This window comes from Pseudonocardia sp. EV170527-09 (assembly GCF_008369905.1).
GTDB lineage: Bacteria > Actinomycetota > Actinomycetes > Mycobacteriales > Pseudonocardiaceae > Pseudonocardia.
This window is the reverse complement of the sequence record NZ_VRMC01000009.1, coordinates 1-56,808: the sequence shown is the minus strand read 5'-3', so window position 1 is coordinate 56,808 and position 56,808 is coordinate 1. Positions and strand designations below refer to the sequence as shown.

At 73.9% G+C, this 56,808-nt stretch carries 54 protein-coding genes; 34 read left to right on the top strand and 20 right to left on the bottom strand.

The window, feature by feature from the left end; genetic code table 11:
* Positions 1-23 precede the first annotated feature (23 nt).
* The 4 genes from FVA95_RS04310 to manA all read left to right on the top strand — a co-directional run bounded on the left by FVA95_RS04310 (position 24) and on the right by manA (position 4,105).
* Positions 24-1,436 (top strand): phosphomannomutase/phosphoglucomutase, encoded by a 1,413-nt coding sequence (locus FVA95_RS04310; protein ID WP_149663038.1) that lies wholly within the window; start codon positions 24-26, stop codon positions 1,434-1,436.
* A 110-nt stretch (positions 1,437-1,546) separates the two neighbouring features.
* Entirely contained in the window at positions 1,547-1,750 is a 204-nt protein-coding gene (locus FVA95_RS04305) for a Trm112 family protein (protein ID WP_149663037.1), read from the top strand.
* On the top strand, positions 1,747-2,865 hold the full coding sequence (locus FVA95_RS04300) for an SIS domain-containing protein (RefSeq protein ID WP_060710668.1): 1,119 nt from the start codon (positions 1,747-1,749) through the stop codon (positions 2,863-2,865). The genes FVA95_RS04305 and FVA95_RS04300 overlap by 4 nt, the downstream gene beginning before the upstream one ends.
* Before the next feature lie 28 nt (positions 2,866-2,893).
* Positions 2,894-4,105, top strand: a complete 1,212-nt coding sequence (manA, locus tag FVA95_RS04295; protein WP_149663036.1) for a mannose-6-phosphate isomerase, class I — start codon at positions 2,894-2,896, stop codon at positions 4,103-4,105.
* Between the two features lie 40 nt (positions 4,106-4,145).
* Here manA and FVA95_RS04290 read toward each other — a convergent pair whose 3' ends face one another.
* Positions 4,146-5,375 (bottom strand): NAD(P)/FAD-dependent oxidoreductase, encoded by a 1,230-nt coding sequence (locus tag FVA95_RS04290; protein ID WP_149663035.1) that lies wholly within the window; start codon positions 5,373-5,375, stop codon positions 4,146-4,148.
* 75 nt (positions 5,376-5,450) lie between these two features.
* Here FVA95_RS04290 and FVA95_RS04285 point away from each other — a divergent pair, with 75 nt between their 5' ends.
* On the top strand, positions 5,451-6,041 hold the full coding sequence (locus FVA95_RS04285) for a TetR/AcrR family transcriptional regulator (RefSeq protein ID WP_149663034.1): 591 nt from the start codon (positions 5,451-5,453) through the stop codon (positions 6,039-6,041).
* 61 nt (positions 6,042-6,102) lie between these two features.
* Here the strand turns inward: FVA95_RS04285 and FVA95_RS04280 are convergent, their stop codons facing one another.
* Complete coding sequence (locus FVA95_RS04280; RefSeq protein WP_020623597.1) at positions 6,103-6,606, bottom strand: Lrp/AsnC family transcriptional regulator; 504 nt, start codon at positions 6,604-6,606, stop codon at positions 6,103-6,105.
* Positions 6,607-6,702: 96 nt separating this feature from the next.
* Here FVA95_RS04280 and ald point away from each other — a divergent pair, with 96 nt between their 5' ends.
* The 13 genes from ald (at position 6,703) to secA (ending at position 24,726) form a co-directional block, all read left to right on the top strand.
* Entirely contained in the window at positions 6,703-7,803 is a 1,101-nt protein-coding gene (ald, locus tag FVA95_RS04275; RefSeq protein ID WP_149663033.1) for an alanine dehydrogenase, read from the top strand.
* A 94-nt stretch (positions 7,804-7,897) separates the two neighbouring features.
* Positions 7,898-9,433, top strand: coding sequence for an amino acid permease (locus FVA95_RS04270; RefSeq protein ID WP_149663032.1), 1,536 nt, complete (start codon positions 7,898-7,900; stop codon positions 9,431-9,433).
* Between the two features lie 84 nt (positions 9,434-9,517).
* Positions 9,518-11,062 carry an amino acid permease gene (locus FVA95_RS04265; protein WP_149663031.1) on the top strand — a complete coding sequence of 515 codons (1,545 nt, stop codon included), beginning with the start codon at positions 9,518-9,520 and terminating at the stop codon, positions 11,060-11,062.
* Positions 11,063-11,248: 186 nt separating this feature from the next.
* On the top strand, positions 11,249-12,586 hold the full coding sequence (locus FVA95_RS04260; protein WP_149663030.1) for a glutamate mutase L: 1,338 nt from the start codon (positions 11,249-11,251) through the stop codon (positions 12,584-12,586).
* A 264-nt stretch (positions 12,587-12,850) separates the two neighbouring features.
* Positions 12,851-14,338: an adenosylhomocysteinase gene (ahcY, locus tag FVA95_RS04255; protein WP_020622194.1), complete on the top strand. Its 1,488-nt coding sequence runs from the start codon at positions 12,851-12,853 to the stop codon at positions 14,336-14,338.
* A gap of 87 nt (positions 14,339-14,425) precedes the next feature.
* Complete coding sequence (locus FVA95_RS04250) at positions 14,426-14,959, top strand: NUDIX hydrolase (RefSeq protein WP_240051262.1); 534 nt, start codon at positions 14,426-14,428, stop codon at positions 14,957-14,959.
* Positions 14,960-14,977: 18 nt separating this feature from the next.
* A complete protein-coding gene (locus tag FVA95_RS04245) occupies positions 14,978-15,622 on the top strand; it encodes a dTMP kinase (RefSeq protein ID WP_149663029.1) in 645 nt (214 codons plus the stop codon).
* A gap of 25 nt (positions 15,623-15,647) precedes the next feature.
* Positions 15,648-16,325 (top strand): MtrAB system response regulator MtrA, encoded by a 678-nt coding sequence (mtrA, locus tag FVA95_RS04240; protein ID WP_020622190.1) that lies wholly within the window; start codon positions 15,648-15,650, stop codon positions 16,323-16,325.
* Between the two features lie 28 nt (positions 16,326-16,353).
* On the top strand, positions 16,354-18,138 hold the full coding sequence (gene mtrB, locus FVA95_RS04235) for an MtrAB system histidine kinase MtrB (RefSeq protein ID WP_370460828.1): 1,785 nt from the start codon (positions 16,354-16,356) through the stop codon (positions 18,136-18,138).
* Positions 18,135-19,859, top strand: coding sequence for an LpqB family beta-propeller domain-containing protein (locus FVA95_RS04230; protein WP_149663028.1), 1,725 nt, complete (start codon positions 18,135-18,137; stop codon positions 19,857-19,859). Before mtrB ends, FVA95_RS04230 begins: the two co-directional genes overlap by 4 nt.
* 117 nt (positions 19,860-19,976) lie before the next feature.
* On the top strand, positions 19,977-20,705 hold the full coding sequence (locus tag FVA95_RS04225) for a ComF family protein (RefSeq protein ID WP_161992196.1): 729 nt from the start codon (positions 19,977-19,979) through the stop codon (positions 20,703-20,705).
* Positions 20,706-21,029: 324 nt separating this feature from the next.
* Entirely contained in the window at positions 21,030-21,689 is a 660-nt protein-coding gene (gene hpf, locus FVA95_RS04220) for a ribosome hibernation-promoting factor, HPF/YfiA family (protein WP_020622735.1), read from the top strand.
* Positions 21,690-21,900: 211 nt separating this feature from the next.
* Complete coding sequence (gene secA / locus FVA95_RS04215; protein ID WP_368667298.1) at positions 21,901-24,726, top strand: preprotein translocase subunit SecA; 2,826 nt, start codon at positions 21,901-21,903, stop codon at positions 24,724-24,726.
* Between the two features lie 51 nt (positions 24,727-24,777).
* On the opposite strand, the gene FVA95_RS04210 is transcribed toward secA, so the two are convergent.
* Positions 24,778-25,404, bottom strand: a complete 627-nt coding sequence (locus FVA95_RS04210) for an Rv3235 family protein (protein WP_149663025.1) — start codon at positions 25,402-25,404, stop codon at positions 24,778-24,780.
* 257 nt (positions 25,405-25,661) lie between these two features.
* On the opposite strand from FVA95_RS04210, the gene FVA95_RS04205 reads away from it, so the two are divergent.
* The 4 genes from FVA95_RS04205 (at position 25,662) to FVA95_RS04190 (ending at position 28,447) form a co-directional block, all read left to right on the top strand.
* Positions 25,662-26,165: a MarR family winged helix-turn-helix transcriptional regulator gene (locus FVA95_RS04205; RefSeq protein ID WP_149663024.1), complete on the top strand. Its 504-nt coding sequence runs from the start codon at positions 25,662-25,664 to the stop codon at positions 26,163-26,165.
* A 16-nt stretch (positions 26,166-26,181) separates the two neighbouring features.
* Positions 26,182-27,168, top strand: coding sequence for an ABC transporter ATP-binding protein (locus FVA95_RS04200; RefSeq protein ID WP_149663023.1), 987 nt, complete (start codon positions 26,182-26,184; stop codon positions 27,166-27,168).
* The gene (locus FVA95_RS04195) at positions 27,165-27,929 is read left to right on the top strand and encodes an ABC transporter permease (protein WP_149663022.1); all 765 of its coding nucleotides are present in this window, start codon (positions 27,165-27,167) and stop codon (positions 27,927-27,929) included. Before FVA95_RS04200 ends, FVA95_RS04195 begins: the two co-directional genes overlap by 4 nt.
* Positions 27,930-28,042: 113 nt before the next feature.
* Complete coding sequence (locus FVA95_RS04190) at positions 28,043-28,447, top strand: HAD-IA family hydrolase (RefSeq protein ID WP_240051261.1); 405 nt, start codon at positions 28,043-28,045, stop codon at positions 28,445-28,447.
* A 126-nt stretch (positions 28,448-28,573) separates the two neighbouring features.
* On the opposite strand, the gene FVA95_RS04185 is transcribed toward FVA95_RS04190, so the two are convergent.
* The 3 genes from FVA95_RS04185 to FVA95_RS04175 are packed head-to-tail and all read right to left on the bottom strand — an operon-like array spanning position 28,574 to position 30,933.
* On the bottom strand, positions 28,574-28,825 hold the full coding sequence (locus FVA95_RS04185; protein WP_020622727.1) for an antitoxin: 252 nt from the start codon (positions 28,823-28,825) through the stop codon (positions 28,574-28,576).
* Between the two features lie 19 nt (positions 28,826-28,844).
* On the bottom strand, positions 28,845-30,116 hold the full coding sequence (locus FVA95_RS04180; protein WP_149663021.1) for an alpha-hydroxy acid oxidase: 1,272 nt from the start codon (positions 30,114-30,116) through the stop codon (positions 28,845-28,847).
* Between the two features lie 22 nt (positions 30,117-30,138).
* Positions 30,139-30,933, bottom strand: coding sequence for an RNA methyltransferase (locus tag FVA95_RS04175; RefSeq protein WP_075310372.1), 795 nt, complete (start codon positions 30,931-30,933; stop codon positions 30,139-30,141).
* On the opposite strand from FVA95_RS04175, the gene FVA95_RS04170 reads away from it, so the two are divergent.
* Entirely contained in the window at positions 30,932-32,368 is a 1,437-nt protein-coding gene (locus FVA95_RS04170; RefSeq protein WP_149663020.1) for a wax ester/triacylglycerol synthase family O-acyltransferase, read from the top strand. The genes FVA95_RS04175 and FVA95_RS04170 overlap by 2 nt on opposite strands.
* A 22-nt stretch (positions 32,369-32,390) precedes the next feature.
* Positions 32,391-32,897: a hypothetical protein gene (locus FVA95_RS04165; RefSeq protein WP_149663019.1), complete on the top strand. Its 507-nt coding sequence runs from the start codon at positions 32,391-32,393 to the stop codon at positions 32,895-32,897.
* A 22-nt stretch (positions 32,898-32,919) separates the two neighbouring features.
* Here FVA95_RS04165 and FVA95_RS04160 read toward each other — a convergent pair whose 3' ends face one another.
* From FVA95_RS04160 to FVA95_RS04150, 3 genes are all read right to left on the bottom strand, one after another.
* Complete coding sequence (locus FVA95_RS04160; RefSeq protein WP_149663018.1) at positions 32,920-33,909, bottom strand: LacI family DNA-binding transcriptional regulator; 990 nt, start codon at positions 33,907-33,909, stop codon at positions 32,920-32,922.
* 196 nt (positions 33,910-34,105) lie between these two features.
* On the bottom strand, positions 34,106-35,431 hold the full coding sequence (locus tag FVA95_RS04155) for an MFS transporter (RefSeq protein WP_149663017.1): 1,326 nt from the start codon (positions 35,429-35,431) through the stop codon (positions 34,106-34,108).
* A gap of 38 nt (positions 35,432-35,469) precedes the next feature.
* Positions 35,470-35,796, bottom strand: a complete 327-nt coding sequence (locus FVA95_RS04150) for an L-rhamnose mutarotase (protein ID WP_368667297.1) — start codon at positions 35,794-35,796, stop codon at positions 35,470-35,472.
* Positions 35,797-36,033: 237 nt separating this feature from the next.
* On the opposite strand from FVA95_RS04150, the gene rhaI reads away from it, so the two are divergent.
* From rhaI to FVA95_RS04135, 3 genes are read left to right on the top strand one after another with little or no spacing between them, the layout of a single operon-like run.
* The gene (gene rhaI, locus FVA95_RS04145) at positions 36,034-37,197 is read left to right on the top strand and encodes an L-rhamnose isomerase (RefSeq protein WP_149663016.1); all 1,164 of its coding nucleotides are present in this window, start codon (positions 36,034-36,036) and stop codon (positions 37,195-37,197) included.
* Positions 37,198-37,232: 35 nt separating this feature from the next.
* Positions 37,233-39,272, top strand: coding sequence for a bifunctional aldolase/short-chain dehydrogenase (locus tag FVA95_RS04140; protein WP_149663015.1), 2,040 nt, complete (start codon positions 37,233-37,235; stop codon positions 39,270-39,272).
* On the top strand, positions 39,269-40,747 hold the full coding sequence (locus FVA95_RS04135; protein WP_149663014.1) for a rhamnulokinase family protein: 1,479 nt from the start codon (positions 39,269-39,271) through the stop codon (positions 40,745-40,747). The genes FVA95_RS04140 and FVA95_RS04135 overlap by 4 nt, the downstream gene beginning before the upstream one ends.
* Positions 40,748-40,754: 7 nt before the next feature.
* Here the strand turns inward: FVA95_RS04135 and FVA95_RS04130 are convergent, their stop codons facing one another.
* The 4 genes from FVA95_RS04130 to aroA all read right to left on the bottom strand — a co-directional run bounded on the left by FVA95_RS04130 (position 40,755) and on the right by aroA (position 44,852).
* Positions 40,755-41,561, bottom strand: a complete 807-nt coding sequence (locus tag FVA95_RS04130; protein WP_149663013.1) for a crotonase/enoyl-CoA hydratase family protein — start codon at positions 41,559-41,561, stop codon at positions 40,755-40,757.
* Between the two features lie 105 nt (positions 41,562-41,666).
* Positions 41,667-42,464 carry a hypothetical protein gene (locus FVA95_RS04125; RefSeq protein WP_149663012.1) on the bottom strand — a complete coding sequence of 266 codons (798 nt, stop codon included), beginning with the start codon at positions 42,462-42,464 and terminating at the stop codon, positions 41,667-41,669.
* Between the two features lie 74 nt (positions 42,465-42,538).
* Positions 42,539-43,558 (bottom strand): ribosome small subunit-dependent GTPase A, encoded by a 1,020-nt coding sequence (rsgA, locus tag FVA95_RS04120; protein WP_149663011.1) that lies wholly within the window; start codon positions 43,556-43,558, stop codon positions 42,539-42,541.
* Position 43,559: 1 nt separating this feature from the next.
* Complete coding sequence (gene aroA / locus FVA95_RS04115) at positions 43,560-44,852, bottom strand: 3-phosphoshikimate 1-carboxyvinyltransferase (RefSeq protein WP_149663010.1); 1,293 nt, start codon at positions 44,850-44,852, stop codon at positions 43,560-43,562.
* Positions 44,853-44,887: 35 nt separating this feature from the next.
* Between aroA and FVA95_RS04110 the strand changes: the two genes are divergently transcribed.
* The 3 genes from FVA95_RS04110 to FVA95_RS04100 are packed head-to-tail and all read left to right on the top strand — an operon-like array spanning position 44,888 to position 47,294.
* On the top strand, positions 44,888-45,706 hold the full coding sequence (locus FVA95_RS04110; RefSeq protein ID WP_149663009.1) for an SOS response-associated peptidase: 819 nt from the start codon (positions 44,888-44,890) through the stop codon (positions 45,704-45,706).
* Positions 45,703-46,305 (top strand): alpha/beta family hydrolase, encoded by a 603-nt coding sequence (locus FVA95_RS04105; RefSeq protein WP_193564293.1) that lies wholly within the window; start codon positions 45,703-45,705, stop codon positions 46,303-46,305. Before FVA95_RS04110 ends, FVA95_RS04105 begins: the two co-directional genes overlap by 4 nt.
* A 41-nt stretch (positions 46,306-46,346) precedes the next feature.
* Complete coding sequence (locus tag FVA95_RS04100; RefSeq protein WP_205015753.1) at positions 46,347-47,294, top strand: ABC transporter substrate-binding protein; 948 nt, start codon at positions 46,347-46,349, stop codon at positions 47,292-47,294.
* On the opposite strand, the gene FVA95_RS04095 is transcribed toward FVA95_RS04100, so the two are convergent.
* The 3 genes from FVA95_RS04095 to ybaK all read right to left on the bottom strand — a co-directional run bounded on the left by FVA95_RS04095 (position 47,291) and on the right by ybaK (position 50,922).
* Positions 47,291-49,492: a bifunctional diguanylate cyclase/phosphodiesterase gene (locus FVA95_RS04095; RefSeq protein WP_149663008.1), complete on the bottom strand. Its 2,202-nt coding sequence runs from the start codon at positions 49,490-49,492 to the stop codon at positions 47,291-47,293. The genes FVA95_RS04100 and FVA95_RS04095 overlap by 4 nt on opposite strands.
* A gap of 20 nt (positions 49,493-49,512) precedes the next feature.
* On the bottom strand, positions 49,513-50,334 hold the full coding sequence (locus FVA95_RS04090; protein ID WP_149663007.1) for an SAM-dependent methyltransferase: 822 nt from the start codon (positions 50,332-50,334) through the stop codon (positions 49,513-49,515).
* Between the two features lie 111 nt (positions 50,335-50,445).
* Complete coding sequence (gene ybaK, locus FVA95_RS04085) at positions 50,446-50,922, bottom strand: Cys-tRNA(Pro) deacylase (RefSeq protein WP_149663006.1); 477 nt, start codon at positions 50,920-50,922, stop codon at positions 50,446-50,448.
* Between the two features lie 317 nt (positions 50,923-51,239).
* On the opposite strand from ybaK, the gene FVA95_RS04080 reads away from it, so the two are divergent.
* Positions 51,240-51,884 (top strand): sigma-70 family RNA polymerase sigma factor, encoded by a 645-nt coding sequence (locus FVA95_RS04080; RefSeq protein WP_240051259.1) that lies wholly within the window; start codon positions 51,240-51,242, stop codon positions 51,882-51,884.
* A gap of 41 nt (positions 51,885-51,925) precedes the next feature.
* Positions 51,926-52,264 (top strand): mycothiol system anti-sigma-R factor, encoded by a 339-nt coding sequence (rsrA, locus tag FVA95_RS04075; protein WP_149663063.1) that lies wholly within the window; start codon positions 51,926-51,928, stop codon positions 52,262-52,264.
* Between the two features lie 122 nt (positions 52,265-52,386).
* Here rsrA and FVA95_RS34315 read toward each other — a convergent pair whose 3' ends face one another.
* Positions 52,387-52,461, bottom strand: coding sequence for a 50S ribosomal protein bL37 (locus FVA95_RS34315; protein WP_369804880.1), 75 nt, complete (start codon positions 52,459-52,461; stop codon positions 52,387-52,389).
* Between the two features lie 92 nt (positions 52,462-52,553).
* Here FVA95_RS34315 and FVA95_RS04070 point away from each other — a divergent pair, with 92 nt between their 5' ends.
* A complete protein-coding gene (locus tag FVA95_RS04070; RefSeq protein ID WP_149663004.1) occupies positions 52,554-54,068 on the top strand; it encodes a sensor histidine kinase in 1,515 nt (504 codons plus the stop codon).
* 384 nt (positions 54,069-54,452) lie between these two features.
* Here FVA95_RS04070 and FVA95_RS04065 read toward each other — a convergent pair whose 3' ends face one another.
* A complete protein-coding gene (locus FVA95_RS04065; RefSeq protein WP_043277332.1) occupies positions 54,453-54,704 on the bottom strand; it encodes a WhiB family transcriptional regulator in 252 nt (83 codons plus the stop codon).
* A 475-nt stretch (positions 54,705-55,179) separates the two neighbouring features.
* Positions 55,180-56,130 carry a diacylglycerol kinase family protein gene (locus FVA95_RS04060; protein WP_149663003.1) on the bottom strand — a complete coding sequence of 317 codons (951 nt, stop codon included), beginning with the start codon at positions 56,128-56,130 and terminating at the stop codon, positions 55,180-55,182.
* A gap of 83 nt (positions 56,131-56,213) precedes the next feature.
* Here FVA95_RS04060 and FVA95_RS04055 point away from each other — a divergent pair, with 83 nt between their 5' ends.
* Positions 56,214-56,642, top strand: a complete 429-nt coding sequence (locus tag FVA95_RS04055) for a hypothetical protein (RefSeq protein ID WP_149663002.1) — start codon at positions 56,214-56,216, stop codon at positions 56,640-56,642.
* On the opposite strand, the gene FVA95_RS04050 is transcribed toward FVA95_RS04055, so the two are convergent.
* A partial coding sequence (locus FVA95_RS04050) for an integrase core domain-containing protein (RefSeq protein ID WP_149663001.1) occupies positions 56,639-56,808 on the bottom strand: 170 nt, incomplete at its 5' end. The two genes, FVA95_RS04055 and FVA95_RS04050, sit on opposite strands and share 4 nt — an antisense overlap.

The following is a 56,808-nucleotide window of genomic DNA, read 5'->3' as shown; positions in this document are numbered from 1 at the left end:
CGACTGCGCTAGGGTCGTGCGTCGTGCCCGACCTCTCGGCGATCGTGAAGGCCTACGACATCCGCGGTGTCGTCGGTGATCAACTGGATGAGTCCACCGCGCGTGCACTGGGTGCGGCGACGGCGCGGCTCGTGGCGGGCGACGACCCGGCGCCGTCGGCGGTGGTCGTCGGGCGGGACATGCGGGACAGCTCGCCCGCGTTGGCGGCGGCGTTCGCGGACGGGGTGACCGGGCAGGGGCTCGACGTCGTCGACATCGGGCTCGCGAGCACCGACATGCTCTACTACGCCTCCGGCTCGCTGGACCTGCCCGGCGCGATGTTCACCGCGAGCCACAACCCGGCCGCCTACAACGGCATCAAGCTGTGCCGGGCCGGCGCCGTCCCGGTCGGTCAGGACTCCGGTCTCGCGACGATCCGCGACGAGGCGGCCCGCTTCCTCGATTCCGGGGTCCCCGAGGTCAGGTCCCCGGGGACCGTGCGCACCGAGGACATGCTCGACGGCTACGCGCGTCACCTCCGCGGCCTGGTCGACCTGACCTCGCTGGACGCGTCCCCGGAGCTGACCGTCGTCGTCGACGCCGGGAACGGGATGGGCGGGCACACCGTCCCGACCGTGTTCGACGGCCTGAACGTGCGCGTCGTCCCGCTGTACTTCGAGCTCGACGGGAACTTCCCGAACCACGAGGCGAACCCGCTGGACCCGGCGAACCTGGTGGACCTGCAGAAGCGGGTCGTCGCCGAGGGCGCGGACCTCGGCCTGGCCTTCGACGGCGACGCCGACCGCTGCTTCGCCGTCGACGAGCAGGGCGAGGCGGTGAGCCCGAGCGCGATCACCGGTCTGGTCGCGGCCCGTGAGCTCGCCAGGGCGCACGCGGCGGGGGAGTCCGACGTCGTCGTGATCCACAACCTGATCACCTCGCGGGCGGTCCCCGAGCTGGTCGCCGAGCACGGCGGCCGCGCGGTCCGCACCCGGGTCGGGCACTCGTTCATCAAGCAGACGATGGCCGAGACCGGCGCGGTGTTCGGCGGCGAGCACTCCGCGCACTACTACTTCCGCGACTTCTGGAAGGCCGACTCCGGGATGCTCGCGGCGCTGCACCTGCTGGCCGCGCTCGGCGAGCACCGGGCGGCGGCCGACGGCGCGACGGTGTCCGGGCTGATGGCCGACTACGACCGCTACGCCGCCTCCGGCGAGATCAACTCGACGGTCGAGGACCAGGCGGCGCGGGTCGCCGAGATCGAGCGCGTCTTCGGCGCGCGCGACGGGATCGAGCTCGACCGGCTGGACGGGCTGACGGTCTCGCTGCCGGACGGCTCGTGGTTCAACCTGCGGGCCTCGAACACCGAGCCGCTGCTGCGGCTCAACGTCGAGGCGGCGGACGCCGCGGCCGTCCGTGCCCTGGTCGACGAGGTGCTGGCGGTCGTGCGCGCCTGATCGCACGACCCCGCACACCTGCGGTGACGGCGTCCGTACCCGGTCGGCTGCCGCGGAGTGTCGGTACCGAGTGGCAGCATCGAGAGCGCGAGATGACGACGAGGAGAACCGTGGCCCTACAGCTCGACCCCCAGCTGCTGGAGATCCTGGCCTGCCCGTGCGACGCGCACGCGGTCCTGACCCCGGGTGAGGACCGGCTGACCTGCACGGCGTGCGGTCGCGCGTTCCCGGTGACCGACGGGATCCCGGTGCTGCTCCTCGACGAGGCGCTGCCCGGTACCGGGCCGGCGCGGGACGGACGGGACGACGGGTGAACGGGGTGCTCGACGACACGCTGCTGGCCGATCCCGAGGAGCTGGCGGCGCGGGACACCACGGGCGTCCTGCGGGCCGCCGCGACCGCGGGCGCCCAGGTCCGGTCCGCGCTGTACACCGCGGGCCAGGCCGGGCTGGACCGGCTGCGCGGGCACCGTCCCCGCGCACTGGTGCTCCTGCGCCGGCCCGGCGTCTCCGGGGCGGTGGCCGACCTCGTCACGGCCCTGCTCACCGACCGCTGTCCGGTTCCGGTCGTGGCCGCCGAGCGGATGCCGGGCTGGATCGGGCCGCTGGACGTCGTCGTCGCGCACTCCACCGACCCCACCGACCCCGAGCTGGCGGAGTCGGTCTCCGTCGCGGTGCACCGCGGCGCCGAGGTCGTGCTCTCCGCGCCGGACTCCGGGCCGGTCGCCCAGGCGGGCGCCGGGCGCGCCCGGCTGGTCGAGCCACGCATCCCGCTGCCCGAGGGCCTCGGGTTCGCCCAGGCGCTGACGGTCGCGCTGGTCGCCGTCGCCGAGCTGGACCTGCTGCCCGGGATGCGCAGCGAGGAGGTCCCGGCCCGGCTCGAGGCGCTGGCCGACGCGCTCGACGCCGAGGCCGAGCGCTGCCAGCCCGCGCACGAGCCGTTCGTGAACCCGGCGAAGGCGCTCGCGCTGCGGCTGGCCGAGCGGACCCCGCTGCTGTGGGGGGTGGACCCGGCCGCCGCCGCGGTGGCCCGGCACGGCGCGCTGGCGCTGGCCACCCACGCCGGTGTCGTCGCGCACGCCGACGGGCTCGCACAGGCCGGCACCCTGGCCGGGCTGCGCGTCGCCGTCGACCTGTCCGAGCGGGGCGGGGGCGACATCTTCCACGACCCGTTCGACGACCCGGCCCCCGGTGGCGACGCGCCGCCGCCGCGCCTGGTGCTGCTCGGCACGGGTGAGGAGGACCCGCAGGCGGTGAGCCGCCGGGTGCTCGGCCGGGAGTGGCCGAACGCCGACCTGGCGCACCCGGTCGACGAGATCCCGCGCGGCACCCGCGACGCGGCGCTGTTGCGTGCCGGCGTCCTCGCCCTGCGTGCCGACATCGCCGCCGTGTACCTCGGCCTGGCGACCGGCGCCACCCTGATCACCTGACCCCCGCGCACCTGACACCGGGAGACCCGTGGAACTGCTGGAGAACCCGATCCGCACCTACGCCTGGGGTTCGCGGACGGTCATCGCCGAGCTGCTCGGCGAGCCCGTCCCGTCACCGCACCCGCAGGCGGAGCTGTGGCTGGGCGCGCACCCGGCCGCCCCGTCGACGGTCGCCGGGGGCAGCCGCCCGCTGCACGAGCTCATCGCTGCGGACCCGGTCGCCGCGCTCGGCCCGGGACGCGACCGCTGGGAAGGGCGGCTGCCGTTCCTGCTGAAGGTGCTGGCGGCCGAGGAGCCGCTGAGCCTGCAGGCCCACCCGAGCCTGGAGCAGGCCCGCGAGGGCTGGGAGCGGGAGAACGCCGCGGGGATCGCGGTGGACGCGCCGGACCGCAACTACCGCGACGCCCACCACAAGCCGGAGCTGATCTGCGCGCTGACCGAGTTCGTCGCGCTGGTCGGGTTCCGCGAGCCGGCCCGCACGGTGGAGCTGCTGCGCGCCCTCGACGTCCCCGAGCTCGCCACCTACACCGAGCTGCTCGCCGGTCAGCCGTGCCCGGACGGGCTGCGCGCACTGTTCACCACCTGGATCACGCTGCCCCAGTCGGTGCTCGACGGGCTCGTCCCGGCCCTGCAGGACGGCGCGATCAGGCTGCTGGAGCGCGGCACCGCCCCGGAGTGGACCGGCGAGGCGAAGACCACGCTCGACCTGTCCGAGCGCTATCCCGACGACGCGGGTGTGCTCGCCGCGCTGCTGCTCAACCGGATCACCCTGGCCCCCGGCGAGGCGCTGTACCTGCCGGCCGGGAACCTGCACGCCTACCTGTCCGGGGCGGGCATCGAGGTGATGGCCAACTCCGACAACGTGCTGCGCGGCGGCCTGACGCCCAAGCACGTCGACGTGCCGGAGCTGCTGCGGGTCCTCGACTTCACCGCCCCGCCGCCCCCGGTCCGCACCCCGGCCCCCGACCCGGGTGCCGACGGCTGGCAGCGCTACGACGTGCCGGTGGAGGAGTTCCTGCTCCGCCGTGCGGTCACCGAAGGCCGGGACAAGCTCGACGTGCCCGGCACCGGCGCCCGCATCCTGCTGTGCGTCGACGGTGACGCCGCGGTCGAGGCCGGCGGCGGCGTCGTCGAGCTGCCCCGCGGCCGTGCGGTGTTCCTCTCCGCGACCGACAGCGGCGCCGTCCTCACCACCGGCGAGCACGGCGCCACCGTCTTCCTGGCGGGCGACGCCCTGTAGCACCGCCCGCACTCGCGGGCAGCGCTGTCGCACCGGCGGCTCATCCGCGGCGGGCCCGGTCCCCCTCGGTGGCCGCGGCGACGGCCGCTGCCACCTCGGCGAACGCGGCCACCGGGTCCGCGGCGGCGGCCGCGGAGAAGAAGCGCTCCAGCCCCTGTGCCGCCGCGGCGGCGTTGGCCTCGGCCCGCGGGAACATGGTCGCCTCGTAGCGGGCGACCGCCGCGTCGAGATCGTCCGGGGTGGCGGCGATCTCCCGGGCCAGGTCGGCGGCGTCGAGCATGGCGGAGTTGGCGCCCTGCCCGGAGAACGGCGACATCAGGTGGGCGGCGTCGCCGATCAGGGTGACGCCCGGGGCCGGCTCCCACCGGTGCCCGACCGGCAGCATCTCCAGTGGCCGGTCGATGATCCGGTCGTCGCAGCGGACGATGAGCTCCCGCAGCTCGGGGGCGGCGTCGCCGAACGCGTCGAGCAGCACGGCGCGGGCGGCCGCCGGGTCGTCGAGCACCCCGCCGGTGCTGCCGAGCCCGTGTGCGGCGGCCCACCCGCGCTCCCGGTGGAACCCGGCGTACACGCGGGCGGAGCCGTCGGCGAGTCGCTGGCTGATCAGCGCCCGCCCGGTGGCGCGGGCGCTCATGGAGCCGCGGCCGACCAGGTCGTCGAGCCCGGGGAACGCCGACGGCGTGACCCGCAGCTCGACGAAGGTGACCCCGGCGTAGGACGGCGTCGCGTCCGACAGCAGCGGGCGGACCCGGGAACGTGCCCCGTCCGCCCCGACGACGAGGTCCGCGGTGATCCGGTCGCCGCCGGGCGCCCCGCCGGGTGCCCCGTCGAGTACGGCGTCGAGTCGTCCGTCGTCGCGGTGCTCGACGTGGTCGAGCCGGGCGCCCCAGCGCACCGTGCCGGGGCCGAGCGACCCGAGGAGCAGGGTGCGCAGGTCGCCGCGGTCGATCTCGGGGTTGAACGTCTCGCCGGGCGCGGCGCGCTCGTCGAGCAGGACGGTCCCGTCGAGGGCGAGCATCCGCATGTCCTGACCCTCGGGCCGGGAGATGCGCAGGAACTCCTCGAGCAGGCCGGCGGCGTCGAGCGCGATCTGTCCGCTGTCGCGCTGCATGTCCAGGGTGCCGCCCTGGTCGCGGGTGGCGATGTCGGTCTCGCGCTCGAGGACGGTGACGGCGATGTCGTGGCGCTGCAGGACGCGGGCGAGGGTCAGGCCGCCGGGGCCGGCCCCGACGACGAGGACGTGCGGAGCGGTGCTGGTGGTGTCGGTCATGACGCCGACTGTAGATGAAGCGACTACAAAAGTGTAGTCACTCAACTTTCAGAGTGACTGCGCTAACCTGTCGCCGTGACCACGCCCGGACGCCGCGAACGCAAGAAGGCCGCCACCCGCCAGGGCATCGCGGACGCCGCACTGCGGCTGTTCCTCGACCGAGGCTTCGACGAGGTGACCGTCGCCGAGATCGCCGAGGCCGCGGACGTCTCGGTCACCACGCTGTTCAAGCACTTCGGCAGCAAGGAGGCGCTGCTGTTCGACGAGGACGGGGCGCAGGAGGCCGAGCTGGTGGCCGCGGTGCGCGACCGTGCGCCGGGGACCGACGTCGTCGACGGGCTGCAGGCCTGGCTGCTCCGGCGCGTCGACGGGCCGCCGTCGGACCGGCGGCCGGGCTCGGAGGAGCTGGAGCGCTTCCGCAGGATCACCGACGCGGCGCCGAGCCTGCGCGACCACGCACGCCGGATGTGGGCCCGCCACGAGGCCGCGCTCGCGGCGGAGCTGGCCCGCGACGCCGGGCGGGGCGAACCGTCACCGGCGGACCGGGTGCTCGCGCACGTCGTCGTCGGGATCCCGCCGCTGCTGCGCGAGCAGGCCGGCCGGGCCCGCGAGCACCTCGACGCCGCGTTCGCGCTGATCCGCCACGGCTACGACGCAGCTCGGTAGGTGAGGCGGCCCGGCAGGTGAGGCGGACCGGTAGGTGAGGCGGCTCGATGGGTGATGCTGCTCAGTAGGTGTCGGGCGCCCGGTGGTGCTCGAAGATCAGTGACGTGCGGGTGCCCGCGACCTCGGCCCAGGCGTTGAGCGTGCCGACCAGGTCGCGCAGTGCCACGGTGTCGGCGGTCGCGACCCGGATCATGTAGTCGTCCTCGCCGGCGAGGAAGTACACGTCGCGGACCTCGGGGCGCCGGGACACCCGGGTCACGAACTCGGCGAGCCGGTCGCGGGCGTCGGACTGCAGACGGACCGAGATCATGGCCTGCAGGGGGTGGCCGGTCGCCGCCGGGTCGACGTCGGCGTGGTACCCGCGGATCACCCCGCTCTCGCGCAGTGCCCGGACCCGGCCCAGGCACGTCGACGGGGCGATTCCCGCCCCCGCCGCGAGTGAGTTGTTCGGCGTCCGGGCATCCCGCTCCAGCTGGCGCAGCAGGGCGCGGTCGACCCCGTCGAGCCGAACAGGGTTCGACGACGGCGGCCTCTTCCGCGGCGTCGACGAAGGATCGTCGTTCATGAGTCACCTCAGAGAATCTTGTTCAGTTCTGTTGGCAGCTTATCGATGTTTCTTCACCATTGATGCAGGACAGGGCCCCGAGCGGAGGAGAAGGACATGCGCGTCGCAGTGCCGAAGGAGACCAAGGACAACGAGTTCCGGGTGGCGCTCACGCCCGCCGGGGTGCACGAGCTCGTCGGACGGGGGCACGAGGTCGTCGTCGAGCACGACGCCGGTGCCGGGTCCGCGATCTCCGACGCCGACTTCAAGGAGGCCGGGGCGCACATCGTGTCCGACACCGCCGAGGTGTGGGGCTCGGCCGAGCTGCTGCTCAAGGTGAAGGAGCCCATCGAGTCCGAGTACGGCTTCCTCCGGCCCGACCTGACGCTGTTCACCTACCTGCACCTGGCCGCGTCGCGCGCCTGCACCGACGCGCTCCTGTCGGCGGGGACGACCTCCATCGCCTACGAGACCGTCACCGACTCCCGCGGCAGGCTGCCGCTGCTCGCCCCGATGAGCGAGGTCGCGGGCCGGCTCGCCCCGCAGGCCGGCGGCTACCACCTCATGCGCTCGGCCGGCGGGCGCGGCATGCTCCTGGGCGGCGTCCCGGGCGCCCCGGGCGCCGAGGTCGTCGTGCTCGGGGCCGGTGTCGCGGGGGCGAACGCCATCGCCATCGCCGCCGGCATGCGCGCGAAGGTGACCGTGCTCGACGTCGACGTCGACAAGCTCCGCGCGATCGACGAGCAGTACGGCGGGGCCGTGCGCACCCAGTACTCCACCGCGCTGTCCGTACGCGAGGCGGTGACCGCCGCCGACCTCGTGATCGGCGCGGTCCTGCTGCCCGGGGCCAAGGCGCCGACCCTGGTGTCGAACGAGCTCGTCTCCCAGATGCGGCCCGGCGCCGTGCTCGTCGACATCGCGATCGACCAGGGCGGATGCTTCGAGGACTCGCGGCCGACCACCCACGCCGACCCGACCTACCGGGTGCACGACACGATCTTCTACTGCGTCGCGAACATGCCCGGCGCGGTGCCGCACACCTCGACCCGCGCGCTGACCAACGCCACGATGCCGCACGTGCTGCGCCTGGCCGACCAGGGCTGGCGGGCCGCGACCGAGGCCGACCCGCACCTGGCCGCGGGCCTGTCGACCCACGCCGGGACGCTGCTGTCGCACGAAGTCGCGCAGGCCCACGGGCTGCCGCACGGCACCGTCTGACCGGGAGCGGTTCGGCGGCGCAACACCATCGTGACCTTAAATCCGGACCCGGATTCGTGACGCAGGCCGCAATGCGGTCGTAGTTTCACCGGCCATGACGGTCACGAGCCGTGGTGGCGGCATGTTCCGCACCAAGACGGTCGAGCAATCCATCCGGGACACCGACGAGCCGGACACCCGGCTGAAAAAGGACCTCGGGACGATCGACCTGATCGTCTTCGGAGTCGCGGTGGTCATCGGCGCCGGCATCTTCACCCTGGCCGCCAGCACGGCCGGCAACATCGCGGGACCGGCGGTGTCGCTGTCGTTCGTGCTGGCGGCGGTCGCCTGCGGTCTGGCCGCGCTCTGCTATGCGGAGTTCGCCTCGACCGTGCCGGTCGCCGGCAGCGCCTACACCTTCTCCTACGCCACCCTGGGCGAGTTCATCGCCTGGATCATCGGCTGGGACCTGGTGCTGGAGTTCGCGGTCGGCTCGGCCTACGTCTCGAAGGGCTGGTCGGAGTACCTGGCCCAGACCCTCGGCCTGCTCGGCATCGAGGTGTCGACCTCGTTCGAGCTGGGGAGCTTCTTCTCCTTCGACTGGGGCGCGCTGCTGCTCGTCGTCGTCCTGGCGTTCCTGCTCTACCGCGGCACGAAGCTGTCCAGCCGGGTCAGCCTGGTGATCACCACGATCAAGGTCGCGATCGTGCTGTTCGTGATCATCCTGGGTGCGTTCTTCATCAACGCGGCGAACTACACCCCGTTCGTCCCGGAGCCCGCGCCCGGCAGCGTCGACACCGGCACCGGCATCCAGCAGTCGCTGCTGTCGTTCTTCGGGGGCGCCTCGTCGAGCGTCTTCGGTGTCTACGGGGTGTTCGCCGCCGCCGCAATCGTGTTCTTCGCCTTCATCGGCTTCGACGCCGTCGCCACGACCGCGGAGGAGACGAAGAACCCGTCCAAGGCGCTGCCGCGCGGCATCCTCGGCTCGCTCGCGATCGTCACCGTGCTCTACGTCGCCGTCGCGCTCGTGATCACCGGCATGGTGCCCTACACCGACCTGGCCACGAAGCCCGACGGCACCCGCGCCACGCTGGCCACCGCCTTCGCCTCGCTGGGCATCAACTGGGCGGCGACGATCATCGCCATCGGTGCGCTGCTCGGTCTCACCACGGTCGTCATGGTGCTGATGCTCGGCCAGATCCGCGTCATCTTCGCGATGTCGCGCGACGGGCTGCTGCCGACCGCGCTGGCGAAGACGAACCGCTTCGGCACCCCGGGGCGTGCCACCTGGCTGATCGGCGTCGTCATCGCCCTGGTCGCGACGTTCTTCCCGGCCCAGGACCTCGAGCAGATGGTCAACATCGGCACGCTGTTCGCGTTCGTGCTGGTCTCGATCGGCGTGGTGGTCCTGCGCCGGACCCGGCCGGACCTGCCGCGCGGCTTCCGCGCCCCGCTGGTGCCGCTCGTGCCGATCCTGGCCGTGCTCGCCTGCGTCTGGCTGATGCTGAACCTGTCGGTCGAGACCTGGCTGCGGTTCATCATCTGGATGGTCATCGGCGTGGTCGTGTACCTCGCCTACTCGCGGAAGAACTCGATCCTCGGTCGTCGCGAGCGCGGTGACCTGCCCGCCCAGGCGTCCTCCTCGGACTGACCCGACCCGCTCCACGACGGCGGCGCACCCGGACCGGGGGCGCCGCCGTTCCGCGTCAAACGGACTTTCCGTATCTTTCCCGCCATGACGGCCAGAAGCCCGAACAGTGGGATCTTTCGTACGAAATCGGTCGAGCAGGCGATCCGGGACACCGAGGAACCGGAGTTCCAGCTCAAGAAGGCCCTCGGCCCGGTCCAGCTGACGATCATGGGGATCGGTGTCCTGATCGGCACCGGCGTGTTCGTGCTGGCAGGGGAGGCGGCGGCGCTCTACTCGGGCCCCGCGGTGTCGCTCTCGTTCCTCATCAGCGGGATCGTGTGCGCGCTCGCGGCGCTCTGCTACGCCGAGTTCGCCTCCACCGTGCCGGTGGCGGGCAGCGCGTACACGTTCTCCTACGCCTCGATGGGTGAGTTCATCGCCTGGATGATCGGCTGGGACCTCGTCCTGGAGTTCACCCTCGGCGCGGCCACGGTGTCGAAGGGCTGGGGCGGCTACTTCGACACGGTGATGGCGAGCATCGGGCTCCCGGTGCCCGACGCCGTCTCGGCCGGACCCGGCGGCGGTGGGATCGTCGACCTGCCCGCGGTGTTCATCGCGCTGTTGATGATGGCCGTGCTGATCGTCGGCATCAAGCTGTCGGCCTGGGTCAACGCCACGGTCACCACGCTCAAGCTCGTGATCGTCGCCGGGATCATCGGCATCGGTGTCTTCTTCGTCTCGGGCGAGAACTGGATCCCGTTCGTCCCCGAGTCCCGGCCGGCCGACTACTCCACCGCGGCGGGCACCCCGCTGATCATGGACCTGTTCGGCATCGACACGGCGTTCGGCCTGACCGGCGTCTTCACCGCCGCCGCGCTGGTCTTCTTCGCCTACCTGGGCTTCGACATCGTCGCGACGCTGTCGGAGGAGGTGCGGGAGCCGCAGCGCACGATGCCGATCGGCATCATCGCCTCGCTGACCATCGCCACCCTGCTCTACATCATCGTGTCGCTGGTCTACACCGGGATCCTGCCCTACGAGCAGCTCGGGGTGGAGGCGCCGGCCGCGGCGGCGATGGCCGCGACCGGGCTGCCCGCGGCGGAGTTCATCATCTCCTTCGGCATCCTGATCGGCCTCACCGTCGTGATCATGACGCTGATGCTCGGCCAGACTCGCGTCGCGTTCGCGATGAGCCGCGACCGGCTGCTGCCGCCGTGGCTGGCCCGGGTGCACCCGCGGTTCCGCACCCCGTACCGGCTGACGATCATAACCGGCGTCTCGGCGGCCCTGATGGGCGGCTTCCTGGAGCTCACCGAGCTGGGCCAGCTGGTCAACATCGGCACCCTGGCCGCGTTCGTGCTCGTCTCGATCGGCGTGATCGTGCTCCGCAAGCGCCGCCCGGACCTGCCCCGCACGTTCAGGGTGCCGTTCATGCCGGTGCTGCCGATCGTGTCGGCGGTGGCCTGCTTCGGCGTGGCGCTGTTCCTGCCGGCCGACACCTGGATCCGGTTCTTCGGCTGGATGGCGCTGGGTGCGGTCCTGTACTTCGTCTACGGCCGTAGGCGCTCGCGGCTGGCCACCGGCCAGTCGCTGGCCGAGATCGCCGCCGAGTCCCGCGGACGCAAGGCCCCGCAGCAGTCCGAGCAGTAGTCGATCCGAGACACAGTCGATCAGTACCTGAGCGCTGTCCGGCCGGACCGCGGCAGCGCTCAGGTACTGCTGATCACGGGGTCGATCGTGGAGCCGGGGCACCCACCTCTCGGCCAGGTGCGCGTCGCAACCGATCTTCCCCGGACCACTCCCCGTGACCGCCCGGCCGCAGTACGCTCGCCCTCCATGACCGACGCGTCGCCGGACGACCCGCACACGCCTGCGGTCTGCCTCGACGTCGGCTCCTGCTGGACCAAGGCCGTGCTGGTGCTGCCCGACGGGACCCCGGCCGGGTTCGCCGAGCACCCCACCACCCCCGACGTGCTCACCGGGGTCGACGCGGCGGTCGCCGCCGCGGCGGCCGCCGCGGGCCGGCGCAGGCGTGCCGCGCCGCGGGTGCTGGCCTGCTCCTCGGCCGGCGGGGCTCTGCGCCTGGCCGTGGTCGGGGCCGAGACGTTGACCGCGACCGAGGCCGGGCACCGGGTCTGCCGCTCCGCGGGGGCCCGGGTGGTCGGGGTGCACCCCGGTCCGCTGGAGCCCGACGCGGTGCTGGAGCTGTCGAGCCGCCGTCCCGGCGCGGTGCTGCTGCTCGGCGGTGCCGACGGGGCCGACCCGGCGGTGCTGCTGCACAACGCGGGCAGGCTGGCCCGCACCCGCGGGCACTGGCCGGTGCTGCTCTCGGTCGGCGAGGACGCCCGCGCCGACGCGCTCGGCCTGCTGCTGGCCGGCGGGCGGGCCGTGACGACCTGCCCCAACGTCACGCCGCAGCCGGGCCGGATCGTCGCCGGACCCGCGCGGGACGCCGTCGCCGCGCTCTACGCCCGGCACGTCCTCGGGGCGGGCACCGGCCGGTTCGGCGCGCTGGTCCGCTCCGGCACGCACGCCGCCGTCGGCGACGGGGCCGGGGTGCTGGCCCGGCTGACCGGGAGCGGGGTGCTCGTCGTCGACGTCGGGTCGGCGACCACCGACGTGCACCGCCACGGCCCCGGGTCCGGTCCGGCGGCCGCGACCGTGGAGGGCGACCTCGGGGTGCGCGACGGCGCCGTCGGCGTCCTGACGGAGGCCCAGACCGAGGGCATCGTCGACCCGGTCGAGGCCGACCTGCTCGGCCCGGCCGTCGCCACGCTGCAGGAGTCGCGGGCCACCGTCCCCGCCGACCGGGGGGCGGCGGCCGAGGACCGCCGGCTGGCGGCGATCGCGGCGGTGGTCGCGCTGCGCAGGCACCTGCGCCACACCGGCGTCCTCGCCGACCCCGCGCAGCCCGAGCCCGCCCCGGTCACCCCCGTCGACGCAGGTGAGATCGGTCTCGTCGTCCTCACCGGTGGCGTGTTCCGCCAGCGCGACGCGGCCGGGCTGGCTGCGGCGGCCCGCACGGTGCGCCACGACGCCGTCCTGGCCCCGTTGCTGGCCCGGGCGGAGGTGCGGGTCGACAGCGAGTCCGTGCTGGCCCCGGCCGGGCTGCTGGCCGCCCACGGCCGCGAGGTCGCGGCGAGCGGGCTGCTCGCCGAGCACCTGACGGGCTGATCACGCATGAGTTGACACCCCCGCACCGGCTCGCGACCATGGAGGCCGCGACATCGCCGGGCGCCGAGAGGCGCTGCAGCGGCCGTGACCGTCACCGGTCCGTCCGCCACGCTCGGGCCCGGCCGGCACGGACGAGAAAGGGCGCCTGTCTCCGACGAGGAGGGAGGACGCCGTGCCCCGTGCACGTCGCTCCTCCTCGCCGTCGGACCGCACCCGTCGTGCCGACGAGTACGACTCGATCGCCTGAGGAGGCGCACCCACCCCATGACCGATCACCCGAAGCTGCAGCACGCCGGCGGCCTGGACTTCGCGATCGCCGACATCTCCGAGGCGGAGTACGGCCGCAAGGACATCCGGCTCGCCGAGAACGAGATGCCGGGCCTGATGGACCTGCGCCGGGAGTACGGCGAGTCGAAGCCGCTGTCGGGCGCCCGGATCGCCGGGTCCCTGCACATGACCACCCAGACCGCGGTCCTCATCGAGACCCTCGTCGCGCTCGGCGCCGACGTCCGCTGGGTGTCCTGCAACATCTTCTCCACCCAGGACTACGCGGCCGCCGCGACCGTCGTCGGCCCGCACGGCACCCCTGAGGAGCCCAAGGGCGTCCCGGTGTTCGCCTGGAAGGGCGAGTCGCTGGAGGACTACTGGTGGTGCACCGAGCAGCTGTTCAAGTTCCGTGACGCCGACGGCAACGTCGTCGGCCCGAACATGATCCTCGACGACGGTGGCGACGCCACCCTGCTCGTGCACAAGGGCGTCGAGTTCGAGAAGACCGGCGTCGTGCCGAGCTTCGCCGACGACGACCTGTCGGTCTCCGACGAGGAGCGGGTCGTGTTCGACACCCTGCGCCGCAGCCTCGCCGAGGACCCGCAGCGCTGGACGACGATCAACTCCGACATCCGCGGCGTCACCGAGGAGACCACCACCGGCGTCAACCGGCTGTACCAGCTGGCCGAGCGCGGCGAGCTGCTCTTCCCGGCGATCAACGTCAACGACTCGGTCACCAAGTCGAAGTTCGACAACAAGTACGGCATCCGCCACTCGCTGGTCGACGGCCTCAACCGGGCCACCGACGTGCTGCTCGGCGGCAAGGTCGCGGTCGTCGCGGCCTACGGCGACACCGGCAAGGGCTCGGTCGAGGCGCTCGCCGGCCAGGGCGCGCGCGTCATCGTCGCCGAGGTCGACCCGATCTGCGCGCTGCAGGCGCTGCTCGAGGGCCACGAGGTCAACACCCTCGAGAACGTCATCGAGAAGGCCGACATCGTGGTGACCGCGACGGGCAACAAGGACATCGTCACGGTCGACCTGATGAAGCGCATGAAGCACCAGGCGATCGTCGCCAACGTCGGTCACTTCGACAACGAGATCGACATGGCGGGCCTGTCCCGCGTCGAGGGCATCAAGAAGATCAACATCAAGCCCCAGGTCGACGAGTGGATCTTCCCGGACGGGCACTCCATCATCGTGCTGTCCGAGGGCCGGCTGATGAACCTGGGCAACGCGACCGGTCACCCGTCGTTCGTGATGTCCAACAGCTTCTCCAACCAGGTGATCGCCCAGATCGAGCTGTTCACCAAGCACGAGGAGTACAACAACGACGTCTACCGGCTGCCGAAGCACCTGGACGAGAAGGTCGCGCGGATCCACGTGCAGGCACTCGGTGGCGAGCTGACCAAGCTCAGCAAGGACCAGGCCGAGTACATCGGCGTGGACGTCGAGGGTCCGTACAAGCCCGAGCACTACCGGTACTGAGCGAGTAGCCCGCGGATCGCGCATCGGTACTGAGCGAGTAGCCCGCGGATCGCGCATCGGTACCGCGTTCTCCGTTCCGACGGCGCGGTGGCCCCTTCCCGGGCCGCCGCGCCGTCGGCGTACCAGGAGGTCACCGTCGAGATGACGATCGAGGCCGGGTCGGGTGACGGCTGGGTCCACTGCGCCCTGGGGCACCGGCACTGGGGCCTGTTCGGCGCGGCCGGGCTGCTCGTGCGGCACCGTGACGACGCCGACCCGGTGGGCGTCGACCGGGTGCTGCTGCAGCACCGGGCGTCCTGGAGCCACCACGGCGGCACCTGGGGGATCCCCGGCGGTGCCCGGGACCGGGGGGAGTCCGCGGTGCAGGCGGCGCTGCGCGAGGCGGCCGAGGAGAGCACGCTCGACGTCGCCGGGCTGGCACCGGTGCAGGAGTTCGTCGACGACCACGGTGGCTGGAGCTACACCACCGTCGTCGTGCGGACGCCGGACGCGCCGCCGGTCCGGGTGCGGGGCGCGGAGAGCACCGAGCTGCGCTGGGTGCGCACCGACCGGCTGGGCGAGCTGGAGCTGCACCCCGGTTTCGCGACGAGCTGGCCCACGGTCTCGACCCTCGGCGCCTGACCCCTACGCTCGACCGTCGTGGGGAGACTGGTGGTCGTCGAGGGGCTCGACGGCGCGGGCAAGCACACGTTCACCACGGCGCTGGTCGCCGAGCTGGGCGGGCACGGCGCCTCGGTCGCCACGCTGGCCTTCCCCCGGTACGACGACGACGTGCACGCGGAGCTGGCCCGCGACGCGCTCTACGGGCGGATGGGCGACCTGGCCTCCTCGGTGCACGCGATGGCCGTGCTGTTCGCACTCGACCGGCGGGCGGCAGCCCCCGGCCTGCGCGACGCGCTCGCCGCCCACGACGTGGTGCTCGTCGACCGCTACGTCGCCTCCAACGCGGCCTACAGCGCTGCCCGGCTCGGGCAGGACGCCGCGGGCGAGGTCGTCGGCTGGGTCCGGGCGCTGGAGATGGACCGGTTCGGCCTGCCGGTCCCGGACCACCAGCTGCTGCTCGCCCCGCCGCGCGAGGTCGCGGCCGAGCGCGCCCGGTCCCGGGCGGCCGCCGACCCCGCCCGCACCCGCGACTCCTACGAGAGCGACGACGGCCTGCAGGCCCGCACCGACGCCGTCTACCGGGCCCTCGCGGCCGGGTCGTGGCTGAGTCCGTGGACGGTGCTCCACGACCCCGCCGTCACCCCATCGGCGCTGGTTCCCGCCCTGCTGCACGGGGCCTGACCGGACGACTGGGATAGTGGGGTCCATGAAGTCGCGCGTACTGGTGGTCGACGACGACCCGGCCCTGGCCGAGATGCTCACCATCGTGCTGCGGGGCGAGGGGTTCGAGACAGCGGTCGTGTCCGACGGCACGCGGGCGCTGCCCGCCGTCCGGGACACCCAGCCGGACGTGGTGCTGCTCGACCTGATGCTGCCCGGCATGAACGGCATCGACGTGTGCCGGGCGATCCGGGCGGAGTCCGGCGTCCCGATCGTGATGCTGACGGCCAAGAGCGACACCGTCGACGTCGTGCTCGGCCTGGAGTCCGGTGCCGACGACTACGTCGTGAAGCCGTTCAAGCCCAAGGAGCTCGTCGCGCGGATCCGGGCCAGGGTCCGCCGCAACGACGCCGAGCCCGCCGAGCAGCTGTCCATCGGCGAGATCGACATCGACGTGCCCGCGCACCAGGTCACCCGGGAGGGCCGGCCGATCGCGCTGACCCCGCTGGAGTTCGACCTGCTCGTGGCGCTGGCCCGCAAGCCGCGCCAGGTGTTCACCCGCGAGGTCCTGCTCGAGCAGGTGTGGGGCTACCGGCACGCGGCGGACACCCGTCTGGTGAACGTGCACGTGCAGCGGCTCCGGTCGAAGGTCGAGCGCGACCCGGAGCGCCCCGAGGTGGTCCTGACCGTCCGCGGGGTGGGGTACAAGGCCGGGCCTCCGTGACCGGCGCGCCGTGGGTGGTGCACCGGCCGTGGTGACGCGCCGCCGCGGACTCCGTACCCGGCTGGCCCGGCTGCCCGGCGCCCGGCGGGTCGCCCGCGTGCTGGGCCCGCTGCGGGTGCAGGCGCACGAGCTGGGTGCGCTCACCGCCGCGGCCTGGCGGCGGTCGCTGCAGCTACGGGTGGTCACCTCGACGCTGGCGCTGTCGTCGGCGGTGGTGCTGGTGCTCGGTCTGGTGCTGCAGAGCGAGATCGCCGAACGGCTGCTGCAGAGCAAGCTCGACGCCGCGATCTCCCAGTCGGACGCGAACCGGCAGGTCCTGGAGGGGCAGCTGGCGAGCGTCGACCCGGACCGCGAGGGCGTGCAGGAGACCCTGGACAGCGCCCTGGAGCGGCTGACCGACACCACCGGTCCCGGGCGGGCCGGGTCGGCCGGGGAGTTCAGCGCCGCGTTGACCACGGGATCGGCGAACGGGCCGGAGGTGTCCGCGGGCGACGTCGGCCAGATCACCGCGCGCCAGCAGGACATCACCGCCCGCGGGTCGCTGGACAGCCTGAACCGCCAGTACACGACCGTCGACGGCGTCCCGAACCTCGTCATCGGGCAGAAGATCGCCACCGCGGGCCGGGAGATGCAGTTCTACCTGCTGTTCCCGCTCAACGGTGAGCAGCTGACGCTCGGGCTGGTGCAGAGCACGCTGATCGTCGGTGGGCTGGTGCTGCTGGTGCTGCTGGCCGCGATCGCCAGCCTCGTCACCCGGCAGGTCGTGCGTCCGATCCGGCACGCCGCCGACGTCGCCGAACGCTTCGCGGGGGGACACCTCGACGAGCGGATGGCGGTCCGCGGCGAGGACGAGGTCGCCCGGCTCGCCGAGTCCTACAACGAGATGGCGGGCAGCCTCGCCGCGCAGATCGCCCAGCTCGAGGAGTTCGGTGCGCTGCAGCGGCGGTTCACCTCCGACGTGAGCCACGAGCTGCGCACGCCGCTGACCACCGTGCGGATGGCCGCCGACGTCCTCTACGCCTCCCGCGACGAGCTGCTCCCGGCGCTGCGCCGCAGCTCCGAGCTGCTGGTCACCGAGCTGGACCGGTTCGAGGAGCTGCTCGCCGACCTGCTGGAGATCTCCCGGCTCGACGCCGGTGTGGCCGAGCTGGGTGCCGAACGGGTCGACCTGTCCGCGGTGGTGCGGCGGGCGACCGACGCGGTGCGCGGCATCGCCGCCGACGCCGGCACCGACCTCGTCCTGGACCTGCCGGCGGGCGAGCTGATCGAGGCCGACCCGCGCCGGGTGGAGCGCATCGTGCGCAACCTCGTCGCGAACGCGATCGACCACGGCGAGGGCCGCCCGGTGGAGGTGACGGTGGCCGGTGACCGCGCCGCGGTCGCCGTGGTCGTGCGCGACCACGGCGTCGGGCTGCGCCCCGGCGAGGCCGACCTGGTGTTCAACCGGTTCTGGCGGGCCGAGGAGTCGCGGGCCCGGCGCAGCGGCGGCACCGGGCTCGGGCTGTCGATCAGCATCGAGGACGCCCGGCTGCACGGCGGCTGGCTGCAGGCCTGGGGCGAGCCGGGCAACGGCTCGGCGTTCCGGCTGACCCTGCCGCGCGAGGTCGGCGGGCACATCACCGCCTCGCCGCTGCCGCTCGGCCCACCGGCCGCGGACGCCGGGGAACGGCGCAACGGCAGCTCGGTGCCGACCCCGCCGCAGGGGATCGGCCGCGAGCTGCGTGAGGAGGACCTGTGGCGGCTGCGGGCCGAGGAGCACGCGCCGATGCAGCCCGCCGAGCGCGCCATCATCGACCCGGGCGGCGACCGGTGACCGCCCGGCCCGCGTGGGCGGCCCTGGTCGTGGCGGTCGTCGCCGCCGTGGTCGCCGGGTGCGCGACGGTGCCCCAGCAGTCCGACGTGCAGGTGCTGCGCCAGGGCGAACAGGCGGCCGAGCACGACCTGAGCGGCCCGATCGAGGACGACGAGCCGCTCGGCCTGGTCCGCGGGTTCGTCTACCGTTCCGGCTCGCCCGACGACCGGCATGCACAGGCCCGCCGCTACCTGACGGCGTCGGCGTCGGGATGGGACGACGCGGCGTCGCTGACCGTCCTGGACGACCGGTTCGACACCGTGGTGTCCCCGGACGGCGGCACCCCGGGCCCGGACCGGATGACGGTGCGGGTGCGGGGCACCCGGTTGGGGACGGTCGGGCCCGGCGGGGCGTTCGAGTCCTCGCCGCAGCGGGTCGAGGTCGACGTCGGGGTCGTCCGGGAGGGCGAGCACTGGCGGATCGACCGGCCGCCGCCCGGGGTGATGGTCCGGCTGGCGGACTTCCGCCTGTACTACAGGGAACTGCAGGCCTGGTTCGTCGACCCGGTCCGCCGGATGTTGCTCCCCGACGGGCACTACATCCGCAGCGGGCGTCCCGGCGAGCTCGCGATGGACGCCGTCGACGTCCTGCTGCGCGGGCCGTCCACCGGCCTGGCCGGGGCCGCGGTGACGATGTTCCCGGCGACCGCCCGGATCCGGTCGGCCACCACCGACCCCGCGGCGGGTACCGCGTCGATCGACCTGACCGGGGTGTCGGGGCTGTCCGTGCAGGACCGGGAGCTGCTCGCCGCGCAGGTCGCGCAGACCCTCGGCGGGGTGGGCGTCCCGCGGGTGGAGCTGCTGGCCGACGGCGGACCACTGGTCCCCGGCAGGCCGACGGTGGCTGCCGCGGACCAGGCCGACCTCGTCGCCGGCCCGGGCCGGGCCCCCGCCTTCCCCTACGTCGTCGACGGGGGCCGGGTACACCAGCTCAGCGCGACCGGCGTCAGCGCGCCGGTCGCCGGGCAGGCCGGGAACGGCTCGTTCGACATCACCGAGGCCGCCGCGTCCGCGCGCAGCGGGCGGATCGCCGTCGTGTCCCGGGAGTCGACGGGCACCCAGCGGCTGCTCACCGGCCCGCTGGGCGGCGAGCTGACCGCCACCCCGGTGTCCGGAGCGGAGGTCCGCTCGCTGAGCTGGAACGGGCCGGGCGACGAGATCTGGGCGGTCGTGGACGGCAGGCTGCGCCGGGTCCTCGTCCCGCGGACCGGGCCACCGGTCGAGGGCGCGGTGGACGCGGGCAGGCTCGCGCCGCTGGGCCGGATCGGGGACATCGCGCTGGCGCGTGAGGGCGGCCGGATCGCCGTCGTCGCCGACGGTGCGCTGCTCGTCGGCCCGATCGTCCCGCTGGAGGCCGGCGAGGTCGCCGTCGGGCCGCTGCGCCGGCTGCGCCCCGGCGACCTCGACGACGTGGTGTCGGTCGACTGGCACTCGGCGGACCGGATCGTGGTCGCCTCCGACTCCGACCGCCCCATGTCCGAGGTGAGCGCCGACGGGCTCCGTCTGGACCAGATCCCCGGGACGAACCTGACCGCGCCGCTGAGGGCACTGGCCGCCGCCGAGGGGCGCCCGCTGTACGTGACCGACCGGACCGGCCTGTGGAGCTACACCGGCAGCGAGTTCGACGCCTGGCAGCAGGTGGGCGGGACCGGGGCGGCCACCCAGCCGTTCTACCCCGGCTGACGCCGTCCCGGTGACCGGACCGCCGGCCTGTGGACAACTCCGGAGCATGTGGACAACCTGCCTCCGGCGGGCTCCGGCGGAGCCGCGGTGACGGTGCCCGGGGCGAGTATCGGTGCCGTGAACCCCACCCGAGCCCCGTCCCCGGCCACCGCCCTGCTGGACCTCCTGCTGCCCCGGACCTGCGGCGGCTGCGGTGCCGGGCCGCCCGGTGGCGGGGGCTGGTGCCCGGCCTGCGCGCAGGACACCCCGGGCCCGGTGCCGGTCCGGGTACCTCGCGCCGGCCGGGTCGCGGCGGCCGGGCGCTACCGCGGGCCGCTGCGCCGGGCGGTGCTGGCCTACAAGGAACGCGGCCGGCGGGACCTGGCGCCGGACCTGGCCCGGCTGCTGGTCGGCCCGGTGTCGGCGGTGCTCGCGCCGCGGGCCGACGGGACGCCGGACCCGACCGCGGTGCGCCTGGTGCCCGTCCCGTCCCGGCCGTCGGCGGCCCGGGTCCGCGGCGGCGACCACGTGGTGTGGCTGTGCCGGGCGCTGGCGCCGCTGCTGACCGCGGCCGGGCTACCGGCCCGCACCGACGCGGTCCTGGCCCTGCACCGCCGCGCCCGGGACTCGGTGGGGCTCGACGGCGCGGGCCGGGCGGCGAACCTGGCCTCGGCGCTGCACTCGGCCCGCGGCCGCGAGCCGGTTCCGGCGGCCCCGGGGGAGGCGGTGCTGCTGGTCGACGATGTCGTGACCTCCGGGGCGACGCTGCGCGCCTGCGGGGCCGTGCTCGCCGGGTGCGGGCTGCCCGCGGTGGGCGCCGTGGTGCTCGCCGACGCCTCGGCGAGGCGACGTCGACCGGACCACTGATGGTGACGGCTATCACATAAGGCGGCGGTCGCGGGCCGATCCCGCCGGGGGTCCACTGTGGTCGTCGGGCGCGCGATCGGGAGGTGGGTGCGCCAGTCCGGGGCGGTGGGTCACCCGGGTGCCGCGGGGTCGTCGCACACCGCGTCCGTCGGCACCAGGGTGTCCACCCGACGGGTCGGCGAACGACCTGTCCCGGAGGCAGATTTCCCGATAACGTCGGCCGAACTCCGACCGCTACCACATCAGGAGGAACGACCGCGAGCCCACCCCCTGGGGCCGTCGTCGGGTCCCGGGTTCAGCACGACTGAAGCGAGGGATGTTCGAGTGGAGATCGTCGTCACCGGCCGCAACGTCGAGGTGCCGGAGCACTTCCGTGGCCTGGTCCAGGACAAGTTGAGCCGCCTGGAGCGCCACGACCACAAGATCGTCGGAATGGAGGTGGAGCTCTTCCACGAGCCGAACCGCCGTCAGCAGAAGTCCTGCCAGCGCGTCGAGATCACCGGACGTGGCGGCTGCGGAGCGGTCGCCCGCGCCGAGGCCTCCGCCGCCGACTTCTACGCCGCACTCGACCTGGCCGTCGGCAAGCTCGCCGAACGGCTGCGCCGCTCCCACGACCGTCGCAAGCCCAGCCGCCGCGACCGCGTCGCCGCCTCCCGCGCCGCCGCCGACGCCTCGGCCGTCGCGCTGATGGAAGCGGCCCCTCCCATGACCGACACCATTCCCGCACCGCGCAGCCACGACGAGTCCCTGACCGACGACGAGCTGGCCCGCCTCGAGGAGCAGTGGGAGGCCGAGTACCGGCCCGGCCGCATCGTCCGCGAGAAGTCCCACCCGGCCACGCCGATGAGCGTCGACGAGGCGCTGTCGCGGATGGAGCTCGTCGGCCACGACTTCTACATGTTCTCCTGCAGCGAGACCGGCCGTGCCTCGGTCGTCTACCGCCGCCGCGGCTACGACTACGGCGTGATCCGGCTCGACGGCTGAGCACCCGCGCCCGACGGTGCCCCGTACCGCGGCGGGAAGCGCCTCCCCGCCGCGGCGCGGGCCATCGCCCGGGTGCCCGTACCATGGTCGGCGGGGTCGGTCCGCCGTGCGGCGCCGGCGCCGCGCCGGTGCCGTCCGAGGCGCCGGGACGCGGCGCGGAGACCGTGGTGGGAGGCCCCGTGTCCTGACCGCGACGTGAATGAGGTCGGCAGTGCCCTTCCTGAGTCGACTCCTCCGGGCCGGCGAGACCAAGCTGGTGAAGCGGCTCGCGAAGATCGCCGCGCACATCGACGGACTGGAGCCCGAGTTCGAGGGCCTCACCGACACCCAGCTGCGCGCCAAGACCGACGAGTTCCGTCGTCGCCACGCCGACGGCGAGTCGCTCGACGACCTGCTGCCCGAGGCCTTCGCCACGGTGCGCGAGGCCGCACAGCGCACGCTGGGCCAGCGCCCGTTCACCGTGCAGCTGATGGGTGCCGGCGCACTGCACATGGGCAACGTGGCCGAGATGGGCACCGGTGAGGGCAAGACCCTGACCTCGACGCTGGCCGTCTACCTCAACGCACTGCCCGGCGACGGCGTGCACGTGGTCACCACGAACGACTACCTCGCCAAGCGCGACTCCGAGACCATGGGCCGCATCCACCGCTGGCTGGGTCTCACCGTCGGCGTGATCCTGTCGGAGATGACCCCGGCGCAGCGCCGCGAGCAGTACGCCTGCGACGTCACCTACGGCACGAACAACGAGTTCGGCTTCGATTACCTGCGCGACAACATGGCGTGGAACACCGCCGACATGGTCCAGCGCGGGCACAACTTCGCCATCGTCGACGAGGCGGACTCGATCCTCATCGACGAGGCCCGCACCCCGCTGATCATCTCCGGTCCGGCCGAGCAGAGTGCCCGCTGGTACCAGGAGTTCGCGCGCCTCGCGCCGATGCTGTCCAAGGACATCCACTACGAGGTCGACGAGCGCAAGCGCACCGTCGGCATCACCGAGGAGGGTGTCGCGCTGATCGAGGACCAGCTCGGCATCGACAACCTCTACGAGTCCGCGAACACCCCGCTGGTCGGCTACCTCAACAACGCGGTCAAGGCCAAGGAGCTGTTCAAGAAGGACAAGGACTACATCGTCAACGACGGTGAGGTCCTGATCGTCGACGAGTTCACCGGCCGGGTGCTCGCCGGTCGTCGCTACAACGAGGGCATGCACCAGGCGATCGAGGCCAAGGAAGGCGTCGAGATCAAGCCGGAGAACCAGACCCTGGCGACGATCACGCTGCAGAACTTCTTCCGGCTCTACGACAAGCTCGCCGGCATGACCGGTACGGCCCAGACCGAGGCCGCCGAGCTGCACGAGATCTACAAGATGTCGGTCGTCTCGATCCCGCCGAACCGCCCGCGGGTGCGCGTCGACCAGTCCGACCTGATCTACAAGACCGAGCCCGCGAAGTTCGAGGCGGTCGCCGACGACATCGCCGAGAAGCACGAGAAGGGCCAGCCGGTCCTGATCGGCACGACGAGCGTCGAGAAGTCCGAGTACCTGTCGAAGCTGCTGCTGCGCCGCGGCGTGCCGCACGAGGTGCTCAACGCCAAGAACCACGCGCGTGAGGCGCAGATCATCGCCCAGGCCGGGCACGCGGGTGCCGTCACCGTCGCGACGAACATGGCCGGTCGCGGCACCGACATCATGCTCGGTGGCAACCCCGAGTTCCTCGCCGACCTGGAGCTGCGCAGCCAGGGGCTGGACCCGGTCGAGACCCGTGAGCAGTACGAGGCCGCGTGGGACGCGGTCCTCGACCGCATGCGCAAGCAGGTCAAGGCCGAGGCCGACGAGGTCCGCGCCGCGGGCGGTCTCTACGTGCTCGGCACCGAGCGCCACGAGTCCCGGCGCATCGACAACCAGCTGCGCGGCCGCTCCGGCCGCCAGGGCGACCCGGGCGAGTCCCGCTTCTACCTGTCCCTGGGCGACGAGCTGATGCGCCGCTTCAACGGCCAGGTCGTCGAGTCGATCATGAACCGGTTCAACCTGCCGGACGACGTGCCGATCGAGGCGGGGATGGTCACCCGCGCGATCCGCAGCGCGCAGACCCAGGTCGAGCAGCAGAACTTCGAGATCCGCAAGAACGTCCTCAAGTACGACGAGGTCCTCAACCAGCAGCGCAAGGTCATCTACGACGAGCGCCGCCGGGTCCTCGACGGCGAGGACGTGCAGCGCCAGACCCGCAACATGCTCGAGGACGTGATCCACGCCTACGTCGTCGGGGCCACCGCCGAGGGCTACTCCGAGGACTGGGACCTCGAGAAGCTGTGGACGGCGGTCAAGGGTCTGTACCCGATCCAGCTCGACTGGCGCACCGTCGCCGAGGACATCGACGACCTGTCGGCCGAGGAGCTCGAGCGGGTCATCCTCGCCGACGCCGAGGCCGCCTACGCCCGGCGTGAGGCCGAGATCGACGCGCTCATCGGCCCGCAGGGCGGCATGCGCGAGCTCGAGCGCCAGGTCCTGATGCAGGTCATCGACCGCAAGTGGCGCGAGCACCTCTACGAGATGGACTACCTCAAGGAGGGCATCGGGCTGCGGGCGATGGCCCAGCGCGACCCGGTGATCGAGTACCAGCGCGAGGGATTCGACATGTTCTCCGCGATGCTCGAGGGCATCAAGGAGGAGACGATCGGGCACCTGTTCAACGTCGTCGTCCAGGTGCAGCAGCCGGCCGCGCCCGTCCAGGAGGCCGAGCCGGAGACGACCGAGATCCCGGTCGTGCGCCGGGTCCCGGCCGAGGACCCCGCCGAGTCCACCGTGGTCCTGCCGAACCTGTTCCGCACCAGCCCGCCGCAGAACCTGCAGTACAGCGGTCCGGGTGAGGACGGCGGGGTCGCGCGTCGCGGTGACGGCGGAGCGGCCGCCCCGGGAACCGGTCGTACCGGCCGCCGCCAGGTGCCGGCCCGCGGCAACGGGGCCTCCCCGAACGGCGACGAGGGCGTCAACCGCGCCGAGCGGCGTCGCGCGGAGAAGGCCCGCCGGCGGCGCTGAGACCGTGCGCCGTCCGGCGGACCTCGCACGGGCGGGCATCCCGCGCGGGTCTCACACGAGCCGGACGGCGGTGGCGAGCCACCGGCCGTCCGGTGTGCGGTCGAGCCGCAGCGCCAGGGCACGTACCCGCCCGGCGACGGTGACGGTCGCGCAGACCTCGGCCACGTCCGGCCGGGGCAGGCCCACGTGCACCCGCGGCACCCGGCGCGCGGTCGGTCCGCCCGGACGCCCGCAGCCGGGGGCACCGGCCCGTCCACCGGCGCCCGAGAGGCCACGGGACCGGTGGCCCGAGTGCACGAACCGGGCCGCGGTCAGGTAGCGACGCACCGCCGGGGTGGTGACGGCCGCGACCCCCTCCGGCGGGCGACGCCCGGCGAGCACCTCGGTCAGCAGCCGGATGATCCCGGTGGCCGGGGCCCGTACCCGGGCGAGGTCGGCCGGGGAGACGTCCTCGGGCACCGTCGGCACCGGGGAGGGGCGGACCGCCTCGCGCGGTGCGGGCGCCGGTCCGGAGGACATCCGGAAGCCACCGGGCAGCACGACGACGACCCCCGGCGCGAGCGGTTCGGGCACGTCGGCGGGCGTGCGGGCCAGGAGCGGTGGAGGTCCGGACGGCAGGGCCGGCGCCGGCTCCTCGGCGGCCCCGGGGCGGGCGGTGTCGGTCGTCGTCGTGGTCACGGCGTCAGACTGCGGCGCGCCCCGACACCACGGCGGGAACCGGCCCGCGTCCGCCACCGGACCGTCCGGCTCCGCATGATCCGGCTCCGCACGATCCGGACCAGCGTGATCCGGCGGGTGGGTCGGGCCGCGCCTGATCCGTCGGTGTGGGTGCGGCCGTGCGTGGCCCACCACGGCGACGCCGGGCGGTGTTCACGAACGCGACCGGCTCCGCCCGACCGCGCCCGCCGGGCCCGGCCCCGTCCTACCCTCCCGCGATGCCTGCACCCCGCCCACCGGGACGGATCGATCTCACCCCGCCCCGTCTCGTCGCCGCGCCCGATCCAATGGAGGGCCCCGCGGAGTCGCTGGCCGACCTCGTCGTCCGGGCCGGGGCGGCGGTGCTCGCCGAACGTCGCCGGCGGACCGGATCGCACGGCCTCGGCGTCACCGGGTTCGCCGTCCTCGACGTGCTGCAGCGGTGCGGCGGGCTCGCCCAGCGCGAGCTCGCGGCCCGGGTCGGGGTCGCCCCGACCAGCCTGACCCCGGTCGTCGACGCGCTGGAGGCGGCCGGATCGGTGGCCCGCCGCGGCGACCCGGCCGACCGGCGGGTCCGGCTCGTCGCGCTCACCGACGCCGGACGGGACCGGTGGCGCGCCGCCCGTCCGGACGGTCGCGGGCCGTGGCTGCGGGAACCACCGGACGGACTCGACGCCGCCGTCCGCGACTATCTGGTCGCGGTGATCGTCGACCTGGAGCAGGATCGGTCCGACGCGACGTGATCGGCAGGGGAGTGCGATGGGGCGGACCGCGGTCGAGGTGGTCGACCTGGTGAAGCGGTATCCGAAGGCGAAGGGCAACGCCGTCGACGGCCTGTCGTTCTCGGTGGCCGAGGGCGAGGTGTTCGGGCTGCTCGGCCCCAACGGCGCCGGGAAGACCACGACCGTCGGCGTGCTCACGACCCGCGTGGTGCCGACCTCGGGCACGGCCCGGGTCGCCGGTCTCGACGTGCGCGCCGACGCCGTCGCCGTCTGCGCGAAGCTGGCCGTCGTCCCGCAGCGCCAGAACCTGGACCGGTCCCTCGGCGTCCGCGACAACCTGATCTTCCACGCCGCCTACCACGGTGTCGGTCGGGTCGAGCGCAACCGCCGCGCCGACGAGCTGCTGGAGCGGATGGGGCTGACCGACAAGGCGAAGGCGGTCGCCGACGACCTCTCCGGCGGTCAGGCCCAACGCGTCATGATCGCCCGCGGACTCATGCACCGGCCGGAGGTGCTGTTCCTCGACGAGCCCTCCACCGGCCTGGACCCGCAGGCTCGGCTGTTCGTCCACGACCAGATCGGTGGCCTGCGCGCCGAGGGCGTGACCGTCGTGCTGACCACCCACGACATGGACGAGGCGCACAAGCTGTCGGACCGGATCGGGATCGTCGACCACGGCAGGCTGCTCGCCCTGGACACCCCGGACGCGCTGGTCCGGTCGCTGCCGGGGAGCGCGACGGTGGAGATCGTCGCCGACCACGGCCCCGGTGCGGCGGAGACGCTGCGGGCGGCGCTGGCCGGGCTGGGCGGTGTCGCCCGCGCCGAGACCCCGCCGGGCCGCGGTCCGGGGGAGAGCGGCACCGCGACGGCGTTCCGGCTGTCGGTCACCGGGGAGCCGGCGGCGTTGCTCGCACCGGCCGTCGACCTGCTCGGCAGGCACGGTGCCACGGTCCGCGACGTCAGCCTGGGGCAGGCGACGCTGGAGGACGTGTTCATCGACCTGACCGGGAGGGACCTCCGATGACCGGGCGCGCCTTCCTGGCGGTGCTGCGTCGCGACCTGTTCGTCACCGGTCGGGAGCTGCCGTCGTTCCTCGCCCAGACGCTGGTGCAGCCGTTCTTCTTCCTGCTGGTGTTCGTCGTGGTCCTCGGCCGCGGCGGCTTCGTCGCGCCCGAGTACGGGCAGATCATGCTGCCGGGTCTGATCGCGCTGAACGCGATGTTCGGCGCCCTGCAGGCGGTGACGCTGCCGCTGGTGTTCGAGCTGTCCTGGACCCGGGAGATCGACGACCGGCTGCTCGCGCCGATGCCGGTGTGGGCCGTCGCCGTCGAGAAGATCGTCTTTGCGGGGCTGCGCGGCCTGCTGGCCAGCCTGCTGATGGTGCCCATCGGCTTCCTGATGATCGACATCCGGTGGCCGGTCGACGGGCTGGCGCCCGCGCTGCTGATGGTGGTGCTCGGGAGCCTGCTCGGTGCGGCGATGGGGCTGACCATCGGCACCGCGGTGCCGCCGCGGCGGATCAACATCCTGTTCGCGGTGATCTTCACGCCGCTGCTGTTCACCGGCTCGGTGCAGTACCCGTGGCTCACGCTGGCGGACCTGCGCTGGTTCCAGGTGCTGTCGGCGCTCAACCCGCTGACCTACGTCAGCGAGGGGATCCGCGCGTCGCTGGTGCCGCAGGTCCCGCACATCCCGCTGTGGGTGTGCGTGCTCGTCCCGATGGCGGCGATCGTGCTGTTCACCCTGCTGGGGATCCGCGGCTTCCTGCGCCGCGCGCTGGACTGAGCCGCGGCGGTCGAGCGGCGGAGCGGCGGCACTGAGCCGCGGCGGTCGAGCGGCGGAGCGACAGCACTGAGCGAGGGCCCCGGGCGGCCGCGACACTCGGTACCGTCGGTCGGGTGGCGGACACCCGGCCCCTGCGCGGCCTGATCGTCGACTACGGCGGTGTCCTCGACGACCCCGCCGACGGTGCCCTGCTGCTCGCCTACGCCCGTCGCGCCGCGGCGGCGGGGATCCGCACCGCGCTGTTCTCCGGCGCGCACGCGGTGCCCGACGAGGTCGCCGCGGCGTTCGGCACGGTGCTGCTCGGCGCGGTCCGCGGTGCCCGGAAGCCGAGTCCCGACTCCTTCGCCGCCGTCGCGGCGGAGCTGGGCCTGCCCGCGGGGGACTGCGTCGTCGTCGACGACATGGGGGCGTGTGTGCGCGGCGCCGCCGCTGCCGGGGCGGTCGGGGTGCGGCACACCGGCGCCCAGACCACCCTCGGCGAGCTGGAGGTCCTGCTCGGGGTCCCCGCCCGGGGCTGAGCCGCCCGGGACCGGGCCGGCCGGGGCGCGACGTGCGGAGGCGCCGCCCGCGGTGAGCGGACGGCGCCTCGTGGGCGGCCCGGCGGTCGGCCGGGTCGGTCGTGCTCTGCTTACTGCTGCGGAGCCCTACTGCTGCGGAGGCGGCGGCGGGGCCTCACCCGGCGCGGGCGGCGGCGGGGCCTGCCCGTCCGGGCCCGGCTGCTGGGCGGTGGTGTCGCCGGTGCCGGTCTTCTCCCGGGCGAACTTCGTCGCCGCGTCGATCTGGCCGTCGTGACCGGCGTACTTCTGCTTCGCCGCGTCACCGGCCTTGTTCAGCGCCTGGTCGACCTTGTCGTCGTGCTGGCCGAGCAGTTCCTTGGCCTTGTCCAGGAAACCCATGCGCCCCATGCTGGCCCGGTCAGCGCCGGGGCGCAGCGCCGGGGCGTCGCTCGTTCGGGTGGTGGTGGCCGCTGGTCGACGAGCGGAGCCGTGCGTGCTCCGGGCGGAGGTCGTCGACCCGGGTGACGCCGAGCAGCTGCATCGTGCGCTCCACCTCGGCCCGCAGGATCTCCACGGCGCGCGCCACCCCGGCCTCGCCCCCGGCCATCAGCCCGTACAGGTAGGCGCGGCCGACCAGCGCCGCGCGGGCGCCGAGCGCGACCGCCGCGACGACGTCGCCGCCGTGGGTGATCCCGGTGTCCACCAGGACCTCCGCGTCGTCGCCCAGCTCCTGCACCACCGGCTCGATGAGCTCGGCGGGCACCGGGGCGCGGTCCAGCTGGCGCCCGCCGTGGTTGGACAGCAGCACGCCGTCGGCGCCCGCGTCGGTGACGCGGCGGGCGTCGGTGACCGACTGGACGCCCTTGACCACCAGCTTCCCGGGCCAGGCGCCGCGCAGCCACGTGACGTCGTCGAGGGTCAGGGCCGGGTCGAACACCCGGTTGATCACCTCGTACGGGCTGCCGCCGCCCGCGGCGAGCGACTCGAACGTCAGTGGCTCAGTGGTGAGCAGGTCGAACCACCAGCGGGGGTGCCGGGCGCCGTCGACGAGGGTCCGCAGCGACAGCGCGGGCGGAATGGACAGGCCGTTGCGGGCGTCGCGGCGCCGGTTGCCGCCGACCGGGGTGTCCACGGTGAGCAGCAGCGTGTCGTAGCCGGCCTCCCGTGCCCGGGAGACGAGCTCGTGGGCGACCGAGCGGTCGCGCCACAGGTAGAGCTGGAACCAGTGCCGCCCGCCGCGCCCTGCCTGCGCGACGCCCTCGATCGTCGTGGAGCCCATGGTCGAGAGGGCGTAGGGGATCCCGGCCCGGGCGGCGACGGCGGCGACCGCGCGCTCGCCCTCGGTGTGCATCATGCGGGTGAAGCCGGTCGGGGCCAGCGCGAACGGCAGCGACGAGCGCCCGCCGAGGACGTCCCGGCCGGTGTCCACCCGGGAGACGTCGGTGAGCACGGTCGGCGAGAACTCCACCGAGGCCCACACCTCACGGGCCCGGCGCAGGCTCACCTCGTCCTCGGCCGCCCCGTCGGTGTAGTCGAACACCGCCCGCGGCGCCCGCCGCCGGGCCAGCTCGCGCAGGTCCCCGATGCGCGACGCGCGGGCCAGCCGGGCCGCCGTGCGGTCCAGGGTGAACGGGGCGGGCTGCAGCAGCGGCGCGAGCTCGGACGGGCGGGGAATGCGACGGCGCACCATCGCCCCGACACTAGGTGACCACTCAGCGTCGGCGCAGCAGCTCGTAGGCGGCGACGGCACCGGCGGAGGCGACGTTGAGCGACTCGACCCCGCCGTACATCGGCAGCGAGAGGATCCCGTCGAGCCGGGAGCGGACGTCCTCGGTCAGGCCGTCGGTCTCGTTGCCCAGCACCAGGGCGACCCGGGGTGGGAGCGACGCCTCCAGCAGCGAGTCGCCGCCGGCGTCGAGCCCGAACACGCCGAACCCGGCCGCGTGCATGAGGTCGACGCCCTCGGCGGCGGTGGCGCAGCGCAGCACGGGCGCGGCGAACGCCACCCCGGCCGATGCCTTGATCACCAGCGGGTCGATGGCGGGCACCCCGCGGCGGGGCAGGAGCACGCCGTCCAGACCGGCGGCCGTCGCGCTGCGCAGGATCATCCCGACGTTCGACGGGTTGGTGACGGCGTCGAGGACCAGCACCGACGCCGGCCGCCGGGTGCCCAGATCGGACAGGAAGTGCTCCAGCGGCGACATCCGCGGGGCGACGACGTCGGCCAGCACACCCTGGTCGTGGCGCCCGTTGCCGGCCAGCACCTTCACCCGCTGCGCGGTCGCGCGCTGCACCGGCACCCCGCGGTCACGGGCGGCCGCGGTGATCTCGCGCTCGCCGCCACCGCGCACCGTGTCGGCCAGCACGACCTTGTCGACCTCCAGGTCGGGGTCGGCCAGTGCCTCCAGGACGGGCTTGCGGCCGTAGACCGTGATGAACCGGTCCTTCGGGGAGACCGCACCTGCATCGCTCACGGGGAGAAGCGTCGCACGTAGGATCGCGGCCATGCCGTCCCGGCTCTCCGCACTCGACGCGTCCTTCCTGTACCTGGAGGAGGCGACCACCCCGATGCACGTCGGCGGGGTCGCCGTCTTCGAGCGCGCGGACGACGGGTTCGACTACGACCGCCTGGTCGAGCTGATCGAGCAGCGGATCGCGCTGGTGCCGCGCTACCGGCAGAAGGTGCGCCACGTCCCGGTCAACCTCGCGCGTCCGGTGTGGGTGGACGACCCGGAGTTCGACATCGCCTACCACGTGCGGCGCTCCGCGCTGCCCCGTCCGGGCAGCGAGGACCAGCTGACCGACCTGGTCGGACGGCTGATGTCCCGGCCGCTGGACCACACCCGTCCGCTGTGGGAGATGTACCTCATCGAGGGTCTCGGCCCCGCCGGGGACGGCGGCACCGGCCGGGTCGCGATCCTCACCAAGACCCACCAGGCGATGGTCGACGGGATCTCCGCGATCGACATCGGCCAGGTCATCCTCGACGTCTCCGCCGAGCCACGGGCCACCCCGGACGAGCTGTGGATGCCGCGCCCGGAGCCGACCGACGGGCAGCTGGTGCTCGACGCGATCTCCGAGGCCGTCACCCGCCCCACCGAGATCGTGGACAACGTCCGGGTCGCCGCGGGGGACGCGCTGGCCACCGTCGGCAAGCTCGCCGGGGCCGCGGGCAAGGTCCTGAACATGGCCCGGACCGCGGGTCGTCGCGCGCCAGGGCTGCCGCTGAACGCCGAGATCTCCACCCAGCGCCGGTTCGCGCTGGCCCGCACCGACCTGGAGGACTACCGCAAGGTCCGCGCCGCCTACGGCTGCGACGTCAACGACGTGGTGCTCGCCGTGATCGCCGGTGCCCTGCGGACCTGGCTGATGTCACGCGGCGAGCCGGTCGCCGGGTCGTCGTCGGTGCGGGCGCTGGTGCCGTTGTCGGTGCGCGGCGAGGGCGACGTGCCCAGCTCGGCGGCCGGCGGGTCGCTCGGGAACCGGGTGGCCTCGTTCCTGGTGGACCTGCCGGTCGGCGAGCCGAGCCCGCTGGTGCGGCTGCACCAGGTCACCCACCAGATGCGCGAGCACACCGACACCGGCGACGCCGTCGGTGCCGACACCCTGGTCCGGATCGGCGGGTTCGCCCCGCCGACGCTGCACGCCGTCGGTGCCCGCGCCGCGAACGGGATGGCGCGGCACTTCTTCAACCTGGTCGTCACCAACGTCCCCGGGCCGCAGTTCCCGCTCTACGCGGCCGGGGCGCGGATGCTGGAGATGTTCCCGGTGGTCCCGCTGGCGAAGGGTCAGGCCGTCTCCATCGGCCTGACCAGCTACGACGGCGGTGTCTACTACGGCCTGAACGGGGACCGGGACGCCATGGGCGACCTGGACGTACTGGCCGGGATGGTGGACGAGTCGCTCGAGGAGCTCCTCGAGACACTGCGACAGTCGGGGTGAGCCCCGTCAGAGGAGAGCACCGTTGAGGATCTACCTCCCCGCAACCTGGCCGATGCTGGCCCGCGCCGTGAAGACCGGGAACTTCGAGCCGCTCGGCGGCACCGCTTTCGCGCTCACCCCGAAGCTGCGCGAGTCCTACACCGCGGGTGACGACGAGGAGCTCGAGTACGCCGCGATGAACGAGGCGGCGCGGGCGTCGCTGCGGCTGCTCTCGGTCGAGTTCGGCCTGGGCGAGAACGACACCCCCGCCCGCCGGGTCGTGGTGTCCGCCGACACCGACGACGTCACCCTGCGCCCCGACCTCGACGACGGCGCGGTCCGGGTGACCGGCCCGGTGCCGCTGTCGAAGATCGCCGCCGTGCACGTCGACCTGCCGGAGGCCGAGCACGCCGTCCGGGAGGCGGCCGGTGCGGTCGACAAGGCCGACCTGGGCGACATGGACGCCGAGTTCCTCGTCGGCGAGGCCGAGGACCACGAGCTGGCCTGGTACGACGGCACCGAGCTGCCGTTCCTGGTCGAGCTGGGCTGAGTCCTCCGGGTCCTCCGAGTCCTCAGCCTGCGGGTGCGGGTCGGGTGGAGGAGCGCACCACCAGCTCGGGGGAGAACACGACGCTGCGCTGCTCGCCGCCGAGCAGCAGCTGCGCGGCCTCGACCCCGAGCCGGCGCGCTGGCTGGGCGACGGTCGTGAGCGGGACGCTCGCGGTCTCGGCGAAGGAGATGTCGTCGTAGCCGACGACCGACAGCTCGTCCGGGACGGCGACGCCGCGGCGCACGCAGGCGTTGAGCACCCCGATGGCCAGCAGGTCGTTGGCACAGAACACCGCGGTCGGGCGCGTCGCGGCCGGCAGCGCGAGCAGGTCGTCCAGGACGCGCGCACCGGTCCGGATGGTGAGCTCGTCGACGTCGATCACGTGCACCGGCTCGCGGCCGCGGAACGCCGACCGCAACCCGTGCAGCCGGTCGACGACCTGGCGCAACCCCGACGGACCACCGGCGAAGGCGATGCGTTCGTGCCGGGTGTCGCTGAGCAGCTCCCCGACCAGGGCGCCACCTCGGACGTCGTCGACGGCGACCGAGGCGAACCCCGACCCCGAGGGCACCCGGTCGACGAACACCACCGGCGGGCGGGACCGGCGTGACGCGAGCTGGGCGGCGCCGGCGACCTCGTGCACCGGGGAGAGCAGGATGCCGCCGACCTGCTGCTGCAGGAGCCGGTCGAGGTGGCGGGCCTCCCGCGCGGGGTCGCCGGCGCTGTTGCAGACCACCACCTGCGCGTGATGGGCCTCGGCGACCTCCTCCGCGCCCTCGACGATCTCGCCGAAGAACGGGTTGGTGACGTCGAGGACGACGACGGCCACGGTGCGGCTCATCCCGGCGCGCAGCTGCCGGGCCGGCTCGCTGCGCACGAACCCGAGCTCCTCGATGGCCCGCTCGACCCGTGCCCGGCGCTCCGCGCCGACCCGCTCGGGCCGGTTCAGGACGTTGCTGACCGTGCCGAGCGAGACGCCGGCCAGACGCGCGACGTCCTTGATGCTGGCCACGGACCACCCTCCGGCCGACCTGGGGTACCCGCCCACGGTAGCCGTCGTGCACGGTGACCCTCCGCACCCACCGGGGCGAGAAGGGTCACCGTGCACGGGCAGCGGTCCCGACCCGGGGGCCGCGGCCGACCTCACGGAACTCACGGCCGCACGGCTCCGGGCCGCAGGCGAGCCCACCGGCCCGGAGCGGGCCCGGTCACGCGCCGGGGGATCCGGCGCGGTCCGTGGCGGGCCGGGCGACGGTGTCGGAGAGGACCTCGCCGTAGCGCTCGATCTCGAGCTGGGTCAGCGTCTTCCCGCGGGTGTCGGGCGACCAGACCGCGCCGACCACCAGCGACAGCAGGAGCAGCCCGATCATCAGCAGCCCGACCGCGGGGACACCGCTCGTGGCGAGCATGACCGGGAAGAAGTAGCTCAGGAGACCGATCGACACACGCGCCGCGAAGAACAGCACGCCCTGGGCGCTGGCCCGGTACGGCGTGGCGAAGAGCTCGCTGGTCCACAGCGCGTAGAACGCCTGGGCGCCGATTCCCGCGGACACGCCCCAGGAGACCGCGAAGAGGAGCAGCACGGGCAGCGTCGCGTCGGCGAAGACCAGCAGGACCCACGCGAACACCCCCAGCACCGCGCCGAGGACGTACAACGTCCGACGGCTCATCCGGTCGGCATAGCGCTGGAAGCCGAAGTAGGTCGCGAGCAGCGTGCACGTCCAGAGGAGCACCTGGAGCAGGTTCTGCTCGACCTCGCTCTGGACACCGGCGGTCTCGTAGACGCGGGGCATGAAGATGCCCATCTGGCCGGCCACGATCCCCCAGAACCCGTAGATGCCGAACAGGAAGGCGAGGGCCTTGATGTTGGTGCCGCGCGAGAACAGCTCCCGCAGGCCGCGGCGCGGCGCCGGTGTGCCGCCCTCGGAGGCACGGGCGGCCTTCCACAGCGTCGACTCGCTCAGGCCCCGCCGGATCCACCAGACCACGGCCGCCACCAGGAACAGGTGGAAGAAGACCAGGCGCGCCCCGAGCAGCCCGAGCGGGGCGGTGAGCACCACGGCGAGCAGGAACCCCACGACCGGGCCGGCGGACCACGCGAGCTGGGCCGCGCCGACGTGCTTGGCGCGCTGGTGTGCGGGTGCCTCCTCGGCGATGTAGGTCCACGACGCCGGGACACCCGCTCCGACGGCGATGCCGGTGATCAGGAACGCGGCGAGCAGCATCGGGAAGCTGACCGCGAACGTCGCGATCAGGACGCCGACCATGAACACCACGAGGTCGTAGGTGTAGATGAACTTGCGGCCGTAGCGGTCGCAGAGCGGGCCGCCGATCGCGGCTCCGATGGCCGCGCCGAAGGCGTTGGCACTGAACGCGGCGAGCAGTCCGACGGCGAAGTCGTCGATGCCGAAGGCGTCCTGCCACAGGGAGAGGCTGGTGGCGATGGCGATGATCGCACCGGCCTCGATGTAGTTGGACATGGCGACGGCGGCCGTCGCCTTCCATCCAGTGGTGCTCGTGCTTCCGATTCGCATCGTCGCAGCCCTCTCAGGGGTCGGAAGGTGGGTCGGGGTCAGTCGAGGTGGAAGTACTCGGTGAGACGGTCCAGTCCCTGGTCGGGGCGGGCGCCGTCGCCGGTGGAGACGAGGGGGGCCATCGCGGCCTGCCAGCGCGCGTTGACCGGCTCGCCGTCCATGCCGGCCAGTGCGGCCGCGAAGTCGTCGCAGACGACTACGCCGACGACGAGTGCGGCCTCGGGCTTCACGAACAGCGAGTAGTCCCGCCAGCCGTGCCGGCGCAGGGCGTCGAGCATCTCCGGCCACACCTCGCGGTGTGCGGTCAGGTACTCGTCGACCCGCTCGGGCCGCAGGTGCATCAGGAAGCACACGCGCTCGGCCACCGGAATCCCCCTCGATCCGCCGCAATAATGAACCGTTTCACCCCCGCGGTCGGCGCAGTGTGACACAGCGCACCGACGGCAAGCAAGGGCCTACGAGCACGACGTTTCGTGGTCGAGGCGAGACTCGGGTTGACCGGATCCTCGCTGCAACCGTACGGTCTCGCTCTGACATTGATTCGTTTCAATTCGCGGCCACCATGAGGTGGTCTCGTGTCGAACACACCGGGGTGATCACCGATGACGCCGTCCGAGACGGTCCTGTCCGCGTTGTCCGCGCAGACGATCGAGCTTCCGAGCTGGGCGTTCGGGAACTCGGGCACCCGGTTCAAGGTGTTCGGGCAGCCGGGCACCGCGCGGAACCCGTTCGAGAAGGTGTCCGACGCCGCGACGGTGCACCGCTTCACCGGGCTGGCCCCGCGGGTCTCGCTGCACATCCCGTGGGACCGGGTCGAGGACTACGCCGCGCTGTCCGCGCACGCCGCCGACTCCGGTGTGCGCATCGGCGCGGTCAACTCCAACCTCTTCCAGGACGACGACTACCGCCTGGGCTCGCTGACCCACCCGGACCCGCTGGTCCGCAAGAAGGCGATCGCCCACCACGCCGAGTGCGTCGAGGTCATGCGCGCCACCGGGTCGACCGACCTGAAGCTGTGGCTGCCCGACGGCACCAACTACGCGGGCCAGGACGACATCCGCGCCCGCCAGGACCGCCTCGCCGAGTCGCTGTCGGAGATCTACGCGCTGCTCGACCCGGACATGCGGCTGCTGCTGGAGTACAAGTTCTTCGAGCCGTACTTCTACACCACCGACGTGCCGGACTGGGGCACCTCGCTGCTGCACTGCCTGGCGCTGGGGGACCGCGCCCAGGTCGTGCTCGACACCGGTCACCACGCGCCGAACACCAACATCGAGTTCATCGTCGTGCAGCTGCTGCGCGCCGGGCGGCTGGGTGCGTTCGACTTCAACTCCCGCAACTACGCCGACGACGACCTGATCGTCGGCGCCGCGGACCCGTTCCAGCTGTTCCGGATCATGAACGAGATCGTCGGCAACGACGCCCTGAGCGGCCAGGGCGTGAACTTCATGCTCGACCAGTGCCACAACATCGAGCCCAAGATCCAGGGCCAGATCCGCTCGGTGCTCAACGTGCAGGAGGCCACCGCGAGGGCGCTGCTCGTCGACCGCACCGCGCTGCGCGAGGCGCAGGCCGCCGGTGACGTCCTCGGCGCCCACCAGGTGCTCGTCGACGCGTTCACCGCCGACGTCCGCCCGCTGCTCGCCGGGTTCCGCGAGGCCCGCGGCCTGCCCGTCGACCCGTTCGCGGCCTACCGCGCCTCCGGTCACGACCAGCACCTCGCCGCGACCCGCGTCGGTGGCGAGCAGGCGTCCTGGGGCGCCTGATGACCGCCGCCGACCCGACCCCGAACGAGGAGACCATGACCACGCACCCCGTCGTCGCCGACCTGATCGCCCGCTCGAACAGCCTCGGGGCCGACCCGGCCACCACGAACTACGCCGGCGGCAACACCTCCGCCAAGGGCACCGCCACCGACCCGGTCACCGGCGGCGACGTCGAGCTCGTCTGGGTCAAGGGCTCCGGTGGTGACCTCGGCACGCTCACCGAGGCCGGCCTGGCGGCGTTGCGCCTGGACCGGCTGCGCTCGCTGGTGGAGGTCTACCCGGGCGTCGAGCGCGAGGACGAGATGGTCGCCGCGTTCGACTACTGCCTGCACGGGCGGGGCGGTGCGGCGCCGTCGATCGACACCGCGATGCACGGTCTGGTCACCGCACCGCACGTCGACCACCTGCACCCCGACGCCGGCATCGCGATCGCCTGCGCCGCCGACGGCGAGGCGCTGACCAAGGAGATCTTCGGCGACCGGGTGCTGTGGGTGCCGTGGCGCCGCCCCGGGTTCCAGCTCGGGCTCGACATCGCCGCCGTCGCCGAGGCGAACCCGCAGGCGATCGGGGTGATCCTCGGCGGGCACGGCATCACCGCCTGGGGCGAGGACGCCGCGTCCTGCGAGGCGCACTCGCGGGAGATCATCCGCACCGCGCAGGAGTACCTGGACTCCCGTGGGGTCGCGGAGCCGTTCGGCGCCGTTCGCCCCGGCCACGAGCCGCTGCCGCCGGAGCAGCGGCGCGCCCGGGCCGCCGCGCTCGCCCCGGTGGTCCGTGGGCTGGCCTCCACCGACCGGCCCCAGGTCGGACACTTCACCGACTCCGAGGTCGTACTGGACTTCCTGTCCCGGGAGAAGCTCGCGCGGCTGGCCGGGCTGGGCACCTCCTGTCCGGACCACTTCCTGCGCACCAAGGTGACGCCGCTGGTGCTCGACCTGCCGCCGTCGGCGACGGTCGAGGAGTGCACGGCCCGGCTGCGCGAGCTGCACGCGGCCTACCGCGAGGACTACCGCGCCTACTACGACCGGCACGCCGACGCCGACTCGCCCGCGATCCGCGGCGCCGACCCGGCGATCGTGCTGGTCCCGGGCGTCGGGATGTTCTCCTTCGGCGCGAACAAGCAGACCGCGCGGGTCGCCGGCGAGTTCTACGTCAACGCGATCAACGTGATGCGCGGCGCCGAGGCCGTCTCCCGCTACGCCCCGATCGACGAGTCCGAGAAGTTCCGCATCGAGTACTGGGCCCTGGAGGAGGCCAAGCTCGCCCGGATGCCCCGGCCCAAGCCGCTGGCGACCCGGGTCGCGCTGGTCACCGGCGCGGCGTCCGGGATCGGGAAGGCGGTCGCCGCGCGGCTGGCCGCCGAGGGCGCCTGCGTCGTCGTCGCGGACCTCGACCTGAAGAAGGCCACCGACGCCGCCGCGGAGCTCGGCGGCACCGACGTCGCGATCGGGGTGGCCGCCGACGTGTCCTCGGCCGACGGCGTCGCCGCCGCGTTCGCCGAGGCCGCGCTGGCCTTCGGCGGCGTCGACCTCGTCGTCAACAACGCCGGGCTGTCGATCTCCAAGCCGCTGCTGGAGACCACGGAGGCCGACTGGGACCTCCAGCACGACGTGATGGCCAAGGGTTCCTTCCTGGTCTCCCGCGAAGCCGCCCGGATCATGATCGACCAGGGGATGGGTGGCGACATCGTCTACATCTCCTCGAAGAACGCCGTGTTCGCCGGGCCGAACAACGTCGCCTACGGCGCCACCAAGGCCGACCAGGCCCACCAGGTCCGCCTGCTGGCCGCCGAGCTCGGTGGGTACGGGATCCGGGTGAACGGCATCAACCCCGACGGTGTGGTCCGCGGGTCCGGGATCTTCGCCGGCGGCTGGGGTGCGCAGCGTGCGGCCGTCTACGGCGTCGAGGAGTCGGAGCTGGGCGAGTTCTACGCGCAGCGCACGATCCTCAAGCGCGAGGTGCTCCCGTCGCACGTCGCCGCGGCGGTGTTCGCGCTGACCGGCGGCGATCTCACGCGCACCACCGGGCTGCACGTGCCGGTGGACTCGGGCGTCGCGGCGGCGTTCCTGCGATGAGGACCGGCACCGTCGCCGCGGTCGACCTCGGGGCCTCCAGCGGACGGGTCATGACCGTCCGGGTGGGACCGGGGACCCTCGACCTCACCGAGGCGCACCGGTTCGCGAACCGGCCGGTGCGGGTGCGCGGCACCCTGCACTGGGACGTGCTCGACCTGTACCGCGGTGTCCTCGACGGCCTGCGGGCCGCGGGCCGCGCCGCCGGGCGGCTCGACGGCGTCGGCGTCGACGGCTGGGCCGTCGACGTCGGCCTGCTCGACGACGACGGCGCGCTGCTCGGCAACCCGGCGCACTACCGCGACCCGTCGCACCGGGCCGGGGTGGACGCGGTGCACGCCGTCGTGGGCCCGGAGGAGCTGTACGCGGTCAACGGGCTGCAGCACCTGCCGTTCAACACGGTGTTCCAGCTCGCCGCCCGCCAGGGCGGCGCCGCCCTGGCCGCCGCGCAGCGGATGCTGCTCGTGCCCGACCTGCTGGGGTACTGGCTGACCGGCGCGGTCGGGGCGGAGGTCACCAACGCCTCCACCACCGGCCTGCTCGACGCGCGGACCCGCCGGTGGTCCACCGACCTGGCGGTGCGGCTCGGGCTGGACCCGGGGCTGCTCGTGCCGCTGGTGGAGCCCGGTGACCGGATCGGAGAGCTGCTGCCGGAGGTGCTGGCCACGACCGGGCTGTCCGGCCCGGTCCCGCTCACCGCGGTGGGGTCGCACGACACGGCGTCGGCGGTGCTCGGGGTCCCCGCGGCCGGCGACGACTTCGCCTACGTCTCCTGCGGCACCTGGTCGCTGGTCGGGGTGGAGCTGGAGAAGCCGGTGCTCACCGAGGACGCCCGCACGGCCGGGTTCACCAACGAGCTGGGCGTCGACTCCACCGTGCGCTTCCTGCGCAACGTGATGGGGCTGTGGCTGCTGCAAGAGTCGCTGCGCACCTGGACCGACGCCGACGGCGGCGCCGCGCCCGACCTGGACGCGCTGCTGGCGGAGGCGGGCCGCAGGCCCGCGTTCGGCTCCGTCGTCGACGCCGGGGACCCGCGGTTCCTCGAGCCCGGCGACATGCCCGCCCGGATCGCCGAGGCGTGCCGCGACCGCGGGGAGCCGGTGCCCGCCGACCGGGCCGCGGTGGTGCGGTGCGTCCTCGACAGTCTCGCGCTGGCCTACCGGTCCGCGGTGGACCGGGCCGTGGAGCTGTCCGGGCGGTCCGCCCCGGTCGTGCACCTGGTCGGCGGGGGTGCGCGCAACACGCTGCTGTGCGACCTCGCCGCCGACGCCTGCGACCGCCCGGTCGTCGCCGGGCCGGTGGAGGCCGCCGCGCTCGGCAACGCGCTCGTGCAGGCCCGCACCGCCGGGCTCATCGGCGGCGACCTCGGCGCGCTGCGGGCGCTGGTCCGTGACACCCTGCCGGTCCGGATCCACCGGCCCGACCCGGTGCGGGCACGGGCCGCCGAGCGCGCGCGGGAGCGTCTCGACCGAGGCTGACCCCTCCTCAGGAGGGGTCGTCGAACACCGGGTCCCGCCCCTCCAGCCGCGCGGCGACGGCCTCGCGCTGGTTCGGGCTCGCGATCAGTGCCCCGATCTCGGCCTGCTCGGCGGCGAGCTGCTCGGCGGGCGGACGGGGCGTCGCGAGCAGCCGCTTCGCCGCGCGGACCGCGTGCGGGTTGCGGGCGGCGATCTCCCGCGCGGTCGCCAGCGCGGCGGCCCGCGGGTCCTCGGCGGTGCGGGTCGCGAGCCCCAGCGCGACGGCCTCGCTGCCGGACACCGTGCGCCCGGTGAAGGTCAGGTCGCGGGCGACGTCGCGCCCGACCAGCTGCGGCAGCAGCAGCGTGCCGCCCATGTCGGGCACCAGGCCCCAGACGATCTCCAGCACCGACAGCGTCGCGGTGGGGGCGACGATCCGCAGGTCCGCGCCGAGCGCGATCTGTAGTCCGCCGCCCAGCGCGTGCCCCTGCACGGCGGCGATCACCGGCACGTCCAGCTCGGTCCAGGCGTACGCGGCGCGCTGCCCGGTCGCGCGGGCCGGGGAGCCGTCGCGCGGCGGGGGCAGCTCGGCGGTGGCCGAGAGCCGTTCGCCGGCGCGCATCGCGCGGAACATGTCGCGGTCCAGGCCCGCGCAGAAGTCCGGACCCTGCGCCGACAGCACCACGACGCGGACGTCCGCGCGGTCGCGCAGCGCATCCGCGGCGTGCACGATCGCGGTGAACTGGGCGACGTCGAGGGCGTTGCGGCGCTCCGGCCGGGTGAACCGCACCTCGGCGACGCCGTCGGCCACGGTGGTCCGGACCCGCTCGCTCATGCACCGCACCGTAACCCGGATCGGAGGCCGCCACGGCCTTCGTCGCGTCGCAACGGCGCCCGGAGGGCCGGGGGCCCGCGTCCCCGCGTTCCGCCGCCGGGGCCCTCAGCCGCGGACGGGCGGCTCGATGGTGATCGGGGCGCCCCAGCCGTCGTAGCGGACGAGGACGTCGAGGGCCGCGCCGTCGGGGAGCTGCTGGCGGACCCGGCTGCGCAGCGGCCTGCGTTCGGCGTCGACCCAGATCTCCGAGCTCAGCCGGGTCAGCCCGGCCCGCTGCTGGGCCTGCAGCGCCGCCCGGCGCGCCGGGTCGGTCTCGGTCGCCACGGCCCGTACCAGGTCGACGACCAGCGTGTAGTGCACGGCCGGGGTGCCGTCGACGGCGTCGTCGGTGGCGTCGGCGACGAGCACCGTGTCCGGGTAGCGGGCCACCGCCCCCAGCGGGTCGACCCCGGCGGCGACGTTCGCGGCGAGCGTCGCGTGCGCCATCTGCTCCGGCGGCAGCCGGACCCGCCCGGCCTCGCCCCAGCCGCCGTCGCCGGGACGCAGCCAGGTGCGGCCGCCGATCCGGATGATCTCGGTGCTCCGTGCAACCGTGCCCGATGGCCCCGAGCGCAGCAGCAGCCGCACCGCGGGGGCCTCTCCGGCCTCGTCGACCCGCAGGGCGCCGTCGCCGGTCACCGGTACGGTCGTGCCGTCGTGGGTCAGGGTGCCCGCCACCGACAGCGTCGAGCCGCCGTCGAGCCGGGTGCGGGCCCGGACGTCGGCGACCAGCGGGGCCGGGTCATAGTACTTCGGCAGCGCCGCCGGCGCGACCGCGGGCGGTGGGGTGGCGCCCGACGAGCCGGGCCACGAGCACCCGGACAGCCCGGGTACCAGCACCGCCCCGCACAGCAGCAGCGTCATCGCGCGCCGTCCCGGCACTACCCGCTCCCCGGCCGTCGTCGTGATCGTCGGAACTGTCAGGACCGACAGGACCGTCAGAACCTGTCGCTCGCCAGCGCCACCAGCACGCGGCGCAACGCGTCGAGTCTGCCTCCTTCGAGTGCACCGGAGGCGACCAGGTCGTCCAGTGCACACTCCGGGTCGGCGGGCGGCCCGAGGTGCCCGCAGCCGCGCGGGCAGTCCTCGATCGCGTCGGCGAGGTCGCCGAACGCGGCGACGACGTCGTCCGCGCTGACGTGCGCGAGCCCGAACGACCGGACCCCCGGGGTGTCGACGACCCAGCCGTCGGCGTGCGGGAACGCCAGGGCCGCGGTGGTCGTGTGCCGCCCCTTGCCGACGCCCGACACCCGACCGATGGCCTGGGTCGCAGCCGGGACGATCGCGTTGACCAGCGTGGACTTGCCGACCCCGGAGTGCCCGACGAGCGCGCACAGCCGCCCGGACAGCTCCGCGCGCAGCGCGTCCAGCCCGCTCGGCGGCCCGGACTCCGAACGTCCGGTCACCAGCACCGGCACGCCGAGCTCCCGGTACTGCGCGGCGAACGGCTCCGGGTCGGCGAGGTCGGACTTGGTCAGGCACAGCACCGGCTGCAGCCCGCCGGCGAACGCCGCGACCAGGCAGCGGTCGACGAACCCGCTGCGCGGCACCGGGTCGGCGACGGCGGTGACCACGATCAGCCGCTGCGCGTTCGCGACGACGATCCGCTCGTAGGGGTCGGTGTCGTCGGCGGTGCGGCGCAGCACGGTCTCACGCTCGGCGACCCGCACGATCCGCGCGAGGGTGTCCGGCTCGCCGGACAGGTCCCCGACGAGGTCCACCCGGTCCCCGACGACGACCGGTGTCCGGCCCAGCTCGCGGGCCCGCATGGCGACGACCTGGGGGAGGCTCGGGTCGGCGTCGACTGCGCAGGTCCAGCGGCCCCGGTCGACGGCGGTGACCATCGCGCGGGTCGCGTCGGCGTGCGCGGGGCGGCGCTTGCTGCGCGGACGGCTGCCGCGCCGTCCGGGGCGGACGCGGACGTCGGACTCGTCGAGCCTGCTGATATCGCGGGGCACGTCAGTTCCCGACCAGCGCCGCCCACCGGCCGGGGAAGTCCGGGATGGTCTTGTCGGTGCTGGCGACGTCGTCGATCTCGACGCCCGGCACGACCAGACCGATGATCGCGCCCGCGGTCGCCATCCGGTGGTCGGCGTAGGCGCCCCAGGGGCGGTCGGCGCGCCCGGTCAGCGGCTTCGGTTCGATGACCAGCCCGTCGTCGGTCTCGGTGACGGCGCCGCCGAGCGCGGTGATCTCGGTGGCCAGCGCGGCGAGCCGGTCGGTCTCGTGCCCGCGCAGGTGCCCGATCCCGCGCAGCCGCGAGGTGCCCGAGGCGAGCGCGGCGATCGCCGCGACGGTGGGTGCGAGCTCGCCCGCGTCGTGCAGGTCGACGTCGACGCCGCTGAGCCGGTCCGGGCCGGTCACGGTCAGCCCCTCGGCGGTGTGCGACACGGTCGCGCCGAACTGCTCCAGCACCGGCAGCACGTCGACGCCGGGCTGGGTGGTCTCGGCGGGCCAGCCGCGCACGGTGACCCGCCCGCCGGTCACGACGGCCGCGGCGAGGAACACCGAGGCGTTCGACAGGTCCGGCTCGACCGTCCAGTCCCGCGCCGCGACCGGGCCGGGCTCGACCCGCCAGCTGTTCGGCTCACCGTCGTCGACGACCACCCCGGCGGTGCGGAGCATCTCCACCGTCATCGCGATGTGCGGCAGCGACGGCAGCGGCTTCCCGTCGTGGCGGACGGTCACCCCGCGCTCGAACAGCGCGCCGGACAGCAGCAGCCCGGACACGAACTGCGACGACGCCGACGCGTCGATCGTGACCTCGCCACCCCGGACCGGGCCCCCGTCCAGGACGAACGGCAGCGCGTCGGCGGCGCCGTCGAAGGACACGGTGGCGCCGAGGTCGCGCAGGGCGCCCAGCACGGTGCCCATCGGCCGCTCCCTCGCCCGCGGGTCGCCGTCGAAGCGGACCGCGCCCGACGCCGTCGCCGCGGCCGGCGGGACGAACCGCATGACCGTCCCGGCCAGCCCGCAGTCGACCTCCGCCGGGAACGCCGCCGTGCCACCGCGCAGCCCGCCGTGGGCGCCGATCCGCACCGTGTCGCGCTCGGTGACGACCGGGACGCCCAGCGCGGTGAGCGCGCCGGTCATCAGCGCGGTGTCGCGGGTGGGCGGCGCACCGTCGACCCGGACGCCGCCGCCGGACAGACCGGCGAGCAGCAGCGCACGGTTGGTCACCGACTTCGACCCGGGGACGGTGACGGTGCCGGTCACCGGCGACCCGGGCGTGGGGGCGGTCCAGTAGCTCACGCCCCCATCCTTCCCCACATGGGAGCATGGGGCGCATGTGCGGCCGTTACGCCTCCACCAAGGCCCCCGCGGACCTGGCCGACGAGTTCCACGCCGTCGACGCGACGCAGGAGTCCTCGCAGCGTCCGGACTACAACGTGGCGCCGACCAAGGACATCACCGTGGTGGTCGAACGCCACCCCCGCGACGAGAGCGGCGAACCCGACCGGGACACCACCGAGCGGTCGCTGCGGACCGTCCGCTGGGGCCTGGTGCCGTTCTGGGCGAAGGACCCGTCGGCGGGTGCGCGGATGGTGAACGCCCGGTCGGAGACGATCACCGAGAAGCCCGCGTTCCGCCGTGCGGCCGCGTCGCGGCGCTGTCTGTTCCCGATGGACGGCTGGTACGAGTGGCAGCGCCACGACGCCGTTCCGAAGAACCAGGGCGGGACCGGCAAGCCGACCAAGCAGCCGTACTTCACCCACTACGCCGACGACGCCACGATGGCGATGGCCGGCCTGTGGGAGTACTGGCGTCCCAGCGGCGGCGAGCTCGCCGAGAAGTACCCGGACGGCCTGGTCACCGCCTGCGTGCTCACCACCGAGGCGGTCGGCCCGCTCGCCCAGGTCCACGACCGGATGCCGCTCGTGCTGCGCCCCGACGACTGGTCGGACTGGCTCGACCCGGACCGCGACACCGGCGACGACCGGGTCACCCGGCTGCTCGTCCCGCCGACCCCCGAGCTGGTGTCCACCCTCGAGATCCGGCCGGTGTCGCCGCAGGTCAACAACGTCCGCAACAACGGTCCCGAGCTGCTCGACCGGATCCCCGACGACCAGGTGACCGAGCCGATCCAGCTCGACCTGCTGTCGTGACCGGGGCGCGCGAGGTCGACACCCCGCGCGGACCGGCCCGGGTCACCCTGCACCGGGCGGAGGAACCGCGCGGCCTGCTGCTGCTCGGGCACGGCGCCGGCGGCGGTGTCGACGCCCCCGACCTGGTCACCGCGACCGCGGCGGCCACCGCCGCCGGGTTCGACGTCGGCCTGGTCGAGCAGCCCTACCGGGTCGCGGGCCGGCGGGCCCCCGCCCCGGCCGGACACCTCGACGAGGCGTGGCTCGCCGTCGTCGCGGCGGTGCGGCCCGGCCACGACGGGCCGCTGGTCGTCGGCGGTCGCAGCTCCGGTGCGCGCGTCGCCTGCCGCACGGCGACGACGGCCGGTGCCGCTGCGGTGCTGTGCCTGGCCTTCCCGCTGCACCCGCCCGGCCGCCCGGAGCGGACCCGGGCCCCGGAGCTCGACGGGGCCGGGGTGCCGGTGCTCGTGGTGCAGGGCCGCAGCGACCGGTTCGGCGTCCCGGCCGACGGTCCCGACCGGCGGGTGGTGCTGCTCGACGGCGACCACGGTCTGCGCAAGCAGCACGACCGGCTGCACGAGGTCGTCGCCGGATGGGCGGCGGAGCAGCTCGACCGGTAGGAGAGGTATGCCTACCCTTATGTGCCCGGTATGTTCCCTCCGTGTCGAAGATCCGATCCTTGAGAGCGTCGGCGGCCGCCGCGGTCCTGTCCGCGCTGCTGCTCGTGGTGGCCGGGTGCGCCGCGGCGCCCGAGTCGGCCCCGTCCGGGGCTGGCGGCTACACGGTCACCCACGCGATGGGCGAGACGCGGCTGCCGTCGCGGCCGTCGCGCGTCGTGGTCCTGGACTCCCCGCACCTGGACGCGCTGGTCGCGCTCGGGATCGTCCCGGTCGGGGCGAGTGAGTCGTCGGTCGGGGCCGGGTTCCCGCCGTACCTGGCCGACCGCCTGACGAGCACCCGGCCGACCGGAGCGATCAACGATCCCGACCTCGAGGCGGTCGCGTCGCTGCGGCCCGACCTGATCATCGGCTCGGCCACGCGGCACACCCCGCTCCACGCGCAGCTCGCGCGGATCGCCCCGACCGTGTTCTCGGTCGGCAGCGGCACCGACTGGACCGAACAGGCCCGGGTCACCGCTGCCGCGGTGCAGCGCACCGGCGAGATGGAGGAGCTGCTCGACAGGTGGCGGCTGCGCGCCGAGCAGGTGGGCAGGGAGGTCGGCGCCCCCGGTCGGACGGCGTCGATCGTGCGGTTCCAGCCGGAGTCGTTCCGGCTCTACGGGCCGAGGAGCTTCTCCGGGTCCGTGTTGACCGCGATGGGCTTCGACCTGGGCGACCGTGCCTGGAACGAGTACTCGATGCTGCAGGTCGGACCGGAGATGGCCTCGGAGATCGACGGCGACGTCGTGTTCTTCACCGACCGGGCCGGTGACCCGTCGGCCGGTGCCCGGGGTGCGGTGAGCAGGCTGTGGGGCACCGCCGCCGCCGTCCGCGCCGGCCGGGTGCACGAGGTCGAGGACGAGACCTGGATGGTGGGGATCGGCGTGCTCGGCGCCGACCGGATCGTCGACGACGTGCGGCAGCGTCTGGCCTCGGGACCGCCGTCCTAGCGGGCCCCGGCCAGCAGCGCGGCGAGCTCGGCCGCGGGGCGTGGCGACCCCAGGTGCCAGCCCTGGCCGATGTCGCATCCCAGGTCGTGCAGCCTGCGGGCCTGCCAGCCGGTCTCGACCGACTCCGCGACGACGGTCAGCCCGAGGGTGTGCGCCAGCTCGATCATCGCCGAGAGGATGACCGGGCTGTCGACGTCGCCGGGGCCCGGGTCCTCCGGGCCCTCCTCGCCGGGGCAGGCGCCACCCCGGCCGGTGACGAACGACCCGGCCAGCTTGAGCACGTCCACCGGCAGCCGGTGCAGGTAGACCAGGTTCGAGTAGCCGGTGCCGAAGTCGTCGATGGCGATGCGCACCCCGAGCCGGGACAGCTCCTCCAACGCCTGCACCGGGCGCCCGGCGGCGGACATGAGGTCGCTCTCGGTCAGCTCCAGCTGCAGCGACGAGGCGGGCCACCCGGTCCGCTCCAGCACGTCGGCGATGCGGAGGACGGCGTCGGGCCTGCGCAGCTGCTGGCCCGCCACGTTCACGCTGAGCACCAGCCCCGCGGCGGCGCCCGAGTCCACCCAGGACCGGGCGTCGGTGCAGGCCCGCTCCAGCAGGTGCAGCCCCAGCGGGACGATCAGGCCGGTCTGCTCGGCCAGCGGGATGAACACGTCCGGGCCGAGCCGCTCGCCGTCGGCGGTGCGCCAGCGGGCCAGCGCCTCCACCCCGACGACGGCGCCGTCGTCGAGCGCGACCAGCGGCTGGTACTCCAGGTGGAACTCGCCGCGCTCCAGCGCACCCGGCATCCGGCCGGCCAGCTCGAACAGGTGCACGTCGTTCGCGTGCCGGGCCGGATCGAAGACCGCGATGCGGTCCCGGCCGTCGCGCTTGGCCCAGTACATGGTGGTGTCCGCGGCCTGCATGAGCTCGGCGGCGCCCGCGGCACCGGTGACGTCCTCGCCGGTGGCGGCGCCCGCGGCGTCGCGGAACGGGCGGGCGACGATCCCGATGCTGGCCGACACCACCACCTCCCGGCCGCGCACGTGCACCGGCCGCCGGACGACCGCCAGCGCCCGGTCGGCGACCTCGGCCAGCTGCTCGACGCCGGTGCACTGCTCCACGAGCACCACGAACTCGTCGCCGCCCATCCGGGCCACGGTGTGCCCTGCCGGGCGGAGCTCGGCGTCGAGGCGGTGCGCGACGGTGCGCAGGAGCTGGTCGCCCGCGTCGTGGCCGAGGGTGTCGTTGACGGCCTTGAAGCCGTCGAGGTCGAGGTAGCAGACCCCGACCGGGGCGGGGGAGCCGTACGGCCCGGCGAGCGCGGTCTCGAGCCGGGTGAAGAACAGCGAGCGGTTCGGCAGCCCGGTGAGCGGGTCGTGCTCGGCCTGGTGACGCAGCCGTGACTGCAGGCGGCGGCGCTCGGTTACGTCGGAGACCATCGCGACGAGGTAGCGGGGCTCGCCGTCGGGGGAGCGGACCAGCGAGACGGTCAGCTCGGTCCACACCTGGTCGCCGTCGACCCGGAAGTAGGCCTTCTCCATCCGGACGTGCCCGATCCGTCCGGCGAGCATGGACTCGATCTGCGGCCACATCTCGGGGGTGTCCTCGGGATGGATGAACTCGAACACCGAGCGGCCCACGAGCCCGCCGGGCCGGTGGCCGAGCATCTGGGTCAGCGTGCGGTTGGCCTCCAGGATCCGGCCCTCGGTGTCGGCGACGCTGATGCCGATCACGGAGCTCTCGAACACCACGCCGTAGCGCGCCTCGGAGCGCCAGCGGGCGTCCTCGGCGGCGGCGCGTGCGGCGAACGCGGCCGAGCTGATCCGCTCCTGCTCCAGCCGGGTGCGGTCGCGCAGCATCCGGGCGTACCCGGTCGACAGCGCCCCGACCGCCCTGCTCCAGCGGCGGAACCGCTCCGGGTCGAGGGTGTGCTCGGCGAAGTGCTCGGACAGCACGTCGATCGAGCAGCGCAGGGCGGCCGGGTCGGTGAGGTGCGAGGCGACCAGCTCGGCGCCGACCTCCTCGGCCATGATCTCCTCGGCCCGCCCCTCGACGACGGCGGTGAACCACCAGGCCGCACCGGACAGCACCGCGTGCAGGTCGGCGCGGGCGGCGGAGACGAAGCTGCGGGCCTCGATCGCGGCGACCCAGGCGTCGGCCAGCGCCGACGGCCCCGGGCCCCCGTCGTCGGGCAGGACGGGGACGGGTTTCGCCATGACGGCTCTCCCTCCCACTGTCAGTCGCCGGGCGGCCCGGTGTGACGGGCGACGGCGGCCAGGCCGGGGTAGCGCTGCGCCTCGGGGCCCACCGGGGTCTCCGGACGCCAGAGCGGGATCCGCACGACTCCGGGTTCCACCAGCTCCAGGCCGGCCAACAGCGCCGTGAGCTCCTCGGTGTCGCGCATCCGCATCCGGTTCGGGGACGTGTCCCTGTTGTAGAGGTTCTGGGCCTGGCTCGCACCGGAGAGGCCCCCCTCGTCACTCGCGTGGCTGACGACCACGTGGCTGCCGGGGGCGGTCGCGGCGGCGTAGGCGGCGATGATCCCGGCCGGGTCGGCCTCGTCCGGGACGAAGTGCAGCACCGAGACGAGCAGCACCGCCACCGGCTGCGTCAGGTCGAGGTGGCTGCGGGTCAGGGGGTCGTCGAGGACCCGTCGCGCGTCGGTCAGGTCGGCGGCGAGGACGGCCGTCGACGGGTCGTCGTCGAGCAGCGCACGGCTGTGCGCGACGGCGATCGGGTCGTTGTCGACGTAGAGCACCCGGGCGTCGTCGCAGGCGGTCGCCGCGACCTCGTGCACGTTGCCGACGGTCGGGATGCCCGAGCCGAGGTCGAGGAACTGGCGGATCCCCTGCGCGCACAGGTGGTGCACGGCCCGGCGCAGGAACGCCCGGTTGGCCTGCGCGACGGCCGCCATCTCGGGCAGCGCGTCGAGCACCCGGTCGGCGAAGGCACGGTCGACCTCGAAGTTGTGCGACCCGCCCAGGTAGTAGTCGTAGACCCGGGCGACGCTCGGGCTGGTCATGTCCACCTCGTCGGGCGCCCATTCCGGTCGGTCCACGCGTGCTCCCCGCTGCTCGTCTCGACGGTGCCGACGGCGGTCCGGGGCCGTCGGTGACCGACCCTACTGGCGCGGAGCCCGGATCGGACCCGTCCGTGTGACCCCCTGCGGTCAGCCGGTCGCGATCGGTGCGACGACGGCGCCGGTGAGTGCCACCAGGTCCGCCGGGGCGAGCTCGATCTCCAGGCCGCGCCGGCCCCCGGAGCAGAACACCGTCGGATGCTCCTGCGCGGAGACGTCGAGGACCGTCGGCAACCGTCGGCGCTGGCCCAGCGGGGAGATGCCGCCCGCGACGTAGCCGGTGGTCCGCTCGGCGTCGGCGACCTCGGCCATGACGGCCCTCTTCCCGCCCGCGGCGGCGGCCAGCGCCTTGAGGTCCAGCTGGGCCGACACCGGCACGATCCCGACGGTCATGGTCCCGTCGACGAGCGCGACGAGGGTCTTGAACACCCGTCGCGGGTCCTGCCCCATGACGGCGGCGGCCTCCTCGCCGTAGCCCGCGCCGTCGTGGTGGGTGTAGGTGTGCAGCTCGTGCGCCACCCCGCGCTTGCTCAGCAGTGCCGTCGCCGGGGTGCCCCTGCCCGCCATCGTCGGTGTCCTCCCGTCCTCGTCCCGGGGTCCCGACCCGGGGGTGACGGAGAACCTACGGGAATGCCGTCCGGCGCCGCACCGTTGTTCCGGGGGTGACGACATCAGTGATGGAGAGGCCCGGGGCCGCGCCGCCGGACGGCCGCGAGCGGCCGGGGCGCGTACCCTCCGACGCGTCCGTCGTGCCGGTGACCCGCACCGGCGCGCGACTCGTGTCACTGGAGAGGGAACCTTTGTCAGTACAGCCGGATGAGCCGGACCAGCCGGAGACGGGTGCGGCAGGGACCGATCCCGCGGAGCTCGCCGCCATGGTCGGTGTGGCCGACGAGGACGGCAACCGCGCGCCCGAGGACGAGAGCGTCTCCGACCGCACGGCCCGCTTCGAGCGCGACGCGATGCCGCTGCTCGACCAGCTCTACGGTGCGGCGCTGCGCATGACCCGGAACCCGGCCGACGCCGAGGACCTGGTGCAGGAGACGTTCCTGAAGGCGTACTCGGCGTTCGGGTCGTTCCGCCGCGGCACCAACCTCAAGGCGTGGCTGTACCGGATCCTGACCAACACCTACATCAACGGGTACCGGAAGCGGCAGCGTCAGCCCCTGCAGTCGCCGACCGACGAGATCACCGACTACCAGCTGGCCCAGGCCGGTGAGCACAGCTCGACCGGTCTGCGCTCGGCCGAGGTGGAGGCGCTCGACGCGCTGCCCGACAGCGACGTCAAGGAGGCCCTGCAGGGGCTGCCGGAGGACTTCCGCATGGCGGTCTACCTCGCCGACGTCGAGGGGTTCGCCTACAAGGAGATCGCCGAGATCATGGGCACCCCGATCGGCACCGTGATGTCGCGGCTGCACCGCGGCCGGCGCCAGCTGCGCGACATGCTGACCGACGTCGCCCGTGAGCGCGGCTTCGTCCGCGACGGGGGCGCCGGCGCGACCGGGGGCCGGGAGGTGACGGCATCGTGAGCGCCGCCGAGGGCTCGGGCGCACCGCTCGAGCGCAACCCCATGATCCAGGACCCGCCTGCGAACACCGGGTGCAGCGAGGTGCTGGCGGAGGTGTGGCTGTTCCTCGACCACGAGTGCGACCAGGAGCGGCGACGCCTGCTCCAGCGGCACCTGGACGAGTGCGGGCCGTGCCTGGCCGAGTACGGCATCGACGAGAAGCTGAAGGCGCTGCTGGCCCGCAAGTGCGGCGGTGAGGCGGCCCCGGCCGGGCTCAAGGACCGGCTGCGGTCCCAGATCCGTTCCGCGGTGCTCGAGCAGGCCCAGGTGACCGTGGAGAGCGGCCCGGAGGGCACCAGCGTCTCCGTGTCGCACCAGCGCACCGAGTACCGCAGCGGCTGACCGGCACCGCCGGTCCGGCGGCCGACCGGCACTGCCGCTCCGGCGGCAGACCCGCCACACGCACGCGAGAGGGCGGGCACTCCCACCGGGGTGCCCGCCCTCTCGCGTCGGTGTCGCCGAGCTCAGCAGTTCGGCTTCTTGCCGTGGTTGGCGCCCTTCTTGGCGCGGTCACGGCGCTTGCGTGCACGCTTGGACATCTCGACCCTCCTTCCCGTCCGGGTCACGGTTCCGCGGCGGTGCCGCGGGAGCTTGGTACGGGCGATTCTCGCATGTGATGGGATGGGCGATCGTGACCACGCTGAGCGAGCTGCTCGCCGAGCACACGACGATGGACGGCGAGACCGCCGATCACCTCCAGCGCGTGGTCGGTGAGTGGCAGTTGTTGGCCGACATGTCCTTCGCCGACTTCCTGCTGTGGGTGCCGCTGGACGACCTCCACGCGGGGACCGACGGTGCCTCCCGGGCGGCGACCGCGCAGTTCCTGTGCGTCGCCCAGGCCCGGCCCACCACCGCGCCGACCGCCCACCCGGACGACGTCGTCGGACGCCGGGCGGTGCCGGTGGAGGTCGGCCAGCTGCGCCGGGCGGTGCTGGAGGGCCGGATCTGTCGCGACGACGACCCGCGCTGGCACCTGGAGGTGCCGGTGCGGCGGGAGACCATCCCGGTGCGGTTCAAGGGCCGCACGGTGGCGGTGCTGTCCCGCGACACGAACCTGTCCACCCCGCGCGTCCCGAGCCCGCTGGAGATCGCCTACCTCGGCAGCGCCTCGGACCTGTGCCAGATGATCGTGGACGGGACGTTCCCGCCGCAGTCGGGTCCGCCCGGCTCGGCCGAGGGCAGCCCGCGTGCGGGGGACGGCCTGGTCCGCCTCGACGTGCACGGCAACGTGGCCTACGCCAGCCCGAACGCGCTGTCGGCGTACCACCGCATGGGCCACGCCAGCGACGTCGCCGGGGCCGACCTCGCGACGGTCACCAAGGCGCTGGTGCTGGACCCGTTCGATGCGAAGGACGTCGCGGGCCGGATCAACGAGGCACTCGACGGTGCCCCGTCCACCCGGATGGAGATCAAGGGCCGTCGGGCGACGATGCTCGTGCGCGCACTGCCGCTGCGCCCCCGCGGCGACGCGGCGGGCGCGCTGGTGCTGGTCCGGGACGTGACCGACCTGCGCCGCCGGGACGCGGCGTTGATGAGCAAGGACGCCACCATCCGCGAGATCCACCACCGGGTGAAGAACAACCTGCAGACGGTCGCGGCGCTGCTGCGGATGCAGGCCCGGCGCAGCGAGAACCCGGAGGCCGGTCGCGCGCTGGAGGAGTCGGTCCGCCGGGTCACCTCCATCGCGCACGTGCACGAGGCGCTGGCCTACTCCGTCGCCGAGGTCGTCGAGCTCGACGAGCTGCTGCCGAAGGTGTTGCCCGCCATCCGCGACGGCGCGACGACCGAGTCCCGTGCCCGGGTACGCGTCGACCCCGGTTTCGGGGCGCTGCCCGCGGCGAAGGCGACCCCGCTGGTGCTGGTCCTGGCCGAGCTGACGCACAACGCGCTGGCGCACGCCTACGACCCCGGTACGGCGGGGGAGGTGGTCGTCAGTCCGGTGCGCTCGGCGAGCCGGCTGGAGGTGTCGGTGGCCGACGACGGCCACGGGATGCCGGCCGACTTCGACTTCGAGAAGTCCAAGGGGCTGGGGCTGCAGATCGTGCGGACCCTGCTGACCTCCGAGCTGGAGGCGACGATCGAGGTGCGGGCCCGGGAGGGCGGCGGCACGGTGGCCGTGGTCCGGGTACCGCTCGGCGGCTCCTGAGGGCACGGGGCGGGAGGGCGGCGGGGCAACGGTTCCGCCGCCCGTCGTCCCCGGGCGGTCGCTGCGGTGCGGCGGGCGACCGATCCCGGTCACTCCCGGTGACCCGGGGCGTGGGAGAGGGCCCGGAGGGCACCGGATACGCTCGTCCCGTGACCGTTGATCCCGGTGCCGTGGTCGCGCCGGTACCGTGGTCGACCTTCACGCCGGGGTGGCAGATCACCCCAAACGCACCTCGGGCCCGTGGCCGGTGGCGTCCGGCTACGGGCCCGAGGTCGGGGAGCTACTTCTTCTACTTCTCGGAGCTGCTGCCCGAGGCGCGCGAAGCGACTGTTCCCGGGACAGCTGTTCCTGCCGTGGTCCGGGCGAGTGCCCGGAGGCGGCTGCCTACGCGGTGCGGGCGCGCGGACGGGTGCTGCGCCGCTTCAGGGCGCGCCGCTCGTCCTCGCTCATGCCGCCCCAGACACCCGCGTCCTGGCCGGACTCGAGGGCCCACTGCAGGCACGACTCGGTGACCGGGCAACGCCGGCACACGCTCTTGGCCTCCGCGATCTGCATCAGGGCAGGGCCGCTGGTGCCGACCGGGAAGAACAGCTCCGGGTCCTCGTCGCGGCAGATCGCGTCGTGACGCCAGTCCATGATCACTTTCTCCTCTGGTGCGCGATCGGGGTCGCGCCGATCGTCTGTGCGCTGATGTTACGTGCATGTTTCGCAGCTTGTGAATACTTTCACGAGCCACCACGGTCCTCAATGGGGAACTGCTCGCGGGATACGTGAGCGCCCTCATAGGGAACGCACGTAGACAGACCAGTGCCCGGGACTTCGAGCCGCCCTGGGCCGGTTCCACGATCCAGTGTCCCCGTCCCACGCGGAATCGGCCACCCGAAAACGGTGTCGACCCGGACACCCTCTGAGTGAGGGGCCCGGCCCGGTGGGACGGAACCTCCACGAGCGGCGCTGCTCGTGGCCTCGCTTGCGTAGGACCACCTTGGATCACGGGTTTGGCCTGGTGTAAGCCCCAACGGGACCGACGGTCCGCTCACATCGGTGAATGGCGGGGTAGCTCACTCCAGCGTGTGAGAGCGCCCGCACGATGAGCGACGAACCGTCCGTCTCACACGACGACGCGTAACGCTCCGGGCACGCTCAGGAATTCCACGTCGGTGCGCATTCCGAGGTGGTCGCCGTCGAGCTGGAGCGCGAGGGGCTGTTCCGAGGTGATCCGCACCCGGCCGACCGCGTCGTGCCGGACGATGTGCCGCCCGTGCGGGTCGCCGTCGGCGGCCAGGATCTGGCGCAGGGTCGAGGCGATCGTCCGCGGACTCAGCCCGGTGAGGGCGAACAGCCCCAGCCCGCTGCCGAACGACGAGCGGGGGTTGGTCCGCACCGCGCGGCCGGACAGGAAGGTCCACGGGTCGGTGTTGGAGACGAACGCCAGCCGCACCCCGGTCAGCGGCGCCGCGTCGGGCAGCTCCACCGTCATCGACGGCGGCCGGCGCAGCTGCGCGAGGTACTGGGCGATCGCGGTCAGCGCGTAGCGGCCGGGGCTGGCCTCGTGGCCCTGCGCGCGGGCGCGCTCCACCGCGGCCACGACCTCGGCGTCCCAGCCCATGCCGGCGTTGAAGGTGAACCAGCGGTCGTCGGCCCAGCCGAGGCCGACCAGCCGTCGTCGCCGCCGGGCCAGCGCGGTGAGCACGTGCCCGGTCGCCTCGACCGGGTCGCGCGGCATGTCCAGGGCGCGGGCGAACACGTTCGCCGAGCCGCCGGGGACCACAGCGAGCATCGCCGTGGCGTCCGGGTCCGGCCGCGGGGCGCCGCTGCCCGAGCCGGTCTGCGCGGCCAGGAGCCCGTTGACGACCTCGTTGACCGTGCCGTCGCCCCCGAGCGCCACGACGAGCTCGACGCCGTCCGCCACGGCCGCCGCGGTCGCCTCCGCCGCGTGGCCCCGGTAGCGGGTCTGCAGGACGTCGAGCTTCAGCTCGCTGGCCAGGGCCTTGGTCAGTACGTCCCGGCCGGCGGCGGTGGTGGACGTGGCCTGAGGGTTGACCACGAGCAGCGCGCGCACGGGCCGACTGTATCGACCGCGCACCGGGCGGTCCGTCGGCCGCCCGGCGGTGGCCGTCGCGGCGGGCGGCCTATCCTCGCGAGGTGGCCGATGACCGTGACGCCCGCCCCGCGACGCGGGAGCGACCGCCGGAGAACGTGCGGGTGGCGGGGGTGCTCGTCGCGGCCGAGGGGCTCGTCGGCGCCGTCCTCGCGGTCGTGCTCGGCGTGCGCGCCCTGGAGGCCGGTGGCGCCCGCCTCTACTACGGGCTCGCCGAGGCCGGGATCTTCGTGCTCATGGCGGCCGCGGTGGCCGGTGTCGGCTACGGGCTGGTCCGCGGGGTGCACGGCTGCCGCACCCCGGCGATCGTCGTGCAGCTCCTGCTGTTCCCGGCCATCTACTACGCGCTGGGCCCCAGCCGGCAGCTGGTGTGGGGCATCGTCTGCGGCCTGTTCGTGCTGTTCACGTTCCTGATGCTGATCAGCGAGCAGTCCCGCCGCTGGTCGATGGGCGACGAGTACCCCGAGGACTAGCTGTGATGTCCAGGGAGGTTGGTCAGCCTGGTGACTGGTGGCTGGCCGCCGATGGCGGAGTGAGCGCGGTGGTGATTGTAGAAGTGCAGCCAGCCGGGTAGGGCGTCGTTGCGTTGGCGGGTCGACTCATAGAGTCGGGCGTAGGCCCAGCCGTCGGCCAGGGTCC

What these genes read in the sequence shown, in the direction of transcription:
- FVA95_RS04180 (WP_149663021.1), bottom strand. Translation starts at nt 30,116, where the DNA reads ATGGTGCGCCGTCGCATTCCCCGCCCGTCCGAGCTCGCGCCGCTGCTG.
- ald (WP_149663033.1), top strand. Translation starts at nt 6,703, where the DNA reads ATGCGCGTCGCAGTGCCGAAGGAGACCAAGGACAACGAGTTCCGGGTG.
- FVA95_RS04125 (WP_149663012.1), bottom strand. Translation starts at nt 42,464, where the DNA reads ATGACGCTGCTGCTGTGCGGGGCGGTGCTGGTACCCGGGCTGTCCGGG.
- FVA95_RS04205 (WP_149663024.1), top strand. Translation starts at nt 25,662, where the DNA reads ATGCCTGCACCCCGCCCACCGGGACGGATCGATCTCACCCCGCCCCGT.
- FVA95_RS04200 (WP_149663023.1), top strand. Translation starts at nt 26,182, where the DNA reads ATGGGGCGGACCGCGGTCGAGGTGGTCGACCTGGTGAAGCGGTATCCG.
- FVA95_RS04140 (WP_149663015.1), top strand. Translation starts at nt 37,233, where the DNA reads ATGACCACGCACCCCGTCGTCGCCGACCTGATCGCCCGCTCGAACAGC.
- FVA95_RS04270 (WP_149663032.1), top strand. Translation starts at nt 7,898, where the DNA reads ATGACGGTCACGAGCCGTGGTGGCGGCATGTTCCGCACCAAGACGGTC.
- FVA95_RS04260 (WP_149663030.1), top strand. Translation starts at nt 11,249, where the DNA reads ATGACCGACGCGTCGCCGGACGACCCGCACACGCCTGCGGTCTGCCTC.
- FVA95_RS04110 (WP_149663009.1), top strand. Translation starts at nt 44,888, where the DNA reads ATGTGCGGCCGTTACGCCTCCACCAAGGCCCCCGCGGACCTGGCCGAC.
- FVA95_RS04170 (WP_149663020.1), top strand. Translation starts at nt 30,932, where the DNA reads ATGCCGTCCCGGCTCTCCGCACTCGACGCGTCCTTCCTGTACCTGGAG.
- FVA95_RS04185 (WP_020622727.1), bottom strand. Translation starts at nt 28,825, where the DNA reads ATGGGTTTCCTGGACAAGGCCAAGGAACTGCTCGGCCAGCACGACGAC.
- rsrA (WP_149663063.1), top strand. Translation starts at nt 51,926, where the DNA reads ATGATCCAGGACCCGCCTGCGAACACCGGGTGCAGCGAGGTGCTGGCG.
- FVA95_RS04135 (WP_149663014.1), top strand. Translation starts at nt 39,269, where the DNA reads ATGAGGACCGGCACCGTCGCCGCGGTCGACCTCGGGGCCTCCAGCGGA.
- ybaK (WP_149663006.1), bottom strand. Translation starts at nt 50,922, where the DNA reads ATGGCGGGCAGGGGCACCCCGGCGACGGCACTGCTGAGCAAGCGCGGG.
- FVA95_RS04130 (WP_149663013.1), bottom strand. Translation starts at nt 41,561, where the DNA reads ATGAGCGAGCGGGTCCGGACCACCGTGGCCGACGGCGTCGCCGAGGTG.
- FVA95_RS04095 (WP_149663008.1), bottom strand. Translation starts at nt 49,492, where the DNA reads ATGGCGAAACCCGTCCCCGTCCTGCCCGACGACGGGGGCCCGGGGCCG.
- FVA95_RS04155 (WP_149663017.1), bottom strand. Translation starts at nt 35,431, where the DNA reads ATGCGAATCGGAAGCACGAGCACCACTGGATGGAAGGCGACGGCCGCC.
- FVA95_RS04195 (WP_149663022.1), top strand. Translation starts at nt 27,165, where the DNA reads ATGACCGGGCGCGCCTTCCTGGCGGTGCTGCGTCGCGACCTGTTCGTC.
- FVA95_RS04265 (WP_149663031.1), top strand. Translation starts at nt 9,518, where the DNA reads ATGACGGCCAGAAGCCCGAACAGTGGGATCTTTCGTACGAAATCGGTC.
- FVA95_RS04175 (WP_075310372.1), bottom strand. Translation starts at nt 30,933, where the DNA reads ATGGCCGCGATCCTACGTGCGACGCTTCTCCCCGTGAGCGATGCAGGT.
- rhaI (WP_149663016.1), top strand. Translation starts at nt 36,034, where the DNA reads ATGACGCCGTCCGAGACGGTCCTGTCCGCGTTGTCCGCGCAGACGATC.
- ahcY (WP_020622194.1), top strand. Translation starts at nt 12,851, where the DNA reads ATGACCGATCACCCGAAGCTGCAGCACGCCGGCGGCCTGGACTTCGCG.
- FVA95_RS04065 (WP_043277332.1), bottom strand. Translation starts at nt 54,704, where the DNA reads ATGGACTGGCGTCACGACGCGATCTGCCGCGACGAGGACCCGGAGCTG.
- FVA95_RS04280 (WP_020623597.1), bottom strand. Translation starts at nt 6,606, where the DNA reads ATGAACGACGATCCTTCGTCGACGCCGCGGAAGAGGCCGCCGTCGTCG.
- mtrA (WP_020622190.1), top strand. Translation starts at nt 15,648, where the DNA reads ATGAAGTCGCGCGTACTGGTGGTCGACGACGACCCGGCCCTGGCCGAG.
- FVA95_RS04290 (WP_149663035.1), bottom strand. Translation starts at nt 5,375, where the DNA reads ATGACCGACACCACCAGCACCGCTCCGCACGTCCTCGTCGTCGGGGCC.